The organism is Natrinema versiforme JCM 10478 (genome assembly GCF_000337195.1).
Taxonomy (GTDB): domain Archaea; phylum Halobacteriota; class Halobacteria; order Halobacteriales; family Natrialbaceae; genus Natrinema; species Natrinema versiforme.
This window is the reverse complement of the sequence record NZ_AOID01000062.1, coordinates 57,254-109,245: the sequence shown is the minus strand read 5'-3', so window position 1 is coordinate 109,245 and position 51,992 is coordinate 57,254. Positions and strand designations below refer to the sequence as shown.

Sequence of the window (51,992 nt, the reverse complement as noted above, 5' to 3'; positions counted from 1 at the left end):
CGCGCCATCAGAGATGTGTATAAGAGACAGACCTTCGGTCGGCCCGAATAGTTCCGTGTATTCCTCTCGCGGGAGATCGCGACTCATTCGTCCCCTCCCGAAATGTAGCCCCGCTCTCGAGCGCGCTCTACTGCCGCCGCTTTCGCGCCCTCGTCGTCGAGGTGGCCGTCGACCAAGCCGCCCATGCCGCGGACGATCCGATCGCCGCCGATGTCGACGAGGTCGACGTCGCGTTCACATCCCGGTTCGAACCTGACGGCGGTCCCCGCCGGAATGTCCAGTCGCATGCCGTAGGCCGCCTCCCGGTCGAACTCGAGTCCGGGGTTGACCTCGAGGAAGTGGAAGTGCGAGCCGACTTGGACCGGCCGATCGCCGGTGTTCTCGACGGTTACCGTCTCGGTCGGTCGGCCCTCGTTTATCGTCACCGGCTCGTCGGACGGGAGCAGTTCGCCCGGAACGAACTCGCTCATCGCTCGATCACTTCGGCCCTCGCGCCGGAACGTACGGTAGAACGAATCGTCATCACGTCCCGGATAAGACGCAGAGTACGTAAATACACACGCGGGCAACAATATTTGCGAACTCGGCCGACGACGGTAACTGATCCACCGTCCGGCGGCACGGCTCCCAGCGCGTTCGAGACGCTCTCGCGACGCGCTCACGGCGGCCTCAGTCGTTCGAAACAGCCCGTTGTGGGCGGACCCAACTGCGCACCCGATCCGAGAACGATCCGAGCCCGAGCCCCGCGACGAACGAGAGGATACTCGGGACGAGTACCCAGAGGAGGTCGGGATGCTGTGCGCCAGTGTGCAGCGGAATATCGAGCATACACACAGCTAGTGTGGCATACCGATAGTGAGTATCCTGATAACGGCCAAATTTACCAGACCGACCGCTCTCCCGGTCCTTATACGACCTTGAGCACCTTTCGTTTGGAACGTTCGCTAACAAAGTCGCTTCTCGGACGAAGACACAGATGAAAATGATGGACTACTGACTGGTCCCTCTCGGGTGAGGACTCGAGGGTCACCCATCGGACGGTGCTGTCGCCGTCCAGCAAACGTGGGGGAATCCGCTCTCGCTACCCGGCCCCCTCGTCCCAGTCGGGAACGTCGCGAGCGAGGAACTCGCTGTGGCCCGGACTGGCGACGATCCTCCCGTCGGTATAGACATCCTCGCCGCGGACGAACGTTCGTTTCACTCGCCCGGTGAGTTCGCGTCCCTCGTAGACCGAGTAGTCCGCTCTCGAGTGTTTTCGGTCGGCAGCCGCTTCCGACGTCGTGTGGACGCCGTAGTCCTTCGCGTCGGCGGCGAGGGCCAGTCTGACCGCGGCGTCGACGGCCATCGCCTCGGCGTACGCCGGCCGCGTCCGTGGATAGGACGTCGGCGATTCCGCGGCCGGCGTCGCCCGAACCGCGTCCGATCGCTGCTGACACACGGAGTAGTCTTCCGCGTGGACCATCCCGACGATCCCGAGCTCCGAGAGCCGGTCGAAGACCTCGCCGATGAAGCCGTTCGACAACCGGATGTCGTCGGTCATGAACAGCTTGACCGACGTGACGCCCGCCTCGAGGGCGGCGACCGACAGCGAATTAATCCTCGAGCCGAAAGCGTATACGATAGTATGACTCGCCCATTCGAGAGTCCTTGGGGCGCGACGAAACGCGACGTTCACGCGGCCATCGGCGACGCACTCGCTGCGGAGGAGGCCGCCGCGCTCGCGACGGTCATCGATGTCGAGGGATCCGGATACCGCCGCCCTGGCGCGAAAATGGTCGTCGCGGATGACGGTGAACTGCGGGGATCAGTGACCGCCGGCTGTCTCGAGGGATCGGTGACTGACCTGGCACGGAAGGCCATCGCCGATGGGGAGACGCGCACTGAGACATACGATCTGACGGACGACGACGATGCGGACGCCTGGGGGATCGGACTCGGGTGTAACGGTGTCATCGGCGTCCTGATTGAACCGATCGACGAGAGTTTCGGTCCCGTCGTCGAGGGGCTCGAGAAACGGCGATCGCAGACGGTACTCACGGCCGTCGAATCGTCGAACCTGGCCGTTCGCGTTGGCGATCGAACGGTCGTCACCGACGGAGAGTTCACGGCAACTGGTCGATCGGAACTACCCGATTCCGTCGTGACTGACGCGCTGGACCGGACTGAACCCCTCCCGGACAACGGCGCCGTTTGCGTGACCGTCGAGACGGACGACGGTGCAGTTCGGGTGTTCGTCGATCGAATCGATCCGAGCCCCGAACTATTGCTGTTCGGCGGCCAGGAGGATATCAATCCCGTCGCTTCGCTGGCCAGGCAGGCGGGATTTCGGGTCCGCGTCGCGACTGCACGAGGCGCCCGCACAGAGCCGGACCGGTTCCCCGCGGCCGACGAGGTCGTCTCGACGAATCCAACGGAACTCCCCGATCTTGTGACGGTTCCCGAGCAAACGTACGCGGTGCTCATGTCCCACAATTTGATCGACGATCGGCTAGCGCTGGACGCGCTCCTCGAGACCAACATTCTGTATATCGGTCTGATGGGGCCACGAAAACGGTTTCGGGAATTGCGCGAGGAAATCGACATCGACGGCCGGGACGCGGATCGCATCGCGACCCCGGTCGGACTGGACCTCGGCGGCGACGAACCGACAGCGATCGGCTTCAGTATCGTCGCCGAACTGCTCGCGGTCCACAACGACCGCAGCGGTGGGCGACTCTCCGACCGCGAGGGTCCGATTCACGAGCGACTCGAGCCCTAAACGAGCGTCCTCACGTCGTTCGTCGATCGAACTCTGTTCAGATGTTACTGATTTCGCACACTTTGATGTCGAGGTCGTCGATATCGCGTTTCCAGCGAAGCACTTTCTCGACGTTGCTCTTGACGAGCTCGTCGACGAATACGTACTTCCGTGGTCGCTTGAAGTTCGCGAGATCGTCGCTCTCCCGGCAGTACGTGTCTAACTGATCGCCGAGACTCGAGAAGTCGATGTCCTCCGGTCCCTCGGGAATAATGACGAACGCGGTCACGATCTGATTCCATCGCTCGTCGTCGATGCCGACGACGGCTACTTCGTCGATCGCTTCGTGTCCGTCAAGGACGGTCTCGACTTCGACGGGGTAGATGTTCTCACCGCCACTGATGATCATGTCGTCGACTCGTCCCACGACGAAGATATCACCTCATCGCGGTAGCCCAGGTCACCGGTGAAGTACCAGCCGTCCCCGAAGGACCGTTCGTTCGCTTCCGGACGATCGAGATAGCCGTTGAACGCTTCCGGCGAGGTCGCGTCGACGATTATTTCGCCGAGTTCGCCCGTTCGACTGTTTCGCTTGGCGGAACCGTCCCGTCGCGTTTGGAGTCGACGATCCGAATTCGCGTGTTGATTCCGGTACGGCCCGCGGAGCCGGGTTTCGAATCGATCCACGAACAGATGCTGTGCGTATCCACCTCGGTGCTGCCGTAGTGGTTGACGAAGATTTCGGGGACGAACGTTTCCCTGACCCCGTCCTGGATCGGGGCAGTCATCGACGTTCCCGCGTAGCCTAGGCGTGTGACGCTCGAGACGTCAGCGTCGTCGATTGCCGACGACTTGACGAGGTCGTGATAGACAGTTGGGAGAGATAGAGACTGGTTATGCTACTAATCGCAGTAACCATTACATGGGTTATTATCGGCGATGTAAGCGACGCGATAAACATTGGTCTCATGACTAATTCACTGAAACCCAGCACCTACTATCTCTACGAACGGACCTGGGACCGTATCACGTGGGGAGTAACTGCCTAATGCTCGCTGTCGGATGGGTTATTCGAGGTCACGCAGGTCTGACGGACGGTCAATATCCCGGAGAACGCCGGGATCGGCCGTCTCTACGGCAGCCCCGTCATCGACGGAGAGCAGCAGTCGTCGGCCGCCGACGTCTCCCGTAACGTCGACGAGGGCATCGAAGAACTGGGCATCGAACAGGACTGGGTTTCCACGCTGGCCCCTGTAGGCGGCTGCGAGCGCTGGCCGGTTTTCCGTGACGTATGCGGTAATGAGTCGATCGACCGTCGACGACGCAATGCACGGCATATCACCGAGTGCTATCACCGCTGCGTCGGCCTCGTGCTCGCACATCGCTTCTATTCCCGTCCGTACGCTCGTGCTCTGTCCCTTCTCATAGTTGTCGTTGACGCGTATTTCCACATCGAATCCAGCGACAGCAGTTCGAATATCATCTGCTTGGTGTCCGGCAACCAACGTGACACCGTCTACGCTGGACGAAACGAGCGCTCGTGTCGCATGCCGGATGATCGGCTCACCGTGGATCGGTTCGAGTAGCTTATTCTCCGTCCCGTATCGGTTGCTGGTACCGGCTGCGAGGAGAAGTCCCCAGATGGTTGAGTCGCGCTCCCGTGCCCTATCCGGATCAACAACTGACATCACGGGAAGCGATGTACACTCGCTCCTATCTTGGGCTGGATTCATTCGGTCATGGGTAATGGCCACGATAGGCATACCTGTTTCGACTCGAGGATAAAACAGATCACTCTTTAGCATTGACGGTACTGTCTAGTTTAGTACCCCCGCTGGCGTCTGTCCGTTAAGTAATTGGTATGGCCGTTGTGTATTGTGGTAGTGTACGAACTATTCAAACCCTTCTCTGATGCTCGCCCGACTGTCCACCCATGAATTATGGAAGCGGTCAACTCGAATCCTGAAGGTGTGAAACCACCTTTCGATTAGGGTTCGATCAACGTAGTCGAGTTGACCGCTCAACCTAATCGAGAGAGGGCAGTTAGATAGCCGTAGGCATCAACGAGAAACACCGTCTCGGAGAGATCGTGTTTCTCGGTCAATTGATGCAGGCATGCAACGGCTGGATCGGTTTCTCTTCGCCCGAACGCTGCGACATCGAGCATCAGCCGTGAGTCTAGATCTATTGCGGCGTACACACAAGACCGTTTTCCGTTGACCTTGACAGCAGTCTCATCAATAGTGATCCGCGACGGCTTTGCCGTCCTCAGAACGCTTCGCGTTCTGATGGGCCGCACGAGAGCTCCGCTCTCGTGGACGTCGGCGGGTCTGGTACGCTGTCAGCTAGCTGATGTACCAAGTGCCAGGTTGCTTGATGAGTGCGTTTTACGCCGATCAAGCGAAGAATTGATTGTATCTCTCGAAGCGAACAATCGGTCGAGTGAAGACGGACGGCGAACACCCTGACGGGCGTCGCCGTCCGCTCACGCTCTCAAGCTTCATCAAATTCCGCCGCGTAACACTCGCTGAGCAGGTCTGCGAGCATCATCCTACACTCACTCCACGACCCGCTCGCTTCTCAAACCGCGCTAACTAGACGGTGCCGGTCAACACATCCCTGTAGTGGGCCGATCAGACAGTTGACGGTCCGTATCTCCCCTAACCACAACGGGAGAAAGCCTTCGAAAACTAGTCACCTGTTTTCATTATTCACGCATATATTTAAGTTTGTAACAGAGAGTGTGAATCCTCGGACAACTTGGGAAGCAGTCGACGTCACTCCGTGCGAGAAACAATCGAATCTACGGTACATAGAATACGGGCAACCACGTAAGCGCTAGTGTCACCTGAAACCCAGCCAGAATAGATGACTATAGGATTACGCCCATATGGTCGTAATATCTATCGAACGGGCCGACACGAAACAGCGGGTCATTCGAACGGTCGATATGGAACAAGGCACAACTGAAGACGGAACCAAAACGGAACCAATCGTGCACATCTCCGAACGTGTAGATACAGATGACGCCGATCGACAGAGACGTAACGGGGACCGTTGCCCAGATATCTGACCGAATCAGTACGAAACGAGATCGGCAAGTCGGTCCGAATCGATGGCTTCGAGCGAATCCAGCGACATGAACGGGATGATTACGCGGACATCGCAAACGAGATAGCCAGCGGCGCGAAGATGAATCTGGGTACTTCGCGTTCGTTTTCGGAACGGTGACCGATCGTATCCACGTCGTCGTCCTGAATTCGCCGTCCTCACGACTGTAACTCGAACAGCGTCTTTTCGACGGTTCGATGTCTTTTTCCGACGGTTTTCTCAACGCGTTTTTCAGGTCCGAAATCGGATCTGAACCCAGAATACCAACCCTGTGTCTGCTATTTTCTTCCGACGGTGTTCCGGTCCGTGGCACACTCTGCTGATGAGTCGGGGTTGGGTTCAATGGACTAAGTTCGATTATTTCGAACGTGCTGTGAGGACTGGGTGGTCATACCAATAGTGACCTCACTGACGTGCACCGGGCGGCTGACTCGTTGAGCAAGCCCCTCTCGAAATCGATGGTGGTCAGATCGCAGACGCTCAGCGACACGAGAACGCGGTCGTTAGTGTCTCGAGTCGACGCGCTGGTGGCTCGGAAGCCGTCGATTTTCTCCGTAGCGTCGGATGCGTAGCCTCGTTCCCGGATCTGAGCGAGTTCTGCGAATGGCGTTTTGCCGTCGGTAACGGAGAACAATTGGTTCATTCGTATATTTCGAACGACGCTACTGAATCGCTTTTGCGCTGTTTCGGGATGTTTTGAATATATGGTGGGGAATAGACCAATTAATTGCAAATATCTCCCCAATTCGCCACTATATCTCAAACACCTCGATTACCTGTAACCGTCCGTTCGAGATGTGCGAACGAATACTCATACGAATTTCCGCGCCCGCGCTCATCGAGGTGGGCTCTGTAGTGTCCCGAATCCCGATTAACGATGAGCATCTCCGATTTGTAACACCGACGACCCCCATCAATGATCGAAATCGGCGTTGACGGACCGCCCTTCACAGCCGAACTACATGACGATCGACCACCGCAGTCAGTTACCGTAGTCCACGAGTTCCTGCCATTCGGATCGGAACTCATGCGCGTCCCCTAGAGCAGTATTGCCACCTGGATCAATATCGGCGAGATCGAACTGCCCGACTTTCCCCAGAAGAACTACACACGGGCTACCCCTCCCGCGGCGACCTCCTCTTCTATCCGGGTATTGGAACGAACAGGAGATTCTCCTGCCCTGTGGCCCCACGTGTTTCAAGAGCACGGCTGGCGGACTCGTTGGCAATCGCCTTGCAAGCGTGAATGGCGACCGCCGGAGAACTAAAAGAAACTGAGGAGACGACGCTCTGCGACGGCGTGCGAGACGTACCGATCAAAGAGAGACTGACACTGACCGAGGCTCGTTGCAGACGAGTGAACGCCGGTTGATGAGTGAAACCCTGTCCCGTGGTTCGATCCGAGTGTGTGCTCGAGCCGATCCGGGCCACCGTCGCCTGGCTAGGTACATCTGGAAATTTCGTTTGTGTCCCGAGTAGCCAAATAGAATAAGATATGTGTAGGTGTAATAGGACTCTAAGGAGTACTTTGAAAAGGTATAACGAGGAGAAGCAAATGTATGAGTGGTTCATCAGCCACCGAATCGGAAAGCAACTCTGTCGTACTGTACGATATTGAAGACAGGCCACCGATAGCGGAAGCGATTCCGCTGGGAATCCAGCACGTCCTTGCGATGTTTCTCGGAAACGTCGCCCCGCCGCTGATCCTCGCGGGTGCAGTCGGCTCCGCCACCGGAGAGACGACGTTTCTGGTCCAGATGGCGCTGATCGTCGCTGGCGTCGCGACGCTCGTTCAGGTCTTCCCTATCGGACCGGTTGGTGCGCGACTTCCGATCGTCATGGGAACCAGTTTCGCCTTCCTCGGTCCGTTGATCGGAATCGGCAGCCAGTTCGGATTAGCGGCGGTGTTCGGGACGGCGTTGATCGCCGCACCTGTCGAGATGCTCATGGGAGTCACGTTGGATCGATTCAGGCGATACTTCCCGCCGCTGGTCACGGGTATTGTCGTGATGCTCATCGGACTGACCCTCATCCCGACCGGGATGGACTACGCCGCTGGTGCCTCTGCAGGACCCGGTGCCGAGGGATACGGCTCTTTCCTCAATCTCGGTCTCGCGGGGCTCGTCTTGGTGACGACGCTCGTCCTCAACCAGTTCTTCGAGGGATTCCTTCGCGTGATCAGTGTCTTCGTCGGTATCGCTGTCGGCTACGTCGCAGCGATTGCGCTGGGCGTCGTCGACTTCTCGGGTGTGGCGACTGCTGGGTGGATCACCGTCCCGGTCCCGCTGAAATACGGCCTCTCATTCCCGCCGAGTGCCGTTCTCACGATGGCATTTCTGTACATCGTTACCGGGATGGAGACGATCGGAGATATCTCTGGGACCGTCGCGGCGACGGGTCGGGACGCTACCAAAGCGGAACTCCGCGGGGGGCTGCTCGCTGACGGTGTGATGAGCATATTCGGGGCCGTATTCAACGCGATGCCGAACACTTCGTTTTCACAGAACGTTGGACTCGTGAACTTCACGGGCGTCGCGAGCCGCTACGTCGTCGGAATCGGTGGTGTCGCCCTGATAATCCTCGGGTTCGTCCCGAAGATCGGTGCAGTCGTCTCCGCGATGCCCGACGCCGTCCTCGGCGGCGGCGCGTTGATTCTGTTCGCGATGATCTTCTCCTCGGGCGCACGCATCATCCTTCAGAACGTCACCCTCGACCACCGGAACTCGACGATCCTCGCCCTGTCTATCGCGCTCGGACTCGGCGTCTCGCTTCGTCCGGAACTCCTTGCAAACTTTCCTGACGAGGTTCAGACCCTGTTCGGCTCCGCACTCGTCAGCGGCGGGATTTCCGCGCTCGTTCTCAATATCGTCCTTCCCGGCGGCGGCGTTGGATTCGGACCGACGGAGTACACCGACGGACTCACGCCGGAGATGCCGATGCAGATCGACGAGAAGATGACCGACGGTCCGACCGAACCCGTGCCTGACGATGATTGATACCGTGGCGCTACGAACTGGTACCGTCGGCCGTCCCGATTTGCCGGCGCAACCACAGAACAGGTCACGATCGTTCGGAAGAGCCGTCCGACAGTCCGTATGAGATCCGTGACGCCCGTGTTGCCGTTCCGGCGACTGCGCTCACGGACCCGTAACGCGTCGCCGGGACAGTTCACTCGCGTTCGAAACGCTGCTCGAGGAGACTGACGGTGTCGTCCATCGGCATGGGGCCATGCAAGCGGTTCGAGGCCATTTACGGGGTCGCCCAGCGAACGGCAGGGCCGGTCCCAGCCGAGTTCGGTCCGAGAGGGACCGTCACAATCGGTGCCAGCAGTCGCCACGACTGTGCGTCGAGATACTGAGACCGTGGACAACGGGTCACCTGTGTCGAACCAACTACGACTGTGTGAGGAAAACAGCCGACTGTTAGCAATCGCTCGCAAATAGCACACATACCCAAAGTATTTAATCGAGATGGTGCACAATATGGAAGAGAATGAGCCAGGAAAAGAAATCAGCAGATTCTATCCACATCTGCATCAACGGCGAACGCGAACGGCTCGATATCGAGCCCGGCGAGACGCTCATGGCAAGCCTCCGACGAGCGGGCCACTACAGCGTCAAAAACGGCTGTGACGAGGGGGTCTGTGGTGCCTGTAACGTGATCCTTGGAGAGGAGGGCCTCACCCGCTCGTGTCTCGTGCCCGCGGCGAGTTGCGACGGCGACGACGTGATGACCGTCGAGGGGTTGCTCGACGACGACGGCCGGCTCCATCCGCTCCAGGAGGAATTTCTCGAGCGGGGCGCTGCCCAGTGTGGCTACTGTATCCCCGGCGTGTTGCTCTCCGCCTACGACCTGCTTCAGCGCGACACGGTACCGACCGAGGAAGCGATCGCCGACGCCCTGAGCGGGAACATCTGTCGCTGTACCGGCTACGTCCAGCAAATCGAAGCGATACAGGCCGCGGCCGAGCGCCTCCCCGACGCGGAGCCGGCGGCCGAGGGAGAGCACTGAAATGTCCCTGTCCGAACTCACCGAGCAGTCGACGGCGTCCGGAGAGACGAACGAGACAGACGAGACGAGCGCAGCCGTCGGTGAGAGCGTCGAGAAGGTCGACGGCTGGGGGCTCGTCACCGGCAACGCCCGGTACACTGACGATATTCCGACTGAAGACGCGCTCGAGGGACGGCCCCTCCGCAGCCCGCACGCCCACGCTCGCATCCGATCGGTCGACACCGAGGCCGCCGAGGCGATCGACAGCGTCGAAGCGGTGCTCACCCACGAGGACGTTCCAGACAAACGGTTTACGCGAACCGGGTTTCCGTACCCGGCACCGGCACCGTTCGACGAGCACGTCCTCAACGAGACGGTGCGACATGTCGGCGAACCGGTCGCGGCGGTCGCAGCGCGATCCGCCGACGCCGCCGAGCGGGCTATCGAGGCCATCGATGTCGACTACGAGGTGCTCGAACACGTCCTCGAGCCCGAGGAGGCGATGGAGCCGGACGCGCCGACGCTGCACCCGGAGGAGTACGAGAACCCACAGGAAAACGCCGTCCCCGAGCGAAACATCGTCTGTGAGACGCGCCACGAGGAGGGCGATGTCGAGGCGGGCTTCGAGCAGGCAGACGCGGTCGTCGCAGGCGAATACGAGAGCCAGATCGTCCAGCACCTCCCGATGGAGCCGAACACGACCATCGCGTGGATCGACGATCGCGAGCGGCTAGTACTCCGAACGACGACGCAGGTCTCGCACATCTGTCGGGACAAAATCGCCCGCGCGTTCGGGCTGAACCGGACCGACGTGAAGGTGATCAAACCTCGCGTCGGCGGCGGCTTCGGCGTCCGCCAGGACACGGTCCCGAACCAGTTCATCAGCGCGGCACTCGCTTTAGAGACCGGCCGGAAGGTCCGACTCAAAAACAGCCGCAAGGAAGACCTTCACGTCTCCCAGACCCGCCACGCCCAGACCGTCGAGGTCGAAACCGGCGTCCGCGAAGACGGAACGATCACCGCGATGCACGTCGACATCACCTCGAATACGGGTGCGTACGGCTGTCACGCCTCGGCGGTCCTCTCGAACGCCGCTCACGAGCCGATGTCTATCTATCCGACCGAGAACCGACTCTTCACGGGCCGAGCGGTCTACACCAACCTCACCCCCGGCGGGGCGATGCGCGGCTACGGCGCTGTGCAGGGTACCTTCGGCCTCGAGAGTCACATCGACGAGGTCGCCGATGCCATCGGGATGGACCCCGCCGAGTTCCGCCGCCGGAACGTCATCGAGGAAGGCGAGGAGAGCTTCGAGCCGGCACACAGCGAGAGCAAGCCAGTACTCGAGTCCGTCGGTGTCACGGAGTGTCTCGACCGCGCCTGTACAACGGTCGGCTGGGCCGATGGCCCGGACCAACCCGACGACGACCGCTACCAGCGCGGCTACGGCATCGCCCTGACGATGGCGAAATCGGGCGTCCCAAACAGCGAGTACTCCCGCTGTTCGATTACCCTCGAAGACGACGGTACGCTCACTGTCCGGATCGGCGTCGGTGACACGGGGCAGGGCTCGGAGACGGTGATGGGCCAGATCGCGGCCAGCGTCTTCGGCCTCGATATCGAGTCGGTCCACGTGAAGGCTGACGACACCGATGCGACGCCGTGGGACAACGGCGCGTACGCGAGTAGCACCACCTACATCAGCGGCAACGCCACCGAGAAAGCGGCCCGCGATCTCGCCGGGAAGGTCCGGGAACTCGCGGCGGAGTGGCACGATACTGCTCCCGAATCCGTCGAGTTGGCGGACGGGGACGTCTCCTTCCCCGACGGAACGTCGATGACACTCGGAGCGTTCGCCGCCGAAGCCTTCGAGGGCGTTCGGGGACCGAAACGCCGGCTCATCGGTACCGGCGAGCACTTCACGGCACTGTCGCCCAAGCCGTTCGCGGCGCAGCTCGCCGAGGTCGAAGTCGACACTGAAACCGGCGAGTTCGAGGTCTTGCGACTGGTCAACGCCGTCGACTGCGGACAGGCGCTCAACCCCGCGAACGTGCGCGGTCAGATCGTCGGCGGCGCGGTCATGGGACTCGGACAGACACTCTCGGAGACACTGCCCTTCGACGAGGACGGCCAGCCGGATATCCGCGGGCTCCGGGATTACGAGGTGATGCACGCGCCGGATCTGCCGGAGATCGAGACCGAAATCGTCGAGACCTACGAGCCGACGGGTCCCTACGGCGCGAAAAGCGTCGGGGAGGTGTCGATCCTCGGCCCGTCTCCGGCCGTCGCAAACGCCGTTGACGACGCCGTCGGGGTTCGGATCTCCGAGCTACCGATCACCGCCGCGTCGATCTGGGACGGACTTCAGGAGGGGAGCTAGATGTCGAAGCAACTCCCTGCCGAGTACGTCGAAGCCGAGAGCGTCGACGCGGTGCTCGAACTACTCGCTGGTGACTCCGAGACGCGGATCGTTGCCGGCGGCTATTCGCTCGTCCCGCTTTTGAAAGACGGGCTCGAGACGCCGGATCGGCTCGTCGATATCAGCGGCATCGACGCGCTCCGCGGGATTTCCCGGCGGGACGGGGAAACCCGCATCGGTGCGCTAACGACCCACGACCGGATCGCCGCGTCCGTGATCGTCCGAGATCACGCCCGCGCACTCGCGACGGCGACCGACTCCGTGGGCGACTATCAGGCGAAGCACCAGGGGACGATCGGTGGCAACCTCGTATTCGCCGACCCGAAATACGACGCCCCCGCCGCCGTGCTCGCCCTTGCGGGCACCATCGTCGTCCGAGGGCCGAACGGCCGCCGCCGGATCGACGCCGAGGAGTGGTTTTGTGGACCCGACGAAACCGCTATCGAATCCGAGGAACTGCTCACGGAAATCGTCATTCCCAACGGAGCTCGGAGCGGATACATCCGGACCTCGGAGTACTCCGGCTACGCGATCGTGAGCGTCGCTGCCCGACTCGAAACCGACGGTGATTTCGTCGAATCAGCGCGGGTCGCGGTCAACGGCGCGAAGCCGTATCCGATCCGTCTCCCGCAGGTCGAGGAGACGCTCGTCGGCGGAACACTTGACGACGAACGGCGAGCGCAGGCCGCCGACGCTGCACTCCGTGATGTCGATCCAGAAACGCTGGTGGCGAACGAGGTGGCCAACGGACGCCATCGGCTCCGCCTCGTCCAGTCGTACTGCCAGCAGGCTCTCGAACGCGCGTCTGTGGCATCTACAGCGAACCAGTAGGTTCAGTGAAGCCAGATCGCGACCGTTTTCACTCGAGACCGACGCGTTCGACGACGTTTTCGGCCGCCGCGGTCGCATTCTCCAGCAGTTCACTCGTCTCCCCGAGCGTCTGTACCTCGCGGTCGGACATGACGATCTCGCCCGCACACAGCAGCGTCTCCACCTCGAAGCCCTGCGCGCCGGCCACCAGTGCGAACACCGGATCCGGTGCCGGGGTGAGATGTGGCTGGTCCATATCGACGATCGCGAGATCGGCCTGTTTGCCCACCTCGATCGAGCCGAGGTCGTCCTCGCGGCCGATGGCGCGTGCGGCGTCGATGGTGACCATGTCGAACGCCGTCGCCGCGTCGAGGACGCTCGCGTCCCGGTGAAACCCCTTGTGGGCCGCAAAGACCGCCCGGAGATCGTTCAGCGGGTTGACCGTGTCGCTGAGGTTCGCGTTGTCCGTTCCGAGACCGACGGTCGCGCCGTGGTCGAGCAGGTCCGTGACCGGTGCGAACCCAGTGGCCAGCCGCATGTTGGCGAAGAAATTGTGCGCGACGGCGGTGTTCGACTCGGCTAGGATCCGCACGTCGGCACTATCGATCTGGACGCAGTGGCCCAGGAGGGTGCGGTCGCCGAGATAGCCGATGTTTCGGAGATACTCGATGCTGGACAGCGCCGGCCCGCGGCTCTGTGCCTCGGCCTCCGCGACGTGGGCCGTCGTCATCACGTCGTACTCCTCGGCGAGTCGAGCGGCCCCCTGAAAGCCCTGTGTCGTCGTGGTTTCGACGACGATGGGTGCTGGCCAGACCGACTGGCGGCCGTCAGCACGGCCGTGATGGTCCTCCAGCAGCGACTCTACCTCGTGTAAGGCGGTCTCCGTCTCGACGGTCAGACGGTTCGCAGGCGGATGCTCCACCGACGGCTCGCGGGCCGTGATATCCGCAAGCAGCGCCTCGAATTCTCCGTCGGGGGGATCGTCTGCGAAGCCAGCGCCGTAGACGTTTCTGATTCCCGACTTTTCGTAGACATCGAGTTTGGCTTCGATCTCCGCCCGACCGTCCCAGATGATCTCCGTATCGTTTTCGACGAACGTCGTCACCCCGGACTGGATGGCCTCGGTGGAGTACAGCGCCGCGGCAGCGGCGTGTTCCTCTGGCTCCATCGCGATGCAGGCCGGGCGTTTGATGTTGTACAGCCAGTCGTACAGCCCGCGGTCCGCGCTGTACGCGCCCCGGAGAATGATGTCGGAAACGTGGGTGTGAGCATTGATCAGTCCCGGGATAACGGCTCCGCCGTCGGCGTCGATGCGTCGTTCGTAGTCGTACTCGGCTTCCAGTTCAGCTGCCGGCCCGACGGCAGCGATCACGTCGTCTCTGAGGAGAACTGCCCCATCCGAAATCAGTTCTCGATCGGTGTTCTGGGTGATGATATGGCCGTTCGTAACGAGCGTCTCAGTCATCGGTCCACCCGCGCTGTGCTCGTCCGTAATCACCTGTCCTGACAGAACCGAAGGTCCTGCCAGTGGTTCCTTTGAGAGGTACCATACCCGGACATTCCCATCCAGTCTCTAAACATTTGTGGACCTCGAACCCGAGAAAATGGCAAATAACAGAGTGCCGATGTGCGCCGATTACTCGAGTATCATTTCAGTTTCGCCGAGCACATCAATCGGCAGATCTCGGCTCGAGCCGGAAGTGATCGGTATCTATAATTTATTCGGGTCAGTACCGGTAGTGCATGTCGGTTGATACAGTCATCGCGGGCGGTACCGTCGTTACTGCCTCGTCGACGTTCGACGCCGCGGTTGCTATCGACGGCGGGACCATCGTCGGCATCGGCGAGGAGGAAACTCTCCCCGAGGGAGACGTCCGGATCGACGCAACGGACCAGTTAGTTATGCCCGGGATCGTCGATCCTCACGTCCACATCGACGACCACGTCTCGATCGATAGCTATCGGACCGCCACGAGCGCGGCCGCACTCGGCGGCGTCACCACCGTCATCGATTTCGCGTGGCAAGCCTACGAGAGCGAAGAGGGCCCGTGGGACGAACCGGCCCTAATCGCTGACGGACTCCAACGAAAGCGTGCTAATCAACGGGAGGCGCTCGTCGACTTCGGACTCCACGGCGGCATCCTCCGCGAGGGCGACGATCTCTTCGAGGAGATTCCGGATCTCATCGAGGACGGTGTGACGTCGTTCAAAATGTACACGGCCTACGACTTCGGCGTCTCGAACGGCTATCTGCGGCGGGTGTTCGACGCGCTCGCGGATCACGGGGCTGTCGGCGTGGTCCACACGGAAGACGACTCGGTCTGTCGATCCCTCGCGGCCGAGTTACGGGCGGCCGGGAAGTCGGCTCCCGAAGAGTATCCCCAGTCTCGACCGGACTACGCGGAGGCGATGGCCGCCGAAGACGCAGTCCGGCTCGCCACCGAGACCGGAGCGAAGTACTACGGCTTTCACACGAGCTGCCGCGAAGCGGCCGATGCGATAGCCCGGTTTCAGGACGACGGTTCTCGCGTCCGGGCAGAGACCTGTACGCATTACACGACGCTCGATGAGTCGATTCACTCGGAGCTCGGCAATCTCCCGAAAATAGCGCCGCCGATCCGGACGCCGGACGATGCCGACGCGATGTTCGAGGCGCTCCGCCGCGGTGTGTTGAGCGTCGTCTCGACGGACCACGTCGCCCAACTGCGCTCGAGCAAGGAGAATCAGCCGTGGTGGGAGGGGCCCTACGGCGCGAACGGCGTGCAGGTGAGCCTGCCGGTGTTTCACGACGAGGCGATCAACGAGCGAGGGCTGAGCTACCCGTTTCTCGTCCGCGTCATGAGCACTAATCCGGCGGAAACGTTCGGACTCCCGAACAAAGGGACGCTCGACCCCGGAACGGATGCCGATATCGTCCTGTTCGATCCCGAAGCAACGGACACGATCACCGCCGAAGACAACGCATCCGAGGCGGATTACTCGATTTACGAGGGCAGGGAGGTGACGGGACGGGTCACGAAGACGCTCGTTCGGGGAACAGTGGTCGCCGAGGACGGCGAGATCGCGGCCGACCCCGGTCACGGGGAGTTCATCGAACGGGATGTCCCCGACTGGAGCGTGTGAGGTCCCACGTTGCGCGAAGGCAACGATTTAACTCATCGGCAGCGCGAACAACGATCGACGATGGCTGAACTCACGATCGACGAGATCAATCACCTCGATGAAGCGGCGTTCGTCGACGAGCTAGACGACATATACGAGCATTCCCCCTGGGTCGCCGAGCGGATCTGCTCGGAACGACCGTTCGCGTCGCTCGCGGAGCTACGAGACGCGATGAAACAGGCGGTCGACGACGCATCACGGGAAACGAAGTTGGAACTGCTCCGATCGCACCCGGACCTCGGCGATCAGACCGGGATCACGGAATCATCCGCCGAGGAACAGGCCTCTGCCGGTCTTGACCAGCTTTCCCCCGAGATGTACGAGGCCTTCCAACGGCTGAACGAACGCTACCTCGAGAGGTTCGGGTTCCCGTTCATCATGGCCGTCAGGGACGAATCACCAGAGACGATCCGGGAGGCGATGGAACGGCGGATCGAACACTCGGAAGCCGACGAGTTCCGGACGGCGCTGGCGGAAGTACACACGATCGCCCGGTTCCGGCTCGAAGAACGGTTTGCCACGTGACGGCGGCCGCCAACCGCTCCGCTCGGTACCGACGGTGGCGGAGGACCGTCATTTCCGGACTGTGCTGCAGTACAGCTTCAGCGGCGAACAGTTGATATTCTCTTCTGTTTCTCGCTCATTACCCGCGCAATGTTGTACGAATGCCAGGGCTTTTGTATGCTGGTCCAGATAGTTTAGACAGACAATGACGGTTAATCAGAAGCGGTCAGCGAGTCGTACTGCGGACGATTCCGAGCAGCGGACGATGAACTACGGCAAGGAGAAAATCGCCGTCTATCGCACGTACGCGTCCTCGCTCGAGGGGGTTCGGACGATTCCGGAATCGTCGTTCGACGGGCGGGATAACACGCTGTTCGGCCTCGATGTACGCGTTCAGGTCGATGGCGAAGCGTTCTTACCGTCGTTCAGTGAGGGCGACAACAGCATGGTAGTCGCGACCGACTCGATGAAGAATTTCGTCCTCCATCAGGCTGGCGAGTACGACGGTGCCACTATCGAGGGCTTTCTCGAGTTCGTCGGCTCGCAGTTTCTGGACACCTACTCCCAGATGGAGTCGATCCAGATGTCCGCCGACGAGATTCCCTTCGAGGAGCGGGACGTTCCCGGCGAGAACGACTTCGAGGACAGCGGCCTCGTCTTCCGCCAGTCTCACAACGAGTCGGCCTTCGGGGAGATCTACCTCGACCGGAGCGAGGACGGCCCAGTTATTGCGGACCACATCAGCGGCGTAACCGACATCGAACTGGTCAAGGTCAAGGGGAGTTCGTTCACCGACTACGTCCAAGACGAGTACACGACGCTGCCGGAACGGGAGGACCGGGCACTGCACATCACCCTCGACATCTTCTGGACGTACGCGGAGTCAGCGGACGCACTAGGAACGGATCCGGAGCGATACGTTCCCGCCGAGCAGGTCCGCGATATCGCACAGGTCGTCTTCCACGAGGTCGACTCCAACTCGATCCAGGATCTGATCTACCAGATCGGGCTGCGAGTACTCGAACGGTTCCCGCAGCTCGAATCCGTCAGCTTCGAGGCGAACAACCGCACCTGGATCCAAGAGCGCGATCTCGACGGGGACGCGAAAGTGCTGAAAGAGCCCCCACGGCCGACCGGATTCCAGCAGTTTTCGATGGATCACAGCGATCTCGAGGAGATGTCCGAATGAGCGCCGAACTAACGACACACGTTCTGGATACGGGCCGAGAAGGGCCCGCTCCCGGCGTCGAGGTTACGCTTCAGCGGCTGGATAAATCGAACGAGGCCGAACAACTCGCACAGGGTATCACCAACGACGACGGACGACTAGACGAGCCCCTGCTCACCTCGGCAGAGATGGAGGCGGGCACGTACCAATTGCTGTTCGATGTCGGCGAGTACTACCAGTCGGTCGACGACGAGTCATCGTTTCTCGACACGGTTCCCGTGCGCTTCGTGATCGCCGAACCGGACGAACACTACCACGTCCCGCTGCTCCTCTCGCCGGGAGGGTACACGACGTACCGGGGAAGCTAACGGGCAGTCTCGTCGCGGTTGTGGCGGTTGTTTTCACCACGGCGACGAAGTCGAGGCGTTCATAGCCCGAAATGCGATCGGTCTCTGCTCCCAGTGAAACGGGGCCACAACACCGATCACGCGCCGCCGGCCGTTTTGTCGGCGGGGTTCGTTCTGCGAACAGCGGTGGCCATCCGTCCGTTTCGAGCGGCCTTCGCCAGCGATACTGTCTCGTCTTCCTCTTTCTCCGTCCAAAGACGAATATTCCAAACTGTTTCCAGCTACTGCCGAGATATCTGCCCAAACGATAATATATAAATGCAAATATTTGGAATACTGGTGTGAGATGAGTACTAGAATCCCAGTTTCACCGGCTTTTCGCCGACCGACTCGCACACAGTGCACGGGGGGTCTGACTCCCGTTCAGTTGATTTCGATCCAACGGTTCAGTGGGGGATGTCCGGAGAGGCCATCGCAGTGACAGCGACGCCGCCGATCGAACGAGAGAGAATCCAACTGGGGAACGAGTACCAAATCGCCGCTGGATACCGAGACAATATGATTCAACTATGAGTGAAGAAGAAACGATACTCGAACTCGAGGACGTGACCAAAAAATTCGGTGACATCGTCGCCAACGACGGGATCGATCTCTCAGTACGGCGTGGCGAAGTTCACGGATTACTGGGCGAAAACGGGGCCGGCAAGAGCACGCTGATGAATATCCTCTACGGACTGTACAGTCCGACGAGTGGCACGATCACGTTCGAGGGAACGCCTCGCAACTTCGATTCCCCAAACGATGCGATCGACGTCGGAATCGGCATGGTTCACCAGCACTTCATGCTCGTGCCCCGGATGACCGTCCTGGAGAACATCGTTCTGGGCGAACGTGAGACCGAGTCAACCGGCGGTGTGCTGTCACCGCTCAAGCGGCTATTCGGGCGAGAACGAGACGGGCCGCGCGAACGGGTCGAAGAACTCGCCACGGAGTACGGGCTGACTGTCGATCCGGACGCGAACGTCTGGGAACTCGATATCGGCGAACGCCAGCGCGTCGAGATTCTCAAAGCGCTGTACCGAGACATCGATCTCTTGATCCTCGACGAGCCGACCGCCGTCCTGACGCCCAACGAGGCCGAGCAACTGTTCGAGACCATCGACACGCTCGTTACGGAAGGGCTCACAGTCATTTTCATCACGCACAAACTCTGGGAAGTCGAAGAGATGGCCGACCGCGTCACCGTCCTGCGCGACGGCGAGAAAATCGAGACGATCGACGCCGACACCGTCAGCCAGCGCGATCTGGCTGAAAAGATGGTCGGACGCGAGGTGCTCTTTCGACTCGATACGGAACCGGTGGCTGTCGGTGATCCGGTTCTCGAGGCGGAGGGACTCCGCGCGCATGACGACCGCGGCGTCTCGGTCCTTTCGGGCGTCGACCTCACCGTCCGCGAGGGCGAGGTCGTCGGAATCGCGGGCGTCAGCGGCAACGGCCAACGGGAGTTGGCCGAGTGTCTGATCGGCGATCGATCGGTTCAGACCGGGCGGATAAGCGTCAACGGCACGGATCTGACCGGCCAATCCCCGCGGACGTTCATCGACGCCGGCGTGTCGTTCGTTCCCGAAGACCGATACAAACACGGCTGTGCGGAGCAATTGAGCGTGATGCACAACGCCGGCAGTAAGGTGTATCGAAACGGCGAACTGTCGGGCGATAGCGCCTTGCTCGATTACGATGAGATGGAGACGTACGCCAATCAACTGGTCGAGGAGTTCGACGTCCGCGGCGTCGAGAACGTTCGGGAGACCGCTGCCGGGGACCTGTCCGGCGGCAACCTCCAGAAACTTATTCTCGCGCGTGAGATGCATCGTAACCCCGATCTACTCGTCGCGAACCAGCCGACTCGAGGGGTCGACGTCGGTGCGATCGAGCGGATCCGAGAACTCATGCTCGAACAGCGGACGGACGGAACGGGCGTGGTACTGATCTCCGAGGATCTGGACGAACTGCTCGATATGAGCGATCGAATTCTCGTGATGTACGACGGCCAGTTCGTCTTCGAGACGACACCGGAGGAGACCGACAAGTGGGAACTCGGCATGTACATGTCGACCGGAGCCAAACCGGACGGAACCGAGCGAACACAGCGAACCGAGGGGCTCAAATGACGCCCGCTATCGAAGTCGAAAGCCGAGAATCGACTCCGCGGTGGCTCGACTACGGGGCTCCCGTGCTGACGATTCTCGCGGCGCTGTTCGTCGCCGCAATCCCGCTTCTGTGGATTGGGGCCAACCCGATTCTCGTCTACGAGCAAATTTTCCTCGACAGCCTGCTGGATCTCGGCGGCATCGCCGATATCCTCACGACGGCGACGCCGCTATTTCTCGCCGGATTAGCCGTCTACATTCCGCTGAAGGCCGGCCTCTGGAATATCGGAGCGGAAGGACAGTTGTATGTCGGTGCGATCGTCGGAACGTATATCGGTCTGAACTACGGCGTTCCGAGCTATGTCCTACTGGTATTAATGATGCTTGCGTCCGGACTCGCCGCCGCGCTGTACGGGGCGATCCCCGGGTATCTCCGGGCCGAACACGACGTCAACGAGATCATCTCCTCGTTGATGCTCACCTTCGCTGCGACGACGTTTACTGGCTACCTGCTTCGCGGACCGCTTCAGGGCCGCGGCGGGCAGACAGCGACCGATCGCCTCCCCGCCGCCGCGGAGTTACCGACCGTCCTCCATCCCCGGCTTCACGTCGGTGTCGGCATCCTGGCGATCGCGGCAGTGCTCGGGACGCTGCTTCTGACCCGAACGAGGCTCGGGTACGAGATCACGTTTATCGGCTCGAATCCGGCCGCGGCGAAACAGGCGGGGATCAGCAGCTACAAGATCTACATCCTCGTCTTCCTTATCGGCGGCTTTCTCGCGGGACTAGCTGGCATCATCGAGATCGCGGGCGTCCACGGTCGGCTCTTCGAGAGCTTTTCACCCGGATACGGATTCACAGCGGTTGCAGTCGCCTTGCTGGGCCGCAACGGCGTCTTCCGGGTGTTACTCGCCGCACTGTTTTTCGGGGTCCTGACCGCGGGTGGAACGACGGTCGCAATCACGATGGACGTGCCGAACGCGCTGGTCGACGTGATCGTCGCGCTGACGATCCTGTTTCTGCTGACAGCGGAGTTCATTACGGAGTACCGATTAGCGGTGACCGTCGGCGGGAAGCCTGATACCGGATCCGAGCCTAGTATGGAGGGTTCAACATGAGTATCATCGCCGGCACTCTCGAATCGACCGTCCGGCTCGCGACTCCCCTGTTACTGGCGGCGATGGGTGAGGTCATCGCCGAACGCAGCGGCGTGCTCAACCTCGGTGTCGAAGGGATGATGCTAGCCGGGGCGCTCGCCGGCTTCGCCGGGGCGATCTCCACCGGGAGCCTCTGGCTCGGATTCGCCATCGGGATGCTCGCCGGAGCTGCGCTGGCGCTTTTGCACGCGGTGCTCTGTATCTCGCTCAAGGCAGATCAGGTGATCAGTGGGATCATGCTCACGCTGTTAGGGACGGGACTAACCACGTACTTCGGACGGGCGTGGGTCGGCAGAAACGTCGACGGCTTCGACCAAATCGCCCTGCCTCTGCTGTCGGATATTCCCGTCGTTGGGCAGGCGTTTTTCAGCGTGACGGCGCTGGATTACCTCAGCCTGGGCCTCGTTCCCGTGATCTGGTATCTCCTCTTTCGGACGAACGTCGGCTCGGAGATCACTGCGGTCGGCGAAGATCCCGAAACAGCGGACACAGCCGGTGTGCCCGTCTTCCGCATCCAGTACGCCTGTGTTCTGCTTGGCGGCGCGCTGGCCGGTGCGGCCGGGGCACAACTCTCGCTCGCGTTCACCAACTTCTGGGGCGTCGAGATGACCGCCGGCCGGGGCTGGATCGCCGTCGCGCTGGTCATCTTCGCGCAGTGGCACATCTGGCGGCTTCTCGCCGGGGCGTACCTCTTCGCCGCCATCGATGCCCTCTCCTTCCGGTCGGGTGCAGTCCGTGACGCGGTGCTCTCGGGGGTCGATATCGCCGCGGTCGAGTCGGCAGTCGACTTCTTGCTCAACCCACAAGTGATGAATACCTATCCCTACATTATGACGGTCGTCGTCCTCTGGTACGTCATGCGACAGGGCAATCTCAACGAACTGGGCGGGCCTTCGGCGCTGGTCGACGCCTATAGCCGCGAACAGGACTAACCCCTGTCGGCTCTGTCCGACGGTATCCGATCTGTCATACCGGATTCCCGGCGCAACCCAAGTTGAGACATGGTTGTGTGGAACTGACGGATGCCGGTCGTATTAAAAAAAGCCCGTCTCGCCCGTTGCTACAGTTCCTGCCCGTCGATATTGTCCATCTCGAAGGAACTCGAGTCGAACAGGACTTCCTCTTCGGACCAGTCTTCGTACGGCGTGTCGCTCCAGACGATTTCGTCGGCGTCGCCCGACTCCATGTCCTCTTTGATGCTCGTGACTTCCTCGACGACCTCGTCGGGCACTTCCGGTCCCGGATCGCTGATATCGACGGCCCCGTCCGCGATTCCCGGGAACGTATATCCGGCCTCCCACTCGCCGGCACGGACCTGTTCGATGATCTGCATGTAGACGACTTCCCAGTTGAAGACGGGGGTCATCAGGTAGTTGTCACCCGCAGCGTCCGGCGCGGACTCCGCGTACCCCGATGCCCAGATATCGTTTTCCGCTGCCGTCTCGAGGACGGATGGTGAGTCTTGGTGTTGAGCCATGACATCGACATCCTCGTCGTCGATGAGCGCCTGTGCGTTTTCGCCTTCCGTCGCCGGGTCGTACCAGCTGTTCGTCCACCGAACATACACCGTCGCATCGCCGTTGGCGTCGGCGACACCGGAGGCGAAGCCGTTGATTTCCTGGTAAACCGTCGACACCGGATTGGCCGCAACGTAGCCGATGTTGTCGTTCTCGGTGAGCATGCCCGCCGCATAGCCGACCAAGTACCGTGCATGGTACAGTTTTTCATGGAATGCACCGTAGTTCTCACCGGTATCAATTCCGGAGGCGACCTCGAAGGCGGTATCGGGGTACTCTTCCGAGGCGGCAGCCATCGGATCGGTAAAACTCGCACTCAGCCCGAACACGACATCGAAGCTGTCTTCGGCGAACTGGCTGGCCGTCTGTTCGACATCGGAGGCGTCGACGCTCTCGACGTAATCGCCCTCGAAGTCGTCCAGTTCGTCTTCGGTCGCCTGCCGACCCGCGTCGTGGGACGATGTCCACCCCTGATCGTCCGCCTCGGCAAAGTAAATCCAGGCAGCAGAGAGTCCGGCGTCGCTGCCGCTGTCCTCGCTGAGACAGCCGGCAGCCATCCCGAGCCCAATGGCCCCGGTGCTCGCCAGTAACTGCCGCTTCGACACTATTCTGCGTGAATTGTCACTTCCCTTCGACATACGACACCACATAACGAACAACTACCAATAAACCCAAGTTTACAGTCAGTATTCGCCACACTTACTAATCAATCGTACAAGTATTAAGGATATTCGGGCCAGTTCGGGAGATAATTTGAAACAATCCACAACGATCTCTTGTTAGTGCTACTTCTCCCAACTCGCGAGAAACTTTCGGTGTGAGAACGGTATCGAAGTCAACCCGACCGATCGGAGGTGGAGCGCGGAATCACCAAGAAGCACGCGAGAACACAGAAAAACTGAAACCGTAATTGATCCCCGAACCGGTCCCGTTTGTTTTGCGGTAGTGATCCGCGTCCCCGACCCACATCTATATATGTAATGAGCAAAACCATCTAATTGGAAACGTGCGTTCGACTTTACCAGACAAACTGTGTAATCTTCAACCGCTAAGCGAGAGTCGATCGGGCTGGACACAGCAGCGAACCACTGCTCGGTGGGAGCAATCACGATGACCCGCACTGACACCGTCGATCTGACGATCAGCGGGACGCTGGTCGACGTTCTCAACGGCACGCTCCGGGAGGCGACGGTCGCCGTCGATGACGGGGAGATCGTCGCTCTCGGCGATCGGCCCGCTGGCCGCGAGATTGAAGCAGAGTACATCGCCCCGGGGCTCATCGATGCGCATATGCACATCGAGTCGTCGATGGTGACTGCAGCCCGGTACGGCAACGCCGTGCTGGACCGCGGCGTCACCAGTGTCGTTGCAGACCCCCACGAGATCGCAAACGTCTGCGGACTGGCCGGCGTCCGTGGGATGATCGAAGACGCCGCACACACGCCGCTAAAGATCCGGTTCACTGCCCCTTCCTCGGTCCCGGCTTCACACCTACAGGACGGCGGCGCGACGCTCGACGCCGCGGCCGTCGAGGACCTGCTCGACGATGAGAGAGTGATCGCACTCGGTGAGGTCATGAACGTTCCAGGCGTGCTCGCGGGCGAGGAGACAGTCCACGACAAGATCGAGGCTGCCCGCGAACGCGGGCTCGCGGTCGACGGGCACGCCCCCCGCGTGACCGGCACCGAGTTGCAGTCAGTGGCTCGGTATCTCGACACCGACCATGAGAGCGTGACCGAGTCCGAGGCGCTCGAAAAGTTGCACGCCGGAATGCACGTCTACATCCGCGAAGGCTCCTGTAGCAAGAACCTCGACCAACTGATCGGGCTCGTAAACCGCTCGGACGTCGACAGCCGTCGGCTCTCGCTGTGTAGCGACGACCGCGACGTAATCGAACTGGAGGAGTTGGGAAGCGTCGACTTCGCCGTCAGACGAGCGATCGAACACGGGGTCGATCCGGTCGAAGCGATTCAGCTCGCGACGATCAACACTGCGGAGAGCTACGGTGTTCCCTTCGGGCGCGTCGCACCCGGTGCACCGGCCGATCTAGCGCTCCTCGACGACCTCGAGACGTGGGATGTCGAACATGTGGTCGTCAACGGCGTCGTTGATCCGTCTCTCGAAGCGCCGCCGGAGACCGCTGTGGAAACTGACACCGTCTCGTTCGGCCGCGTCGATCCGACAGACCTGGCGCTTGAATACGCCGGCTCCGGCCCCGCCCGCGTGCGGGTGATCGACGCCGTGGGACGGATCCAAACCAAGCGTATGGAACAGGCCCTCCCGATCGAGACCCGCGACGGCACCGATATCGTCGTTCCGAATCCGACGGCGGATGTGGCCGCGATATCGGTCATCGAACGTCACGGCGGGCCGGGCAACATCGGCAACGGCTTCGTCCATGGACTCGGCCTTGACCGCGGTGCCGTCGGTGTGACCGTCGCACACGACGCACACAACTGTCTCGTGGTGGGCGCGGCATTCGATTCGATGGCCGCTGTCGCAAACCATCTCGAAGAAGTCAGCGGCGGCGTGGCGGCCTACGATCCAACGACCGGTACTATCGAGACGCTCGAGCTCCCCGTTGGCGGTCTCATGTCCGACGAACCACTGGCGGTAGTTAAGGAACAGTTCGAGACAGTCCAGTCACAGGCCAGAGCACTGGGTCTCGACCACGAGGGCGGCGTTCACACGTTGACTTTCCTCGCACTCGAGGTCATCCCGGAACTTCGATTAACAACTAACGGGCTGGTCGATATCGCTACCTTCGAGTACACCGACGTAATCATCGAGTAGCGGTTCGAACCGCCCTTGTCGTTGTGCCGCTGGACGTAGCCAACGAACTGCCGGAGAGAGCGGTGTCCGTCCGAGCCCGAAGAGATAGTAGCCATTGACCGTCAGTGCAACCTGCTCGCATGATGGCTCCGCGATCAGTGTGTCAATCGTTTCAGTAGCTACTATAGATGTAGCACCGGTCTCAGAGACATCGAGAACCGTTCGGTATTCGTGATGTTACCGAGAGCCGACTCGTCAAGAGCGTCCATTAGGTGCTTCCTGCACGCGGCAGTCTCCCGGACGGTTTCGGATCGCGAAAAACGAGTCGGTGGTACCTGACTACGCTGTCCTATCAGTCTCGCATCAACGAGGTGTCCTCGAGAGCATCGAGGAGTATCTCGGTACAGCGGTCCCAGTAGTTGGGGGTGTGGCCGGCATTGTGGGGGGTGACGAGACAGTTGCCCAGCGTCCAGAGTGGGTGGTCGGCGGGCAGGGGCTCGGGATCGGTGACGTCGAGTGCGGCGCTGCGGATGTCGTTGCCCCGAAGGGCAGCGACGAGCGCATCGGTGTCGACGACGGGGCCGCGCGCGACGTTGACGAGCATCGCGTTCGTCGGGAGAGTTCCGAGGAGTCGCTCGTCGACGAGCCCCTCAGTGGTCTCGGTAAGCGGACAGGCGAGCACCAGGTAGTCGCTGCGCGCGGCCGCATCGACGGTGTCCTCGAAGCCGACGACCTCGTCAGCGTCCCCACCCTTCGACGGCGTGTAGCGAACGCCGATTGTCTCGACGCCGAAATCGTCGAAGCGGGCGAGGATTTCCCGTCCGATCGGTCCCATGCCGACGACAGTCGCGGTCGATCCGCGGAGTTCGCCGCCCTGATAGTGGTTCCACTCCCCGCGTTCGTGTTGTTCCCACCCCTGTCGGAGGTTCCGCACGTCCGCGAGGACGTACCCGAGGACCTGTTCGGCGATGTTCGGGCCGTGAACGCCGGAGGCGCTAGTGACCGCCACGCCCTCGGCCTCGAGCGTCTCGAGGGGGAGGTGGCCGGTGCCCGCGAACGTACAGGCGAACAGCTCGAGGGTCTCCGAGGCCGCAACGAGTTCGGGGTCGATCCCATAGCCGGTCGCGACCGTCGCCTCGCGGAGGAGATTCCGTTCCGCTGTGGGCGTCCGCGCGACCGCGACATCGGCGTTCGGAACCTCCTCTCGAATGGTCTCGGCGTACGCCGCCGGATCCAGCCCGTGGATCTTGTCGTGGAGGACGACGATATCGGTCATCGATCGACCTCCCGAATCGTTACGTCGTGGGCGCCATCTCGAAGCGTCGCCTCCTCGATGGCCTTGAGTTCGTCAGCCGTCGCATCCACGGTGGCGAAGTGATTCCCCGCGAGGTCGCCGGCCGGACTTTTGAAACACGTCGGGCCACAGGGGACGAGGATTTCCTGTTCGTTCCGGTAACCCGGATAGAGCAGGAGGTCGCCCCGCGAGGGGTACACCGTGTGGTTCTCCCGCGGGATCTCGGGGAGGTTGATCTCGTCGATGTTGATCCACGTCGCGATCCCGCTCCAGCGGACGTGCAGCAGCTCCGACTCGAGGGGCAGGAACTCGCGGACCGCCGCGACGGACTCCGGTGCCTGGTCTTCGTGCAATTCGGCCGTAAACGTCGTGTCTTCGATTTCGATTTCTAACATTGGTGGGTTCAGTGGTGAGTGCAGTAGCTGTCAGCGTTCGTCGGTCGTTACGAGCCGCGCGAGGGAATCGGCGAGGACGGTCGTCGCGGCCGTACAATCCGCCCAATCGGCCCACTCCTTCGGCGAGTGGGAGTGGCCGCCGACGGAGGCGGCAAACAGGAGCGCGGCGTCAGTCACGTCGGCGACCTGCATCGTGTCGTGGCCGGCCCCCGAGTGAAGCGTGCGCGTCTCGACACCGCGGTCCCGCGCCGCGTCGCGGACGACGGTTCGACACCGCTCCGAGAGCGGCGTCGGCGGGACATCGTACGTGCAGTCGAAGGCCGTCGAAACGTTCCGGTCGTCTTCGATGGCCCTGAGGGTGTTGGTTACGGCGTCCAGTTGCGCTTGAATCTCCGCGGCTTCGACTGATCGCAGATCGAGTCGGAGCGACACCGTCCCGGGGACGACGTTGACGACGTTCGGCGCGACGTCGAACTGCCCGACGGTTCCGACTGCGGTCCCGCTCCCGGAAGCCGCGGTCTCGCCCGCGTTCCGCTCGACCGCGAGGACCAGTTCGCTCGCCGCCGCGAGCGCGTCCTGCCGTTCGGTCATTCCGGTCGTCCCCGAGTGGTCGGCGTCGCCCTCGATGGTCACGTGACACCGTGCCGTTCCGGTGATATCGGTGACGACGCCGAGTGGCACGCCCGCGTCCTCGAGGCGCGTGTTCTGCTCGATGTGGAGTTCGAGCCACGCGTCCCACTCGCTTGCATCGAGGCGGCCGGTCCCCCGGTAGCCGAGCCGCTCGAGCGCGTTCTCGAGCGTCTCGTCCCCGTCGGTCAGCGAGAGCGTCTCCTCGACGCCGCGCTTGCCGGTCGCGACCGTCGACCCGAGGACGCCGTCGGCAAAACGGGTCCCCTCCTCGCCGGTGAAACAGACGACCTCGAGCCCGCGAGTGGGCGAGATATCGCTCCCTCGAATCGTCCGGACGGCTTCGAGAGCCGCGAAGACGCCGAGTGGCCCGTCGAAGATGCCACCGCGCGGGACCGAATCGAGATGGCTCCCGGCGGCGACGGGTGCGGCGGCCGGGTCCGCGCCGGGCGGCGTCCACCGACCGGCGATGTTCCCGACCGCATCGATCCGGACATCGAGGCCCGCCTCCTCGAGGCGATTGACGAGATAGTCCCGCGCCTCGCCGTTCGCCTCGTCGCCGGGCAGCGCTGTCCGCCCGCGGCCGTCGTCGGCGTCGACGGCACCGAACGATGCGACCTGCTCGATGTCTCGACGGAGCCGCGCTCCGTCGATCGAGAGCTCCGGTGTCGTCATCCGTGAGTCCCCCGCGTGCTTCCTATCAGACCCAAGCGGGTCCGATACCCGCTATCGCTCGGATGGGCGATAGCGAACTCGTCTACGGAGCGCTCCATCCTGGCGGGCCTCTGCGCCACGCGACCGGTCACCTCGCGCCCCTCGCGGATCGCCCCGACGATCGAAGCGGCCGTTTCGTCCTCGCCCGCGAGCGGTCCGGCGGAACCGAAGTGGCTGTCGCCGTGCGGGACGCCTCGAGTGATCCGTTCCTCTCGGTTGCGAACTGATCGGATTCGATCCGATACGTTTGCACATTCGTCTCGGTTTGCAACACGATTACCGAATTTCGGTCAAGAATTCAAAAACGTTGTGGGTCGGTGTGCGTCCGTATATGAGGATCATATTTCCCCCTTAATCGATTGAGGCACCCACGATGCAGTGTGTCCGTCCACTCTGGGGGTGACGCCACCGTCTCTTCGGTCGTTCGACTATTTCGAACGAACTAGCGCCGATCGAGTCGGCGACGGCCGATCGAGCGAGTGCGATCACCGATCGATCGTCGCGTATTCGTCTCGGTTCGAGTGGATTGCGCTCCGTATAGCCTTCCTCGAGGCCGATACACGAGGAGACGCCGACGAGCGGAACCCAGTTCATGGATCTTCGAACCCACAGACAACACTTGGGGCACTTCTGGGTAATTTGTCTCTCATTCGAGTGCGTTTCGCTGCAATATTTGAAATATACGAACATTAATGGCGGTGGAGGTAATTGATCCGGGTATGTCCGCAGGCGACCGTGACGATGGGCCGCGAACGCTGAAGACCGTGACGATGGCGTCACGCGTTATCGATGCCGTCCGCGAACGCGGCGGCGTCGGCGTGTCGGAACTCGCGACGCAACTCGAGGTCTCGAAAAGCACGGCGTATATCCACCTGAAGACACTCGAGGAGAACGGATTGCTCGTCCAGAGAGACGACCGGTACGAGCTCGCCTTCGAGTTCTCCGTCCTCGGAGAGTCCGCCCGAAACCGGAGTCCGCTCTATCGCTACGGCAAACCCAAAGTCGACGAACTCGCCGACGAGACCGGCCAGTACACGCACATCGTCACCGAGGAAAACGGTCGCGGAATCAACCTCTATCAGGTGAAAGGCGAAACCGGCGTCGACGGCGACTACCAGTCGGCGAAACTCCAGCAACGCGACCACCTCCATTACACCGCCTCCGGAAAGGCGATTCTCGCGTCCCTTCCGCGCGACCGCGTCGCGGAAATCGTCGACCGGCACGGCCTCCCCGCCCAAACGGCGAACACGATCACCGACCGCGAGACGCTGTTCGACGAACTCGAAACGATTCGCGACCGCGGGTACGCGTACAACGACGAGGAAGAGATCGAGGGGTTCTGCGCGATCGGTGTACCGGTTCGAAACCCCGACGACGACGTACTCGGGTCGTTGAGCGTGTCGGCTCCGGCACAGTTTATGCGCGACGAACAGGCTCGAGAGCGCCTCTCTGAACGCGTCATGCGCTCGGCGAACGTGATCGAGGTCAATATCAATATGAGTAGCTGACCCCGACTCGGCGTTCGAAATGTTCGAACGACACTCCATGACTGTCGAAGGAGGATTACAAATATAGGTGTGTAATACTCTTCGTCATTCGCCCGAAGATGCCCGTCGATCCGGGACACGAATACGTCGCTCCGTGGAACCGATATTGACCGGTCGACTAACCGGGGCCCGAAGGAACGATCACTGAACCGGACGTTAGTCGACTCCCTCCCCCGATCGTGTGCAGAGACACTAGTCCGTTCCGAGCCGAATTATGCGAAAACTCACAGGACGTTCTTTGCGTCGGTACTTGGATGGCTGATACTCTCCCGAGAATACTCCCCGTCTCTCTACGCTGTATATCATGAGTTCCGGTCTCGGAATTTAGAGAGCGACAGCCTGTACCCCGACCCTATTTGCATGGGGCCGTCTATCGGTAGGTTTGACGTCCGATCCACTTTGAACCGTCGGTCACCGTCGCGTAGCCTCGTGAACCCGTGTATAGCCGGACAATCGCATTCGAGTATCACTGCTGCTCTCGAGTGCTCGAGCGGTAGTCGAGAGTGACTGTTATCCGAGAGGAATTTGGGTAGTGAAGCTTACAACTGCCTCATCGTTTCACCTCCATCCACAAAATCACAGTAATCCGATCGAGATAATTGGTGAAACATCGAGTGTTCGACCGGCAGACACAGAAAACGCGACGCGCTGTGATGTGACTGCACACCGCTTTCACGGTGCCCCCTTGATCGCGAGTCGCTCCCGGCTTTTTCCGGTTCGAGAGTTGCGACTGAACGGTGCGGGGCCGGAGCCCCACAGCTATCGACTCCCTCGAGTCGCGGTCCTGGTCAGTCGTCCGCCTGTGTCTCGACCTCCGGACTCGGCCCGAGCGGCTCCTTCGGCTTGATCGGCGATCCCTCTTCCAGTCCCTTCTCTGCGAGCGCCATGCTGCCCATTACCTCGAGAATGAGCCGGTTGGCGAAGCCGCTCGTGATTCCGCCGTTGTAGGAATTCGTGTCACTCACGTCGTACGCCGGCGAGACCTCGACGACGTCGAAACCGAAGTCGTCGGGCTCGAGTGCCTTGACGACTTCGCGGACCATGTAGATCGCTTCGCGGGGGATGAGTCCGCCCGGTTCCGGCTCCCCGGTGCCCGGCGCGTAGGCGGGCTCCATCACGTCCACGTCGAAGGAGACCCACACGGCGTCGGTTCCGTCGGTGGCACGCTGGACCGCATCGGCAACGATCTCGTTGAGGTCCATCCCGGCGACGTCCATCGCAGTGTACCACTTCATGTCCGCCTCGCGCATCTCCTCGTAGGTGTCGGGACCGGGCCAGAACCCGCGCGGACCGATGAGGGTGTAGTTCTCCCCGTCCATCAGCCCGTCGTCGTAGACGCGTTTGACCCACGCGCCGTGGTCGTACTCGAAACCGGTCAGCCCGTCATCGCCGGTGTCGGCGTGACAGTCGAAGTGGATGAGCCCGATATCGTCGTAGTCGTTGGCTTCCGCCCAACCCTTGATGTCAGGGTACGAAATGGAGTGATCGCCGCCGATGACGATCGGCGTGGCTTGCTCGCTTACTTCCGCGACGGCGTCTTCGATGTTCAGTTGGCTCTGTCGCGTATCGCCGGGAGAGACCGGGGCATCGCCGGTGTCCGCGACTTTGAACGTATCGAAGGGATCGATGCCGGTCTCGATATTGAAGTGTTCGTAGGGCGGCGAGGGGACCGTCGAGGCCGCACGAACCGCACGCGGGCCGTAGCGGGTCCCGGGACGGATCGTCGTCGCCGTGTCGAGGGGCGCACCGAGGATACCGATGTCGACATCGTTTTCGTCCAGCTGGTCCCGTTCGACTTCGGGGAGTTTGAGGAAGGTCGGGATGCCGCTGAAGATCGGTTCGTTTGCTTCCTTGTACTCGTCGCCGTACATCTCTTCGCCGGATGGTTCGTCAGTCATGTGTTCGGTTATCTCCGTTTAGTGCAATTTCAAGCCCATACGAGCTCTTCCTTGCCTATTTGGTTCAAACATAAGAATATACTAAAGCCTTTCTTGGAAGGTATTTCAGTTCTCCACATGAGTGGGTGCGTACTCGAACGGTTCATGTGTCCTAAAACACCTTAATCACCGTTGTGGGTGACCACGTCCGGGCTCTCCCGGAACGCGAGATGGGTCGCGACATCGAGCGTATCGCCGGCGTGGCGCGAACTCCGTTCGAAGAGGAGATGCACTCGGTTCAGCGCGAGCAGCGGTTCGGGCCGTTCTGCCTCGAGGCGATCGACAGCCGTTTCCAGGTGATCGTCGACACGCTGGAGGCTCGCGCGGGCATCGGTCACCTGCTCGTAATCCGGATCGATGACGGCGTCGCGGACCTGTTCGGCGGCCGTATCGAGGGCCCCGTGGACTACTTCGATGTCGTCTGCGACATCGCCCTCGAGGGGGTCAGTCACTCGGTCTGCAGCGATCGTCGCGATATCGTCGGCGATGCCGGCCATCAACGACACGTCTTGTGCGGCAGAGCGGTAGCCGATGAGCGGAAATCCGGTTCCGACCCCGACCGACTGGTTGAGCCGCGGGTTGCGGTAGGTCGTGAAGACGAGTCTGAGAAAGAGGGAGAACAACTTCTCCAGTTGTGACCCCCGGTCGCGCGCTCGCCGAGCGGCATCGGTGTCGCCGTTCAACAGAGCCGAGACGGCACTCGAGCGGATCGTCGCTTCCGTGCGTCCTAATCGACCGAGCAGGGTCGGGAGCTCGAAGTCGCCGGGATCGACCGAGCAGCGGACGGTGATGTGGGTCGGCGATTCCTCGACGATACCGAGCCCCATCAGCCGGCGTTCGGCCTCGAGTACCGCGTCATAGTGTTTGGCTTCCAGCGCCTCCTCCGCTTCGATCCGAACCAGTCCGCGTCCGAGGACGTATTGGGTGATGACGGCTCGAGAGAGCGCGTCCGTGCTCATCGCGTCGGCGTTAATCGTCGTTTCAGCGTCTTCGATCGCGGGTTGATTCGGCGTGACCAGCAGCGAATTGCCGTTTTCGTCGCGTTGGACGATCAGTTCGTCACCTTTCGTGAGATCGTGGCGATGGGTCCACTCCGCGGGCATCGTTACCGCGAGCGTCGAGGAGCCCAACTGCTGGGCCTTGCGACGGATTCGAAGGTCGTTTCCGCTCATTCGCCACACCTCAAAAGAGTACTAACCAGTGTCATTGGGACGAATAACAAAACGACTTCGAACCATATATATCTACAGGTGACTGTTCGTACGCGTATATGCGATAAAAAGTGGACTGCTAGTTACTCTTCATCGTTGTCGCCGCCCGCGACGATGGTGCGTCGTCCCTCTCGGTTGAGAGACCGTGCCGTGTAGGAGTCTTTCGTGGCGTAGGCGACCACGACGAAGCTGACCAAACTCACCCCCGCCGCGATGAACGTCGGCAAGCCGTCGAAGGCAGCGGTAAAGACGTCGTTCGGAATGTAAAACAGCGTGTTCTCGTAGGCGTACGTCGTCGGCAGGAGCACAAAGAAAAACAGACGCGTCCCCGACCCGGCGAGCATGGAGATGAGCGCTGCGGGCGTGTTCGCCATCTCCGACCAGTAGATACCCATCACCAGCGGCACGAACGCGCCGGCGAGCATGATATCGAACGCCAGGACGAGCAACATCCCGGTGGCGGAGACTCGGAGCGCGAAGAAAATACCGAGCAGCGTGATGGGGATGGCCATGAGCCGAGTCACGGTGAGTAGTTTATCGCTCTCGGTCCCGAGGAAGCCCTCGTCCGTGCCGCCGTCCGCCGCTGCGGGCGCGCTCTCGTCGACGCGAATGCCGCCGATATTTCGAGCGATGACGGAGGAGGTGCCCAGTATCGCCCCATCGCTCGTCGAGAACGAGGCGGCGACGATTCCCGCGATAACGATCGACGCAAGCCACGGCGGGACCGCGTTCTGTAACAGGGAGTAGAGCACCGCTTGGTTACCGGCTTCGACGCCCAGCGAGGCGAGGATCGGGCCCGCGGAGAGCGCGACGACGGAGAACGGCACGCCGATTATGAGGGTGCCGGCGGCACCGATGAAGCAAGCTTTACGTGCGGTTTCCGGGCTGTCGGCCGCAAAGACTCGTTCCATGAAGTCGATGGCGACGATGTCGCCCAGCCCGAGGGCGATGATCGTGGCGAGATTGATGTACGCCCCTTGACTCGGGTCAGTGAGTTGTCCCAAGTTCGAGGGCCCCATTCCGGCGGGGACGGTGATGCCGTACTGCGTCGTGATGTAGACGATGAGCGCGATGGACCCGACGAACGCGACGCCGGCCTGTAGGACGTCCGTGTATGCGACTGCGAAGAGGCCGCCGGCGAGCGTATAGGAGAGGACGAGCGCGGCGATGATGAAGACCCCCAGCTCGAAGCTCGTCCCGACGAAAATCTGGAAGAGGTAGCCGCCGGCGACGAGGTTCCCGGCCAACAGGAACGCGTAGGCGACCGACATGATGAGACTCGCGACTATTTCGACGGTGCGGCCGTACTTCCGGCGGAAGAAGTCCGGCAGCGTCGTGAGATTCATCCGGTTCATCGGCTTGGCGAAGAACAGCCCGGTGAGGAAGAGACAGAGCGCCAACCCGACCGGGAGGGCCGCACCGGCCCAGAAGCCGGCGGACGAAACGAGGTCCGTATTCCCGAGGGTAGCGTTCGAGTCGAGCGACTGGGCCATCAACGTCGCCGCGGCCAGCGGGAGGATTAGCCCCCGACCCGCGACGATGTAGTTGACGCTGTCACCCTTGATCTTCCGAGACACGTAGAACCCGATGGCCAGCATCGCGATGATGACGGCCGCGAGTCCGTAGATGATCACGCTCATTGGCTCACCCCCAGTGGAGCCCTCGAGCCCAATGTTCGTTTGTCTATTTCCCCACGAGAGTGGATGTGCTTCGGATGCATAGTATCGACATACTTGGAGATACGTTCATCAATGAAAAGCTCTGGCCTGTGTTTGTATATTTACTTGTGCAGCAGGGGTGCATGTATGAATTGTCCATGCCTGTGGGTGCCCATATATACAATATATACAATCCAACGGCGAAACTGACCGACACGCGTCATCGTCGGGTCACCTACAGCCCGTGATCGACAGTTTCGACGCGGAGTTCCCGCCACCGGAGCAATCCGCGTTTGAACGCCCGGTAACTGAGCGCCGGGCCGTGGGGCGCAAAGACGACGAGTGCGAAGGGTTCGGGAATCGATCGCTCGTCGACTTTCGTGAGGCCGGCGGGCGACCGCGCGCTCGTATGGGAGTGATAGAACACCCGCGGCGGCGGCGGAACCCGCTCATCGACGACCGTCTCAAATCGATATTTGGGCCTCGAGGAGCCGTTCAGGACCGGAATCTGCCGCGTTGCATACAACTGGGTACCGCGGCGCTCACACGCGAGAAAGCCCCCAGCCTCGTTCGGGTGATCATCGGCGACGTGCCTCTCGATAGAGCGACGGATTTCGGGAGGAATGACGATTTGTCGCACTGTTCGCGGGAGCACGGTACGAAGTACCGTCAACGCGGATACAACCCTTTCGAATGTCCGCGTTTCTGCTCCCGTCCGAGCGGCTCGTCCGGCACCGTCGACGCCCTCGAGTAAATATTGGTGAGTGCGAGCGAATCATCCACTGACGTCGATCTCGGCCACCGATCCGAAGTAGCGTGCTATAATTATTTGGTAAATGAGGGAACCATCGATACATATTTTGAGATATATGTCTGTCGCGTTCCGATAACCATAGTTTCCGGCTCGGAACCGGAATCGTGCCAATGAACTTCGGTAATAGTTCATGAGTCGAATCAACGAGCAATACGGACAAGCAAGACCGTCTCATTCCGTCGATTTATCTAGGACTCTTGTGATACGTACTGCCGCTCGCGGTATCGTAGCTACTGAAAGTCATTGCACACCGAATCGCACGGCTGCGTCGCGATCAGTGTGTGAATCGTTTCAGTGGCTACGATAAACCGAAACTGCTCGACCGAAATACAGAGATATCGAGCACATAATCGCTATACAGCCGTTTACAATGCGTATTGGGTCAATCTACTGCTCATCGATCGCACTTTGACCCGTCTGGTTCGCATCTATTGACTGTTGTCCGGGTTACCGGTCCGCTCGTGCGCTCTTAATACCAATCAACTCGAGAATCCGAGTTGTATATGGAATTGATACTACTGCCGGCTAACGTACTATACGCTTCGTTGAACGACTCGGGATTATCGATGTCGTCGAGGAACACAGTACCCATCGAGCGCATCACGTCCCCGTCTTGACTCGGTGACTTCAAGTACAATTTTCGACTAATCCATCCATAGAGTGTTTTTAATTTCACATGTTGTGCTTCAGCGGTCGCAACCAGTGATTCCGACACGGTTTATTTGAAGGGGTTTATTATTTGTCACGCAGTCTCATGATACGTGGAATGGTATGCTGAGTCATGAGTGTAAGTACCTCGTTTGATGTCCTCTCACAGGTACTCCGGCGGTACGAGTCGAACGAGGGAGCGATTCATCGGGTCGACGCAACGGTTCACGGGCGAGACGGCGGTGACGAACTGCACGTTTCGATCGATGTTGCCGTCCCGTTGTGTCCGACCGGGGACGCACAGACTGGGTCCGAACCGACGCCTCGAGCGGCCTCACTCGGGGTCGACGGCGAGCTACAGCTCGAGTTTTCGCAATCGGTCGCAGCAACGATCGCGGAGTACGCGCCCGATAGTGTCTCGAGTACGACCGATGCCGCTCGGGTCACCGCCGATGGCACCGTCCTCGTGACGATCACGCTGGAATTCGCTCCGGACACGGAAACGGAAGCAGCCGAGGTATCGACTGCGTCGACGGCTGCTGTCAACTCCGGTTCCGGCTCGAGTTCCGAGACGGAGCCCACGATGACGTTTGCAGATCGACTGCACGTGGCGTCGCTCCCATCGGAGCCCTCGACCGAAGCAGCGACCCTTTTCGATGCGCTGGATCGACGTCCGACGCACGAAGACGAGACCGAACGGTCCTCCGATCCGGAGTCGAAAGCCGAGGACGAACCCGAGACTCCGATCGACACCGAGATCGAACGGTCGCTCGAGGCTGCGCGGAACGACGAACTGCCGCCCTACGAGGATACCGAGTACTTGCAGTGTCTGTACGATTCGCTCGACACGTTCGAAGCGATGGCCGACGCCCTCGAGATGGATATCGCGTCCGAGACGGTTCGTCGATACATGATCGACGCCGGTGTTCACGAACCGGCGAGTTACGAGACGACCGCCGGAAGCGAGGAGGGCCAACAGGCGCTTGCGGACGAATCGGAAGCAGCGGATTCGGCGGCCGACTCCGACGAGACAGCGGACCAACCACCTAACCCGTCGTCGAGCGCCCCGGACGCGTCGACTGATCGATCGGTTGAGTCGGACGCTCCGGTCGACTCCGAGTCGGACAAACCGCTCGTCACCGACGGGATCGGCCTCCCGGATACCGTCACGGGCACCGAACTGATAGACGCGGTCGAGTCGTCGATGACGCTGTACGACGTCCACCGACAATTGGGCCTCGATCGCCGTCGGACCCGGGAGCTGTTGGGCCGGCTGAACCTGCTCGATCTCGTCGTGATGCGACTCTCCGACACGACCGACCCCGAGCGACGTCCCTCACGCGAGGAAATCACCGATCGGATCCGCGAGAGCGTCGCCCCCGAGGAGTAACAGCTACTCGGATCGGCCTCGAACCGTTTCGCTCGACTTGCAGCTGTGTGCCCTTCGTTTAGCTGCTGTCTCCTCGAGAGGCGACATCTAATATAAAATTCCGTATAATAGTTGTTTCACACTGTGTTCGATACAGACGGACGACGTACATCGAGAGGAAACGGTATCAATCGTCCACCAGTTCTCGAATACTCCGTCTGAACTCGTCGGCGGAGATCTGGTAGATATTGTTCGCGTTCGCGTCGCGTCGCCGGACGACGGTCAGACAGACGGCCCCGTCGACGATGACGGCCCACTCGCTGGGGTAACTCGGGCTGTGACTGGATAGTCGGATGTCACAGCCGTGCGTACGCTCCAGTTCCGCGACGGCCTCGTGGACGTAGGTGCCGTCGGTAAATCGCGACGGAACGTACTGTGGTAACCCCATCTCCGCTCTCAGCGCATCGTTCTTCTGCCACCACTCCGGCGAATCAGCTGCCATTCGAATCGGGATCATCTACAGCCCCGAAATATATAATCCTTCTGCGGAAGCGATATTCTGTATTACCGAATTTTCCTATCCACCCGATGGAGTCCGAGTACTGTGTGAGTTCTTCACCCGATTACACACATAGTTCTGTAAACTTTCCCGGCTCTCGAACCGTTCGAGCCGTTCGGTGATTCAGAATCGGCCATGTCGACGCGGTAACGGACGGGAATACAGCTGTTTGAAACCCAATCCGACGCGTTTTGCCGCCGTATGCTACGATTCGAGTGCGAGTCGCTTCGGAGCGACGAAACGATCGACATTCGGGGATAACCCTTATATGATCGCTACGATTCTGTGTGTACGTATGACACAGGCAACCCCTGGCTCGGTAGCGGAGACGACCGTCGTCGATACCGACGTTCACATTACAGTCGACGAGGAACGGATCGCGAAGTACCTCGACGAGCCGTACCGCTCGAGCATCACGGACTCCCCCCACCCCGTGTTTCCGTCGAGCAGTTGGGATCAGCGCATGGGCGGAAAGATCGACGATCACTTCTCGACGTTCACTGACCCGGAGGACATTCAACAGTTCCAGGCCGACTTCCAGATCGAGTATCCGATCATCAATACGTTCGAACCGCTCGGCAAGTTCTCTCAGCCCGATCTTGCAGTGAACCTCATGCGGGCGTACAACGATCTGCTGCTCGATGTCTTCTTGGACGATTACGATTTCCTCGGGCTGGCGGCGATCGCCACGCAGAAACCGCAGGAAGCCGCCGCGGAGATCAACCGCGTCGCCGATGAAGATCAGATCGTCGGCATCTACATCGGCACCAGCGGCGAATACCCACCGGTCGGCGATCCGTCGAACGATCCGATATACAAAGCCGCGGCGGACAACGATCTCTCGGTCGTGTTTCACGGAAACGGCGACGAGTTCATGTTCGACTTTCCCCACCACAACAAGGGGTTCAACAACTACTTCGAGGTGCAGACGCTCGGCCACGCGTGGCAACAGATGGCGGCGATGTCGAGTCTCCTCGGTGAGGGCGTCCCCGCGAAATTCCCCGACCTCAATTTCGTCTTCTTGGAGGCCGGAATCGGCTGGGTACCGTACATGATGCATCGAATGAACAAGATCTACCGAATGCGACGCAGCGAAGTGCCGCTCTTAGAGCAGTCGCCGGAGGAGTACGTCCGCGACCAGTTCTACGTCGCGTCCCAGCCGTTGGGCGAACCCAACAACGGGGACGACATGAAACGGCTCATCGAAACCCTCGGTGCCGACATGCTCATGTTCGCGACCGATTACCCCCACTGGGACTTCGATCACCTCGAGGAGATGGATAAGTACCTCCAGCACTACTTCACGCCCGAAGAGCGACGGAAGGTGCTGTACGAGACGCCGGTCGAGGCGTTCGGACTGAATATCTAACCATGGGGGACCACACAATCGCAGCAGTCGACGAACTCGAGGACGGCGATCGAAAACTCGTCGAAGTGGAAGGCAGAGAGATCGCGCTGTTCAGGGTCAACGGCGACTATCACGCGTATACGAACTGGTGTGCACACCAAGGTGGGCCGGCCTGTGAGGGCAGCGTCACCGGAACGGCCGAGGCGACCTTCGAACGGGACGACCTGACCGTGTCCCTGGACTGGTGTAAGGAAGGCGAGGTTCTCAACTGTCCGTGGCACGGCTGGGAGTACGACATTCCGACGGGAGACTGTCTCTCCAAGGACGGAACGCGGCTTCCTTCCCACCCGGTTCGCGTCGAAAACGGCAGCGTCGTCGTTTCGCTGTAAGCGAGCGACGTCGTCATATCATCGCACGTCCGGATCATTTATATTCAATTCGATTACGTTTACTGATTGCCGAAGCACCTCGGGGAGTTCCTGTTTGAGTCGCGTCTCCTTCATCCGATGTGCCGGCCCCGCGATGCTGACCGCACCGATCACGCCGCCGTCCCGTCGCGTAATCGGCGCGCCAACCGATCGGAGTCCGTCCCGAAACTCCTCCATATCGAACGCGAGCCCTTTCTTTCGGACCGTCTCGAGTTCGCGGTACAGTTCCTCCCGTTCGGTGATGGTCTGTGACGACTGCGGTGGGAGCCCGTGTCGATCGAGTATCTCGTCGACGGTTTCGTCCGGGAGCTGCGCGAGGATCGCCTTGCCGACGGCCGAGCAGTGGAGGTGGATCCGGTTGCCCGGAATCGCGGGGTACTGAATATCGCTGCTGCCTTGGCCGATATCCAGATAGACGCCCCGGCCGTGTTCTTCGACCAGCAGCGTGATCAACTCCCCCGTACGGTCCGCCAGCCGCTCAATTTCGGGTCGCGCGATCTCGTAGAGTTCCAGCCGGTGGCGGACGCGTTCACCGAACGCGAGGAACCGCAGGCCCAGTTCGTATTCGTTGCCGGATTTGACGACGTACTCGAGTTGCTGCAGGGTCGTCAGATGATTGTGGACGACGCTTTGCGGTCGGTCGATGTGGGCGGCGATATCGGTGACCCGTCCCCCGTCGAGTTCGTCGAGCGCTTCGATTACTTCGTTCGTCGTGATGAGGGCTTTGACCGGATTCTGTGCTTTGTTACTCATTTCTCGACTACTAGCGGTAACATATTAGATAAATGTTGTTCCGGAGGACGGAAGCCGAACCGGCATCGTTCGGAGCGGACGTTTCCGTGAGACGCTCGAACGAGTCGGGGTGTGACGGGATCGAACTCGAATCGCTACTCGTTCGGCGTCCAGTCCTGACCCGTTTTCATGGAAATCGAATAAGTGGTGGTTTGGATATCCGGACACGTACCTCTGTAACTCGAGATATGATGTTCAACCCGAAATTTTAATAGCCGGTAGGGAATGTGTTCGGGTATGGTTAGCACAAGGCGTGACGTGGTACGACAGAGCGCTGCAGCCGCAACTGCAGTGACGACGGGCGCGATCGCCGGTTGTAGTAGCGTCATTACCGGTAGCGAACAGGATATCGCCGTCGGATCGATGCAGTGGTCCGAGGCGAAACTCCTCGGATACATGGGGTACGAAACGCTCAGGGAGAATACCGATCTCTCGATCGGCGACGAGACGTCACTCGGCGGCTCGATGCAGTGCTTCGAGGCGGTCAAAAGCGGCGAGATCGCCCTTTACTTCCTCTACACGGGCGGTGCCTGGGCGACGATTCCGCCGACCCACGACGACGTTCCCAGAGACCCCGAAGAACTCTACGAACGCGCGAAAGAAGAGATGCGGGAGGAACACGGCTTGGAGTACCTCCAGCGGGCGACGTTCGACAACACCTACGCACTGGCCGTGAGCCCGTCGTGGGCCGAGGAGACCGGTCTCGAGACGATCAGCGAATTCGCCGAGTACCTGAACGAGGGGAACACCGATGTCTCGGTGGTTTTGGGGTCCGAGTTCGCGGAACGGTCCGACGGCTGGCCGGGACTCGCAGCGGCGTACGGGTTCGAGAGCACCCTCGAGGACCTGTCCGTTCAGAAGGTCGGCGCGAGTCTCACGTACCAGATACTCGGTGAGGAGGAAGCCGACATCGGGATGGTGTTTACCACGAACCCACAGATCAAACGGTACGATCTCACGGTGCTAGACGACGATCAGGATTTCTTCCCGGCGTACAACCCGGCACCGCTTGCGAACGGAGATGTCATGGACGAGTACCCCGAGATCGAAGCGCCGCTGAACGCGGTGATGGAATCGCTGGACTCCGAGGAGAAAATGATCGAAATCAACGAGCGGGTCGATATCGAGGACCAGGATCCACAGGAAGTGGCACGCGACTACCTCAGCGAGGAGGGGCTCATATAACGGATGACCACACTCCTCGCATCACCGATCGCGATGCTGCCAGCGCTCGTTGCGGAGTACGTCGACTTCGCCGCGACACATTTCGACGAACTGGTCGTCCTGACGATACAGCACGCGTTGCTCGCGGCGGATACGATCGCGATCGCCGTGCCGATCGCCGTGACACTCGGCGTGGCGACTACCTACGACGATCGCGCAGCAACGGTCATCCTGTGGCTCGCAGGAATCGCGATGACGATACCGAGTCTTGCCCTATTCGGCCTCCTCATTCCGTTTCTCGGGATCGGGAGCCCGCCGGTCATCTTCGCGCTCGTCCTGTACTCCCAACTGCCGGTGATACGGAACACGTACGTCGGGCTGACGAAAATCGACGAGGCGACGCTGAGCGCCGGCCGCGGACTGGGCATGACGCGTCGGCAGCGCCTGCGCCGAATCCAACTCCCGATCGCGATGCCGGTGATCCTCGCGGGCGTTCGCAACGCCGTCGTTATCGTCATCGGCGTTGCAGCGGTCGGCGCGTACGTCGGCGCGGACGGGTTAGGAGAGTACATCTTCGAGGGCATTCGGACCGGTAACACCACGATGATCGTGGTCGCAACGATCGCCGTGTCGCTGCTGGCCCTCGCCGTCGACTACACCTTCGGCGTCGTCGAGCAGTACCTCCGCCTCCGGAACGGCGAAACGATCGATCAGGCACTCGGAACGCGGTTTCTTACCACACTCCTCTCAGTCAGGAATACCCACCAATGATTGAATTCGATAGCGTCACGAAGGTTTACCCGGACGGAACGACAGCGATCGAAGACATCAGCTTCACCGTCGAAGAAGGAACGACGACAGTCCTCGTCGGTCCTTCCGGGTGCGGAAAGACGACGACGATGCGACTGGTCAACCGACTCGAGGAACCGACGGATGGAGCCGTCTACTTCGACGGCGAGAACACCCGCTCGGTCGACGAGATCGAACTGCGGCGCAACATCGGATACGTCATCCAAGAGATCGGACTCTTCGATCACATGACCGTCGGCGAGAACATCGCCACCGTCCCGGAACTCAAAGGCTGGGACGAAGCGCGTATCGATGACCGTATCGACGAACTCCTCGAGCTCATGGCCCTCCCGCGGGAGTTTCGCGACCAGTATCCCACGGAACTGTCGGGCGGACAGCGCCAACGCGTCGGGGTCGCGCGAGCGCTCGCCGCGGATCCGGACGTCCTCCTCATGGACGAACCGTTCGGCGCGCTCGACCCGATCACGCGGGACGACCTTCAAGACGAGTTCCTCGCGATCCAAGACCGGATCAATACGACGATCATCTTCGTCACGCACAGCATCAACGAAGCGCTGAAGATGGGTGACAAGATCGCGATCTTCGATGTCGGCGAGATCGTCCAATACGATACGCCCCACGAGATACTCGCGAATCCGGCGACGGAGTTCGTCGAGGACTTTATCGGCGAGAACAGGCTGTTGAAACAGTTGAGTATCACGCCGGTCTCCGATGTCATGGACCCGGTCGAGGCACACGCCGATCAGTTCGACGATGTGGGCGGAACCGCTGCGGCCGCCGACGGGGGCGAGCGACTGTCCGATCCGCCGTCGCCCTCGACGGATCTCCGATCGTCGTTTATCACGCTGCTCGAGGCGGATCGCAGTATGTCGCCAGTCGTCGAGGATGGCGAGGTCGTCGGCGTGATCACGGAATCGGGAATCAGATCACATTTCCGCGACGGAACGGAGGGCGCGTAGCATGGCTGGTGTGAGTACGACCGTACTCGAGGGAATCCGGTACCTCGTCGCCAACTCCGATCAGGCGCTCGGGCTGCTCGTACAGCATCTCAAGCTGGTGTTGGTCTCCGAGCTGGCGGCCATCGCCATCGCGGTGCCGCTCGGCGTCCTCGCGGTGAGATACGAGCGCGCACGGGAACCGATCATGGCCGCGGGAAACGTCGCGCAGACGATCCCGTCGCTAGCCGTGATCGCGCTCATGTTCCCGATACTCGGATTGGGGTTTCGACCGGCTGTCGTCGCGCTGTTCGTGTACGCGCTTCTCCCGATCCTGACGAACACGATCGCGGGGATCGACGGCATCGAGCAGAGCACGCTCGATGCGGCGCGAGGGATGGGAATGACGGACAACGAACTGCTCGTTCGCATCCAACTTCCGATCGCGTTTCCCGTCATTTTCGCCGGCATTCGAACGAGCACGGTCATCAACGTCGGGACCGCCTACCTCGCCTTTTTCATCGGTGCCGGTGGCCTGGGCCGGTGGGTGATCAGCGGCATCGACCTCTTCGACATGTCGCAGGTGTTCGCAGGAGCGCTCGTCGGCGCAGTCCTCGCGATAACGCTCGACCTCGCACTGGCCGGTATCGAACGGCAGTTGCGCAGCGATTCCGGCGGCCAAACTGCAGCAGTATGATCGATTCGAGATGGTCTTCCCCCGGAGACGAACCGGATGGCGAACTCCCTCGAGCTATCAGTCTCTCTAGGGGACGTGTTTCGTCACCGGTAGACCGGCCCGCCCCCCTAGACCACACTGTGCTCAGTGGACGAACCGTCGCCGTGGGCGGCTGTTCCGATTCGACTCGCTCGCCGAAGGCCATGTTCCGTGCTAACATTTATTACTACCGTCGCGGAAGTGAGGGTGACTATGGGAGCTAACGGTATCGAGAGCGACATCCGAGACCGACATCTGAACGCCCACGAGCGAGCGACCGCTAATCTCGAGTTCGCCGGCTGGATCGACGGTGAGACGTACGCCGGCACGGATCAGTTCGCGCCGCGGGATCCCGTTACCGATGATCCGATCGTGGACGTGGCGATGTGTACGTCTACGGACGTGGATACGGCGGTCGACGCCGCGTGGGACGCGTTCGACGACGAGTGGAGTACCGCCGGCCCTGCGGATCGCGCCGCCGCGATCCGAGAGTGGGCCGGCGTCTTAGCGGATCACCTCGAGGAACTCACGCTCCTCGAGTCGCTCGATACCGGGAAGCCGATCGGCGACGCACGCGGAGAAGTCGAGGGAATGATACGGACCCTCGAGTACTACGCGTCGCTTGCCCGCACCCAGCGGGGCGCCCACGTCCCCACCGGCGAGGACGTCCACCTCTATACCCGGCACGAACCCTTCGGCGTCGTCGGCGGGATCGTTCCGTGGAACTTTCCGGCGTGGGTCGCGGCGTGGAAACTCGGACCGGCGCTGGCCGCCGGAAACACGGCAGTCCTCAAGCCGGCGAAAGCCACGCCGCTGACGACGATCAGGATCGCACAGCTCTCGAAGGCAATCTTCCCCGACGGCGTCATCAACGTCGTTCCGGGATCGGGAGCCGGTGTCGGCGGTGCGATCGCGGACCACGACGGCATTCGGAAGGTGTCGTTCACCGGAAGTTCCGCGGTCGGCCGGCAAGTGATGGAACGCGCCGCCGAGACCGTGACGCCGGTAACCCTCGAGCTCGGCAGCAAGTCGCCGTTTATCGTCTTCCCGGACGCGGATCTCGACCGCGCCGCCAACGCCGTCGCCGACGGCATCTTCTACAGTACGGGGGAGATATGTGACGCGTTCTCACGGGCGATCGTCCACGAGGACGTCTACGACGAATTCCTCGACCGATTCCTCGAGATTGCACGATCGCACGTGATCGGCGATCCGCTCGATCCGGAGACGACGCTGGGGCCGCTGACGACCGCGTCACAGTACGAAACCGTCTCGGAGTACATCGATACCGGGCAGCGGGAGGGCGCGACGCTCGCATTCGGCGGGGGTCGACCCGACGATCCCGACCTCGAGGACGGGTGGTACGTGGAGCCGACCGTCTTCACCGACGTGACACCTGAAATGCGGATCGCGAGGGAGGAGATCTTCGGGCCGGTGCAAACGGTGTTATCGTTCAGCGAGTACGACGAGGCGATCGAGATGGCCAACGACACCGAGTACGGACTGGCTGCCGGCATCGGAACCGAGCGGACGTCGCTCGCCCACAACGCCGCGGCCGATCTCGAGGCCGGCGTCGTGTACGTAAACGAGTACGGACCGATCCTGCCGGACGCGCCCTACGGCGGTGTGAAGCAATCGGGCGTGGGGCGGGACTTAGGCGAGGAGGCGCTCGATCACTATCGACAGACGAAGACCGTCTACACGAACATAGACGAACCGTCACTGTAAACAGCGGTCGACACGCCAGTTACCAGTGGTCGACCGCTGCTCGTCGCTCCAGTTGTTTCTCTCGGCGCACGCCGCCGTGTTTCGCTCGGTCTATCGGATGGGGCGGGCTGAGGCGATACTGTGTCCCGTTCCCTAGAGAAGCAATTACACACATATGTATGTAAGAACAGATCAGAAGAGGCCCGCCTCGAGCGCGTCGATTTCCTCGCTCAGTAGTTGTGCGATCTCCTCGGTCGTCGCCTCATCGACGGCCATGCGGTAGGTCGGGCCGCCGATGGAGAACGCGCCGATCACGTCGCCGTCGGGGCTCGTTACCGACGCGCCGATTGATCGGTAGCCGTCGATCAATTCCTCATCGTTCGTCGCGTATCCGCGGTCGCGGATCGTCTCGAGTTCGTCGAAGAGGGCCGATTCCGCGGTGATCGTGTGTTCGGTCGTGCCAGGAAGCCCCCATCGGTCGACGATCTCTCGAACGCGCGATTCGGGCATCGAGGCCAGCATGGCTTTTCCCGAGGCGCAGTTGTGCATGTGAAAGCGGTTGCCCGCCCGGAACGGACTCGATTCCGGCAGCCCCCCACGAGAGGACTCACCGATCGCGTACTCGAGGGAGTAGGCGCGGCCGTTCTCTTCGACGATGAAGTCGGCTTCGTTGCCCGTCTGTTCGGCCAGAGCATAGACGCGCCGTCGAGCCGGTGCGTACAGCGGATTGCGGGTGCGCGCGTGCTCGCTGAACGGGAGAAACTGGAGCCCGATGTGGTAGGTATCGCCGTCGCGGACGAGGAATCCCTCGTCGACCAGCGTGTGGAGGTGGTTGTGGACGGTGCTCTTTGCCATCTCGAGGCGATCTGCCAACTCGCTCAGCGTCGCGCCGTCGCTGTCGTGGACCGCGCGAACGAGCGCGATCGATGCTTTCGTCGTCTTGACCGGGCGAGGGCCGTCGTCCGTCATGGTTCGAGTCGTCGCCGCACCCACGCATAAGCGTTCGGAATGTGTGAACGGGCGTGGACGGGTCGTGATGACGGGTATCGTTTGGTGGTTCGTTTCACAGGCCGAGGAATATTACTGGGGAATTCTGTTATATTTTACACTACTGCTCGTGTGTTGGCGATATTTCTGTCCGTCTATCACTAGTGATCGATCGCGCCATCCCCCGGCCGACCTGCCGTTCGGAATGCGTGAATCAGTCGCGTCGTTCGGTAGTTGCATCGGTTACCAGTGGTGTGTCGTACGGTAACAGGCTACTCTTCGAACGATTCGTTCACGGATTCGGAACGCCGACCCGCGGCCGCTCCCGCAATCGGCCGACGACGATCGGTCCGACAGGTGGTTCGGCGTCGATCGGATCGGTCGCCGATCGGCGCTAATCGGCACCGCAGCGGTCGGTCCGGCCACAGCGCTGGCACCACTCGTCCGAGACGCGGGCTCCGCGCCCGCAGAGGGGACAGGTCGTCTCAGTCATCGTCGGTCGTGATATCGGCGGACAGCCCCTGTGCCATCTCGATGTCGTTCGAGTTGTTCAGCGTCCACGCGGTCCGCTCGGTGACGGCCTCGATCACTTCGCGGCCGCTCGGGTAGCCGTTACCTGACTTCTTGACGCCACCGAACGGCAGGTGGACTTCCGCGCCGATACACGGCAGGTTGCCGTACGCGAGTCCGACCTCGGCGTTGTCGCGGTAGTAGTTGACCTCGCGGTAATCCTCGGAAATGATCGCACCAGCGAGCCCGTACTCGGTGTCGTTGTGGATCTCGACGGCGTCCTCGATATCGCCCGAGTATTCCATGAGCGCGACGTGGGGACCGAAGACCTCCTCCTGCGTACAGCGGAGGTCCGCCTCGTGATCGGCCTCGTAGACGAACGGGCCGACCCAGTGGCCGTCCTCGTGGCCCTCTGGGATCTCGTCGTCGTCCAACTCGTCGCGGTCAACGAGCACGTTGACGTCCTCGCTGCGGGCGAGTTCGTTGTACTCGAGGACTTTCTCCTTGTGCTCGCCCTCGACGAGCGGACCCATGAAGGTGTCCTCGGCGAGCGGGTCGTCGACGGCGACGTTCGCGGCGATGTCGACGAAGCGCTCCTTGAACTCGTCGTAGACGTTCTCGTGGACGATCAGGCGCTCGGCGGAGACACAACGCTGGCCGGTCGTCTTGAACGAACTCATCACGGCCGAGTGGACGGCCGTGTCGAGGTCGGCTTCGTCGGTGACGACGACGGCGTTCTTGCCGCCCATCTCGCAGGCTGCGAGCTTGCCGGGCTGTTCGGCGACGGTCTGCCCGACCTGCTGGCCAACCTCCGCCGAGCCGGTAAAGAGGACGGTGTCGACGCGCGAGTCCTCGACGATGGCTTCGCCGGCGTCGCCGAAGCCCTGAATCATGTTGAAGACGCCGTCCGGAATGCCGCTGTCCTCGAACATTTCGGCGACGATCTGGGCACACCACGGCGTCTGTTCGGCGGGCTTCCAGACGACGGTGTTGCCCTCGACCAGCGAGACGGCCATGTGCCAGAACGGGATCGCGACGGGGAAGTTCCACGGCGTGATACAGCCGACGACGCCGCGGGGCTTGCGCCGCATGTACGCGTCTTTGCTTCCGATTTCGGACGGAACGACATCCCCGTGTGGGTGCCGGGCGTTCCCGGCTGCCCACTCGACCATGTGTGCGGCCTCGACGACGTCGGCTCGCCCTTCGGAGATCTCTTTACCACACTCCTTTGTGACGATTTCGCCGAGTTCGTCCGTCCGGTCACGGAGTTCCTGATAGATGTCCCAGAGGTACTCCGCGCGGTCGATATGAGACAGTTCCTCCCACTCGTCTTGAACGCGTTCTGCGGACTCAAGAGCCGTGTCGACATCGGCCTCGGTCCCGCGGTGGAAGGTCCGCAGCGTTTCGCCGGTTGCAGGGTTCTCGCTCTCGAACGTCTCGTCGCCCTTGCCGTCGGTCCACTCGCCGTTGATGTAGTGACGGTTTGGCTGGGCTGTCGTCTGCTGGCTCATACCGTATGAGTCACGGATTGGCAGGGAATAACCACCGCCTCCCATGGTCGGGACCGACTCGAGCGGAGTCGGCGGTGTCCGTATTCAGTATGTTTATGTTGCTCACACCGAAACGGACGAGCAGAACCGACACATGAGCAGCACGAGTTCTACAGCGACGACGGGGACAGACGGCACTCGACTCGCGCTCGAGATTTGGCATCCCGACTGCTGGGGGTTACAGGCGACCGAAGCGGTCGACGCCGGACTGCTCGTCCACACCGTCCACCGAACCGTCGAGGAAACGGTCAAGGGTCACTTCACCGTCTACGCGGACACGACGGCGCAACTCGACGAGTTCGTCGAATTCGCAAACGAGTCACCGCTGACACACTCGACGGTCGAACTCGGCCAGCGCCCGACCAGCGGGGCACCGGACCCCGGGAACGCGACCCGGGAACTCTTCGTCGAGTACGAGCCCGAACACAGTATCAGCGACACGCTCGTCTCGCACGGCTTTATTCACGACGCATCGGTGCGCGTCGAACGCGGGCTTGAGCACTGGCCGGTCTTCGTCGCCGACGGTCGCCCCGAGATTCAGAGCCGACTCGAGAGCATTCGGGCCGAAACCGATGCCGAGATTTCGATCAGCAAGATCGCCTCGCCGACGGGCGACTCGTCGGGAACGCCGGATAGGCTCGACCAGCTGACACCCCGCCAGCGGGACGCGTTCGAACTCGCCTGCGACCGCAACTACTACGCGTGGCCGCGCGAGATCGATACGCGCGAACTCGCGGACGAACTCGGCGTGTCGAAAACGACGCTGCTCGAGCACCTCCGGAAAGCCGAAGCGAAACTGCTCAACCCGGACGAGACCTGATCGACTCCCCGGTATTAATTCTCGACGATACTGGGCGAATCTTTTGGTCGGGTATCGATTTAGGGGGCTTGCGTGCCACCGACACGGTATGATACCGCCGATCGCGAGTCGATTCGTCGCCGGAACGACCGTCTCCGGCACGCTGGATCACGTTTCCGACTGTAACGAGTCGGGGATGGGTGGCATCGTCAATCTCCTCGGCGAACACTATCACGACCGTGTGCCCGCAGACGAGGATGCAGACGAGTACTGTCGTCTTATTTCAGAACTGGCCGCTCGCGACCTGATCGGAAGCGTCTCAGTCAAGCCGTCTCAGATCGGCATCGACATCGGACCGGATGTCTTTGCGGAGAACTTCGAACGAATCGTCGAGGCCGGGGCCGAAGAAGACGTGTTCGTTTGGTGTGATATGGAAGATTACACGACGACCGACACGACCTTAGACGTCATCGAATCGACGGCTCAGGACCATCCTCACGGTGTCGGCGTCGCCATTCAGGCGAACCTCAAACGTACGGGCGACGACCTGCGTCGCCTCGCCGACGTTCCCGCGGCGGTCCGACTGGTTAAGGGTGCCTACGACGAACCGTCCTCGGTCGCCTACGAGAAGAAAGAAGACGTCAACGAGGCGTATATCGAGCATCTCGAGTTCCTATTCCGGGAGTTCGATCAGGGCATCGCAGTCGGAAGCCACGATCTGGAGATGCTCGAGACTGCGATCGACCTGCACAAGGAACACGACACCCCCTTCGAGATCCAGATGCTCATGGGCGTTCGCGAGGACGTCCAGCGCGACCTCGCCGCAAAGGGCTACGAAGTCAATCAGTACATCCCCTACGGCGACAAGTGGATGCAGTACTTCTACCGTCGGATCCGCGAGCGAAAGGAAAACGCCTTGTTCGCGCTTCGGGCCGTCGTCGGCGTCTGACTGAGTGTGGGTCAGTAACGCCGAGGAAACATCCTTTATTAATGACCGCGCTAAGATCTGGTACAGGAAGCTTTGTTGAAAAGCCTCTACGAAAGTCTGTATCGGTGGTTTAGAGAAGATAGAGCCCAGGAGAAGAACCTGCTATTGAAGTCTCGCTCCTTGACTTGGTTCAGGAGTGTAAGCAGCTAGCTAAACAAGCGTTGGGAAGCGAGCGGGCGAGCCCGCCAGCGGCGATTTCGCCGCTAGAAACACGTCGTCATTCACTGTATCCGCCTCGAAGATAACCACACGTACCGCGAGGCCGTTAATCGAATTTCCTTGATGAGTGCCGTCTACGATATCTTAGAGTTTAATCCGGAACTCCTGAAGCCATCCACGCTGTGCAAGGCGTTTGACCGATTCAAGATGTGGATGTGGCGACAGTTTCTGTACGCTTCGGCACAGCACTGCCCACTTGGCCACGGTACGATCGATGGAACGTACTTCGAATCTGCTGACCCTCGCCGCTGATAAAGGCTACAGCAAGAACGCGTTTCGCGAGTGGCTGCATTCTCATGATGTCCGTCCGCTAATTCGTCACTGTCTCTATGCACCGTCCGATCACGTACACAATGTGGGATGAACGATGAGTTGTACAACCACCGCTGGCTGAGTGTGACGTGCTTTTCGGTAGTAAGCGCTC

General features: G+C 61.0%; 45 protein-coding genes and 4 pseudogenes. 28 read left to right on the top strand and 21 right to left on the bottom strand.

Annotation, left to right across the window (positions count from 1 at the left end; all coding sequences use genetic code 11):
• Nucleotides 1–83 precede the first annotated feature (83 nt).
• The 3 genes from C489_RS19195 to C489_RS19190 all read right to left on the bottom strand — a co-directional run bounded on the left by C489_RS19195 (nt 84) and on the right by C489_RS19190 (nt 1,540).
• The gene (locus tag C489_RS19195; protein ID WP_006433033.1) at nt 84–470 is read right to left on the bottom strand and encodes an urease subunit beta; all 387 of its coding nucleotides are present in this window, start codon (nt 468–470) and stop codon (nt 84–86) included.
• A 199-nt stretch (nt 471–669) separates the two neighbouring features.
• A complete protein-coding gene (locus C489_RS22345) occupies nt 670–828 on the bottom strand; it encodes a hypothetical protein (protein ID WP_006433032.1) in 159 nt (52 codons plus the stop codon).
• A gap of 253 nt (nt 829–1,081) precedes the next feature.
• Nucleotides 1,082–1,540, bottom strand: coding sequence for an amidohydrolase family protein (locus C489_RS19190; RefSeq protein WP_006433031.1), 459 nt, complete (start codon nt 1,538–1,540; stop codon nt 1,082–1,084).
• 84 nt (nt 1,541–1,624) lie between these two features.
• Here C489_RS19190 and C489_RS19185 point away from each other — a divergent pair, with 84 nt between their 5' ends.
• Nucleotides 1,625–2,758 (top strand): XdhC family protein, encoded by a 1,134-nt coding sequence (locus tag C489_RS19185; RefSeq protein ID WP_006433030.1) that lies wholly within the window; start codon nt 1,625–1,627, stop codon nt 2,756–2,758.
• Between the two features lie 37 nt (nt 2,759–2,795).
• Here the strand turns inward: C489_RS19185 and C489_RS19180 are convergent, their stop codons facing one another.
• Together C489_RS19180 and C489_RS21140 are read right to left on the bottom strand one after the other, a co-directional pair.
• Complete coding sequence (locus C489_RS19180; RefSeq protein ID WP_152423201.1) at nt 2,796–3,164, bottom strand: AMP-binding enzyme; 369 nt, start codon at nt 3,162–3,164, stop codon at nt 2,796–2,798.
• 130 nt (nt 3,165–3,294) lie between these two features.
• Nucleotides 3,295–3,606 (bottom strand): annotated as a pseudogene (locus C489_RS21140) (AMP-binding protein); the annotation flags it as partial.
• A 27-nt stretch (nt 3,607–3,633) separates the two neighbouring features.
• Here C489_RS21140 and C489_RS21135 point away from each other — a divergent pair.
• Nucleotides 3,634–3,786: a DUF2061 domain-containing protein gene (locus C489_RS21135; protein WP_083902854.1), complete on the top strand. Its 153-nt coding sequence runs from the start codon at nt 3,634–3,636 to the stop codon at nt 3,784–3,786.
• Between the two features lie 18 nt (nt 3,787–3,804).
• On the opposite strand, the gene C489_RS21130 is transcribed toward C489_RS21135, so the two are convergent.
• The 3 genes and pseudogenes from C489_RS21130 to C489_RS23155 all read right to left on the bottom strand — a co-directional run bounded on the left by C489_RS21130 (nt 3,805) and on the right by C489_RS23155 (nt 6,491).
• Nucleotides 3,805–4,470, bottom strand: a complete 666-nt coding sequence (locus C489_RS21130; RefSeq protein ID WP_239642089.1) for a nucleotidyltransferase family protein — start codon at nt 4,468–4,470, stop codon at nt 3,805–3,807.
• An 84-nt stretch (nt 4,471–4,554) separates the two neighbouring features.
• Nucleotides 4,555–5,287 (bottom strand): annotated as a pseudogene (locus C489_RS21125) (IS6 family transposase).
• A 949-nt stretch (nt 5,288–6,236) separates the two neighbouring features.
• A complete protein-coding gene (locus C489_RS23155; protein ID WP_006433026.1) occupies nt 6,237–6,491 on the bottom strand; it encodes an IclR family transcriptional regulator domain-containing protein in 255 nt (84 codons plus the stop codon).
• Nucleotides 6,492–6,764: 273 nt separating this feature from the next.
• Between C489_RS23155 and C489_RS23150 the strand changes: the two are divergent.
• From C489_RS23150 to C489_RS19145, 5 genes and pseudogenes are all read left to right on the top strand, one after another.
• A pseudogene (locus C489_RS23150) lies at nt 6,765–7,219 on the top strand (DUF3830 family protein).
• A gap of 187 nt (nt 7,220–7,406) precedes the next feature.
• On the top strand, nt 7,407–8,843 hold the full coding sequence (locus C489_RS19160; protein WP_049891109.1) for a uracil-xanthine permease family protein: 1,437 nt from the start codon (nt 7,407–7,409) through the stop codon (nt 8,841–8,843).
• Between the two features lie 496 nt (nt 8,844–9,339).
• Nucleotides 9,340–9,858, top strand: coding sequence for a (2Fe-2S)-binding protein (locus tag C489_RS19155; RefSeq protein WP_006433024.1), 519 nt, complete (start codon nt 9,340–9,342; stop codon nt 9,856–9,858).
• 1 nt (nt 9,859) lies between these two features.
• Entirely contained in the window at nt 9,860–12,217 is a 2,358-nt protein-coding gene (locus C489_RS19150; protein WP_006433023.1) for a xanthine dehydrogenase family protein molybdopterin-binding subunit, read from the top strand.
• Nucleotides 12,218–13,087 (top strand): FAD binding domain-containing protein, encoded by an 870-nt coding sequence (locus C489_RS19145; protein WP_006433022.1) that lies wholly within the window; start codon nt 12,218–12,220, stop codon nt 13,085–13,087. It abuts the gene before it with no gap.
• A 28-nt stretch (nt 13,088–13,115) separates the two neighbouring features.
• Here C489_RS19145 and C489_RS19140 read toward each other — a convergent pair whose 3' ends face one another.
• Nucleotides 13,116–14,531, bottom strand: coding sequence for an amidohydrolase family protein (locus C489_RS19140; protein WP_006433021.1), 1,416 nt, complete (start codon nt 14,529–14,531; stop codon nt 13,116–13,118).
• Between the two features lie 278 nt (nt 14,532–14,809).
• Between C489_RS19140 and C489_RS19135 the strand changes: the two genes are divergently transcribed.
• The 7 genes from C489_RS19135 to C489_RS19105 all read left to right on the top strand — a co-directional run bounded on the left by C489_RS19135 (nt 14,810) and on the right by C489_RS19105 (nt 22,486).
• On the top strand, nt 14,810–16,189 hold the full coding sequence (locus tag C489_RS19135) for a dihydroorotase (protein ID WP_006433020.1): 1,380 nt from the start codon (nt 14,810–14,812) through the stop codon (nt 16,187–16,189).
• A 60-nt stretch (nt 16,190–16,249) separates the two neighbouring features.
• On the top strand, nt 16,250–16,753 hold the full coding sequence (gene uraD, locus C489_RS19130; protein ID WP_006433019.1) for a 2-oxo-4-hydroxy-4-carboxy-5-ureidoimidazoline decarboxylase: 504 nt from the start codon (nt 16,250–16,252) through the stop codon (nt 16,751–16,753).
• Nucleotides 16,754–16,937: 184 nt separating this feature from the next.
• The gene (gene pucL / locus C489_RS19125; RefSeq protein WP_049891107.1) at nt 16,938–17,921 is read left to right on the top strand and encodes a factor-independent urate hydroxylase; all 984 of its coding nucleotides are present in this window, start codon (nt 16,938–16,940) and stop codon (nt 17,919–17,921) included.
• Nucleotides 17,918–18,268 (top strand): hydroxyisourate hydrolase, encoded by a 351-nt coding sequence (gene uraH, locus C489_RS19120; RefSeq protein WP_006433017.1) that lies wholly within the window; start codon nt 17,918–17,920, stop codon nt 18,266–18,268. The genes pucL and uraH overlap by 4 nt, the downstream gene beginning before the upstream one ends.
• A 548-nt stretch (nt 18,269–18,816) precedes the next feature.
• The gene (locus C489_RS19115) at nt 18,817–20,418 is read left to right on the top strand and encodes an ABC transporter ATP-binding protein (protein ID WP_006433016.1); all 1,602 of its coding nucleotides are present in this window, start codon (nt 18,817–18,819) and stop codon (nt 20,416–20,418) included.
• A complete protein-coding gene (locus tag C489_RS19110; protein WP_006433015.1) occupies nt 20,415–21,515 on the top strand; it encodes an ABC transporter permease in 1,101 nt (366 codons plus the stop codon). Before C489_RS19115 ends, C489_RS19110 begins: the two co-directional genes overlap by 4 nt.
• On the top strand, nt 21,512–22,486 hold the full coding sequence (locus C489_RS19105; RefSeq protein ID WP_006433014.1) for an ABC transporter permease: 975 nt from the start codon (nt 21,512–21,514) through the stop codon (nt 22,484–22,486). The genes C489_RS19110 and C489_RS19105 overlap by 4 nt, the downstream gene beginning before the upstream one ends.
• A gap of 128 nt (nt 22,487–22,614) precedes the next feature.
• Here C489_RS19105 and C489_RS19100 read toward each other — a convergent pair whose 3' ends face one another.
• Nucleotides 22,615–23,676, bottom strand: coding sequence for a BMP family ABC transporter substrate-binding protein (locus C489_RS19100; RefSeq protein WP_160163654.1), 1,062 nt, complete (start codon nt 23,674–23,676; stop codon nt 22,615–22,617).
• A 505-nt stretch (nt 23,677–24,181) separates the two neighbouring features.
• Between C489_RS19100 and ade the strand changes: the two genes are divergently transcribed.
• A complete protein-coding gene (gene ade / locus C489_RS19095; protein ID WP_006433012.1) occupies nt 24,182–25,864 on the top strand; it encodes an adenine deaminase in 1,683 nt (560 codons plus the stop codon).
• A 331-nt stretch (nt 25,865–26,195) separates the two neighbouring features.
• On the opposite strand, the gene C489_RS19090 is transcribed toward ade, so the two are convergent.
• Genes C489_RS19090 through C489_RS19080 form a run of 3 tightly spaced genes read right to left on the bottom strand, consistent with a single transcriptional unit; the run spans nt 26,196 to nt 28,834 of the window.
• Nucleotides 26,196–27,119, bottom strand: coding sequence for a D-2-hydroxyacid dehydrogenase (locus C489_RS19090; RefSeq protein WP_006433011.1), 924 nt, complete (start codon nt 27,117–27,119; stop codon nt 26,196–26,198).
• Nucleotides 27,116–27,532, bottom strand: coding sequence for a DUF3830 family protein (locus C489_RS19085; protein ID WP_006433010.1), 417 nt, complete (start codon nt 27,530–27,532; stop codon nt 27,116–27,118). Before C489_RS19085 ends, C489_RS19090 begins: the two co-directional genes overlap by 4 nt.
• A 30-nt stretch (nt 27,533–27,562) precedes the next feature.
• Entirely contained in the window at nt 27,563–28,834 is a 1,272-nt protein-coding gene (locus tag C489_RS19080; RefSeq protein WP_006433009.1) for a Zn-dependent hydrolase, read from the bottom strand.
• 62 nt (nt 28,835–28,896) lie between these two features.
• Here C489_RS19080 and C489_RS19075 point away from each other — a divergent pair, with 62 nt between their 5' ends.
• Nucleotides 28,897–29,100, top strand: coding sequence for a hypothetical protein (locus C489_RS19075; protein ID WP_006433008.1), 204 nt, complete (start codon nt 28,897–28,899; stop codon nt 29,098–29,100).
• A gap of 492 nt (nt 29,101–29,592) precedes the next feature.
• On the top strand, nt 29,593–30,381 hold the full coding sequence (locus C489_RS19065) for an IclR family transcriptional regulator (RefSeq protein ID WP_006433006.1): 789 nt from the start codon (nt 29,593–29,595) through the stop codon (nt 30,379–30,381).
• An 827-nt stretch (nt 30,382–31,208) separates the two neighbouring features.
• On the opposite strand, the gene C489_RS19060 is transcribed toward C489_RS19065, so the two are convergent.
• The 4 genes from C489_RS19060 to C489_RS19045 all read right to left on the bottom strand — a co-directional run bounded on the left by C489_RS19060 (nt 31,209) and on the right by C489_RS19045 (nt 35,881).
• The gene (locus tag C489_RS19060; protein WP_006433005.1) at nt 31,209–32,318 is read right to left on the bottom strand and encodes an agmatinase family protein; all 1,110 of its coding nucleotides are present in this window, start codon (nt 32,316–32,318) and stop codon (nt 31,209–31,211) included.
• A gap of 161 nt (nt 32,319–32,479) precedes the next feature.
• Nucleotides 32,480–33,529, bottom strand: coding sequence for an AbrB/MazE/SpoVT family DNA-binding domain-containing protein (locus C489_RS19055; RefSeq protein ID WP_006433004.1), 1,050 nt, complete (start codon nt 33,527–33,529; stop codon nt 32,480–32,482).
• A 122-nt stretch (nt 33,530–33,651) separates the two neighbouring features.
• Complete coding sequence (locus tag C489_RS19050) at nt 33,652–35,208, bottom strand: sodium:solute symporter family protein (RefSeq protein ID WP_006433003.1); 1,557 nt, start codon at nt 35,206–35,208, stop codon at nt 33,652–33,654.
• Between the two features lie 253 nt (nt 35,209–35,461).
• On the bottom strand, nt 35,462–35,881 hold the full coding sequence (locus tag C489_RS19045) for a hypothetical protein (protein WP_204366756.1): 420 nt from the start codon (nt 35,879–35,881) through the stop codon (nt 35,462–35,464).
• A gap of 940 nt (nt 35,882–36,821) precedes the next feature.
• On the opposite strand from C489_RS19045, the gene C489_RS19040 reads away from it, so the two are divergent.
• Entirely contained in the window at nt 36,822–38,078 is a 1,257-nt protein-coding gene (locus C489_RS19040) for a prolipoprotein diacylglyceryl transferase (RefSeq protein WP_006433001.1), read from the top strand.
• Nucleotides 38,079–38,244: 166 nt separating this feature from the next.
• On the opposite strand, the gene C489_RS19035 is transcribed toward C489_RS19040, so the two are convergent.
• Nucleotides 38,245–38,559, bottom strand: coding sequence for a hypothetical protein (locus C489_RS19035; RefSeq protein ID WP_152423199.1), 315 nt, complete (start codon nt 38,557–38,559; stop codon nt 38,245–38,247).
• A gap of 352 nt (nt 38,560–38,911) precedes the next feature.
• Here C489_RS19035 and C489_RS19030 point away from each other — a divergent pair, with 352 nt between their 5' ends.
• Nucleotides 38,912–39,985 carry an amidohydrolase family protein gene (locus C489_RS19030; protein ID WP_006432999.1) on the top strand — a complete coding sequence of 358 codons (1,074 nt, stop codon included), beginning with the start codon at nt 38,912–38,914 and terminating at the stop codon, nt 39,983–39,985.
• A 2-nt stretch (nt 39,986–39,987) separates the two neighbouring features.
• Nucleotides 39,988–40,353, top strand: coding sequence for a Rieske (2Fe-2S) protein (locus C489_RS19025; protein ID WP_006432998.1), 366 nt, complete (start codon nt 39,988–39,990; stop codon nt 40,351–40,353).
• An 18-nt stretch (nt 40,354–40,371) separates the two neighbouring features.
• Here C489_RS19025 and C489_RS19020 read toward each other — a convergent pair whose 3' ends face one another.
• Complete coding sequence (locus tag C489_RS19020) at nt 40,372–41,145, bottom strand: IclR family transcriptional regulator (RefSeq protein WP_006432997.1); 774 nt, start codon at nt 41,143–41,145, stop codon at nt 40,372–40,374.
• Between the two features lie 276 nt (nt 41,146–41,421).
• Here C489_RS19020 and C489_RS19015 point away from each other — a divergent pair, with 276 nt between their 5' ends.
• The 5 genes from C489_RS19015 (at nt 41,422) to C489_RS18995 (ending at nt 46,536) form a co-directional block, all read left to right on the top strand.
• Nucleotides 41,422–42,369: a glycine betaine ABC transporter substrate-binding protein gene (locus tag C489_RS19015; protein ID WP_049891102.1), complete on the top strand. Its 948-nt coding sequence runs from the start codon at nt 41,422–41,424 to the stop codon at nt 42,367–42,369.
• A 3-nt stretch (nt 42,370–42,372) separates the two neighbouring features.
• Nucleotides 42,373–43,119 carry an ABC transporter permease gene (locus tag C489_RS19010; RefSeq protein WP_006432995.1) on the top strand — a complete coding sequence of 249 codons (747 nt, stop codon included), beginning with the start codon at nt 42,373–42,375 and terminating at the stop codon, nt 43,117–43,119.
• Nucleotides 43,116–44,117 carry an ABC transporter ATP-binding protein gene (locus tag C489_RS19005; RefSeq protein WP_006432994.1) on the top strand — a complete coding sequence of 334 codons (1,002 nt, stop codon included), beginning with the start codon at nt 43,116–43,118 and terminating at the stop codon, nt 44,115–44,117. Before C489_RS19010 ends, C489_RS19005 begins: the two co-directional genes overlap by 4 nt.
• A 1-nt stretch (nt 44,118) precedes the next feature.
• Nucleotides 44,119–44,790: an ABC transporter permease gene (locus C489_RS19000; RefSeq protein ID WP_006432993.1), complete on the top strand. Its 672-nt coding sequence runs from the start codon at nt 44,119–44,121 to the stop codon at nt 44,788–44,790.
• A gap of 231 nt (nt 44,791–45,021) precedes the next feature.
• Nucleotides 45,022–46,536, top strand: coding sequence for an aldehyde dehydrogenase family protein (locus C489_RS18995; RefSeq protein ID WP_006432992.1), 1,515 nt, complete (start codon nt 45,022–45,024; stop codon nt 46,534–46,536).
• Between the two features lie 171 nt (nt 46,537–46,707).
• Here the strand turns inward: C489_RS18995 and C489_RS18990 are convergent, their stop codons facing one another.
• Nucleotides 46,708–47,484, bottom strand: a complete 777-nt coding sequence (locus C489_RS18990) for an IclR family transcriptional regulator (protein WP_006432991.1) — start codon at nt 47,482–47,484, stop codon at nt 46,708–46,710.
• A 503-nt stretch (nt 47,485–47,987) separates the two neighbouring features.
• On the bottom strand, nt 47,988–49,523 hold the full coding sequence (locus tag C489_RS18985) for an aldehyde dehydrogenase family protein (RefSeq protein ID WP_006432990.1): 1,536 nt from the start codon (nt 49,521–49,523) through the stop codon (nt 47,988–47,990).
• A 133-nt stretch (nt 49,524–49,656) separates the two neighbouring features.
• Here C489_RS18985 and C489_RS18980 point away from each other — a divergent pair, with 133 nt between their 5' ends.
• The 3 genes and pseudogenes from C489_RS18980 to C489_RS23265 all read left to right on the top strand — a co-directional run.
• Entirely contained in the window at nt 49,657–50,382 is a 726-nt protein-coding gene (locus tag C489_RS18980) for a helix-turn-helix domain-containing protein (RefSeq protein ID WP_049891120.1), read from the top strand.
• A gap of 88 nt (nt 50,383–50,470) precedes the next feature.
• Nucleotides 50,471–51,310 (top strand): proline dehydrogenase family protein, encoded by an 840-nt coding sequence (locus C489_RS18975; protein WP_006432988.1) that lies wholly within the window; start codon nt 50,471–50,473, stop codon nt 51,308–51,310.
• 143 nt (nt 51,311–51,453) lie between these two features.
• A pseudogene (locus tag C489_RS23265) lies at nt 51,454–51,623 on the top strand (IS5/IS1182 family transposase); the annotation flags it as partial.
• Between the last annotated feature and the right edge of the window lie 369 nt (nt 51,624–51,992).

What these genes read in the sequence shown, in the direction of transcription:
- C489_RS19195 (WP_006433033.1), bottom strand. Translation starts at nt 470, where the DNA reads ATGAGCGAGTTCGTTCCGGGCGAACTGCTCCCGTCCGACGAGCCGGTG.
- C489_RS22345 (WP_006433032.1), bottom strand. Translation starts at nt 828, where the DNA reads ATGCTCGATATTCCGCTGCACACTGGCGCACAGCATCCCGACCTCCTC.
- C489_RS19190 (WP_006433031.1), bottom strand. Translation starts at nt 1,540, where the DNA reads ATGACCGACGACATCCGGTTGTCGAACGGCTTCATCGGCGAGGTCTTC.
- C489_RS19185 (WP_006433030.1), top strand. Translation starts at nt 1,625, where the DNA reads ATGACTCGCCCATTCGAGAGTCCTTGGGGCGCGACGAAACGCGACGTT.
- C489_RS21135 (WP_083902854.1), top strand. Translation starts at nt 3,634, where the DNA reads ATGCTACTAATCGCAGTAACCATTACATGGGTTATTATCGGCGATGTA.
- C489_RS21130 (WP_239642089.1), bottom strand. Translation starts at nt 4,470, where the DNA reads ATGAATCCAGCCCAAGATAGGAGCGAGTGTACATCGCTTCCCGTGATG.
- C489_RS23155 (WP_006433026.1), bottom strand. Translation starts at nt 6,491, where the DNA reads ATGAACCAATTGTTCTCCGTTACCGACGGCAAAACGCCATTCGCAGAA.
- C489_RS19160 (WP_049891109.1), top strand. Translation starts at nt 7,407, where the DNA reads ATGAGTGGTTCATCAGCCACCGAATCGGAAAGCAACTCTGTCGTACTG.
- C489_RS19155 (WP_006433024.1), top strand. Translation starts at nt 9,340, where the DNA reads ATGAGCCAGGAAAAGAAATCAGCAGATTCTATCCACATCTGCATCAAC.
- C489_RS19150 (WP_006433023.1), top strand. Translation starts at nt 9,860, where the DNA reads ATGTCCCTGTCCGAACTCACCGAGCAGTCGACGGCGTCCGGAGAGACG.
- C489_RS19145 (WP_006433022.1), top strand. Translation starts at nt 12,218, where the DNA reads ATGTCGAAGCAACTCCCTGCCGAGTACGTCGAAGCCGAGAGCGTCGAC.
- C489_RS19140 (WP_006433021.1), bottom strand. Translation starts at nt 14,531, where the DNA reads ATGACTGAGACGCTCGTTACGAACGGCCATATCATCACCCAGAACACC.
- C489_RS19135 (WP_006433020.1), top strand. Translation starts at nt 14,810, where the DNA reads ATGTCGGTTGATACAGTCATCGCGGGCGGTACCGTCGTTACTGCCTCG.
- uraD (WP_006433019.1), top strand. Translation starts at nt 16,250, where the DNA reads ATGGCTGAACTCACGATCGACGAGATCAATCACCTCGATGAAGCGGCG.
- pucL (WP_049891107.1), top strand. Translation starts at nt 16,938, where the DNA reads ATGACGGTTAATCAGAAGCGGTCAGCGAGTCGTACTGCGGACGATTCC.
- uraH (WP_006433017.1), top strand. Translation starts at nt 17,918, where the DNA reads ATGAGCGCCGAACTAACGACACACGTTCTGGATACGGGCCGAGAAGGG.
- C489_RS19115 (WP_006433016.1), top strand. Translation starts at nt 18,817, where the DNA reads ATGAGTGAAGAAGAAACGATACTCGAACTCGAGGACGTGACCAAAAAA.
- C489_RS19110 (WP_006433015.1), top strand. Translation starts at nt 20,415, where the DNA reads ATGACGCCCGCTATCGAAGTCGAAAGCCGAGAATCGACTCCGCGGTGG.
- C489_RS19105 (WP_006433014.1), top strand. Translation starts at nt 21,512, where the DNA reads ATGAGTATCATCGCCGGCACTCTCGAATCGACCGTCCGGCTCGCGACT.
- ade (WP_006433012.1), top strand. Translation starts at nt 24,182, where the DNA reads ATGACCCGCACTGACACCGTCGATCTGACGATCAGCGGGACGCTGGTC.
- C489_RS19090 (WP_006433011.1), bottom strand. Translation starts at nt 27,119, where the DNA reads ATGACCGATATCGTCGTCCTCCACGACAAGATCCACGGGCTGGATCCG.
- C489_RS19085 (WP_006433010.1), bottom strand. Translation starts at nt 27,532, where the DNA reads ATGTTAGAAATCGAAATCGAAGACACGACGTTTACGGCCGAATTGCAC.
- C489_RS19080 (WP_006433009.1), bottom strand. Translation starts at nt 28,834, where the DNA reads ATGACGACACCGGAGCTCTCGATCGACGGAGCGCGGCTCCGTCGAGAC.
- C489_RS19075 (WP_006433008.1), top strand. Translation starts at nt 28,897, where the DNA reads ATGGGCGATAGCGAACTCGTCTACGGAGCGCTCCATCCTGGCGGGCCT.
- C489_RS19065 (WP_006433006.1), top strand. Translation starts at nt 29,593, where the DNA reads ATGTCCGCAGGCGACCGTGACGATGGGCCGCGAACGCTGAAGACCGTG.
- C489_RS19060 (WP_006433005.1), bottom strand. Translation starts at nt 32,318, where the DNA reads ATGACTGACGAACCATCCGGCGAAGAGATGTACGGCGACGAGTACAAG.
- C489_RS19055 (WP_006433004.1), bottom strand. Translation starts at nt 33,529, where the DNA reads ATGAGCGGAAACGACCTTCGAATCCGTCGCAAGGCCCAGCAGTTGGGC.
- C489_RS19050 (WP_006433003.1), bottom strand. Translation starts at nt 35,208, where the DNA reads ATGAGCGTGATCATCTACGGACTCGCGGCCGTCATCATCGCGATGCTG.
- C489_RS19040 (WP_006433001.1), top strand. Translation starts at nt 36,822, where the DNA reads ATGAGTGTAAGTACCTCGTTTGATGTCCTCTCACAGGTACTCCGGCGG.
- C489_RS19035 (WP_152423199.1), bottom strand. Translation starts at nt 38,559, where the DNA reads ATGGCAGCTGATTCGCCGGAGTGGTGGCAGAAGAACGATGCGCTGAGA.
- C489_RS19030 (WP_006432999.1), top strand. Translation starts at nt 38,912, where the DNA reads ATGACACAGGCAACCCCTGGCTCGGTAGCGGAGACGACCGTCGTCGAT.
- C489_RS19025 (WP_006432998.1), top strand. Translation starts at nt 39,988, where the DNA reads ATGGGGGACCACACAATCGCAGCAGTCGACGAACTCGAGGACGGCGAT.
- C489_RS19020 (WP_006432997.1), bottom strand. Translation starts at nt 41,145, where the DNA reads ATGAGTAACAAAGCACAGAATCCGGTCAAAGCCCTCATCACGACGAAC.
- C489_RS19015 (WP_049891102.1), top strand. Translation starts at nt 41,422, where the DNA reads ATGGTTAGCACAAGGCGTGACGTGGTACGACAGAGCGCTGCAGCCGCA.
- C489_RS19010 (WP_006432995.1), top strand. Translation starts at nt 42,373, where the DNA reads ATGACCACACTCCTCGCATCACCGATCGCGATGCTGCCAGCGCTCGTT.
- C489_RS19005 (WP_006432994.1), top strand. Translation starts at nt 43,116, where the DNA reads ATGATTGAATTCGATAGCGTCACGAAGGTTTACCCGGACGGAACGACA.
- C489_RS19000 (WP_006432993.1), top strand. Translation starts at nt 44,119, where the DNA reads ATGGCTGGTGTGAGTACGACCGTACTCGAGGGAATCCGGTACCTCGTC.
- C489_RS18995 (WP_006432992.1), top strand. Translation starts at nt 45,022, where the DNA reads ATGGGAGCTAACGGTATCGAGAGCGACATCCGAGACCGACATCTGAAC.
- C489_RS18990 (WP_006432991.1), bottom strand. Translation starts at nt 47,484, where the DNA reads ATGACGGACGACGGCCCTCGCCCGGTCAAGACGACGAAAGCATCGATC.
- C489_RS18985 (WP_006432990.1), bottom strand. Translation starts at nt 49,523, where the DNA reads ATGAGCCAGCAGACGACAGCCCAGCCAAACCGTCACTACATCAACGGC.
- C489_RS18980 (WP_049891120.1), top strand. Translation starts at nt 49,657, where the DNA reads ATGAGCAGCACGAGTTCTACAGCGACGACGGGGACAGACGGCACTCGA.
- C489_RS18975 (WP_006432988.1), top strand. Translation starts at nt 50,471, where the DNA reads ATGATACCGCCGATCGCGAGTCGATTCGTCGCCGGAACGACCGTCTCC.